Genomic DNA, 56,951 nt, shown 5'->3' on the forward strand with positions numbered 1-56,951 from the left:
GCACAAAGAAAAGCCCACCCGCCCGCAGTATTTAGGCGCCGTTTTGTGGTAGAATAATAAAAATATCCGCTAAAAGCGAGGAGAATTTGTATGGAAACGTGTTGCTGCAAACCCCAGCACAAAAAAAGAGTGTTATTAAAATTGTCCGGTGAAGCCCTCATCAACGAAGGGCACCGTGGCATTAACCCGCAAGCCTTAAAAGAAATTGCCGAAGAAATTGCTGATGCTTACCGCTGCGGTAATTGCGAACTGACCATTGTGTTGGGAGGCGGCAATATTTGGCGCGGCGTTCGCGACGGCGGGGGTGTGATTGACCGCGTAAACTCCGACAATATGGGTATGCTCGCCACGGTGATTAATGCGCTTGCGCTCCAATCCGCGTTGGAAGAAGCCGGGGCACCCACCCGCGTACTTACGTCTATTAACATTTATCAGTTAGCCGAACCTTTTGTGCGCCGCAAAGCCTTGCGCCACTTGGAAAAAGGACGCATTGTCATTTTCGCGGGCGGCACAGGCAACCCGTTTTTCACTACCGACAGCGCAGCCGCCTTACGCGCCAGCGAAATTAACGCGGACGTACTGTTAAAAGCCACGCAGGTTGACGGTGTGTATGACAGCGACCCCCGCAAAAATCCCGAGGCTAAATTAATTCACAAAATCACTTACAAGGACGCTATTGCCCGCCAGTTGCAGTTTATGGATACGGCCGCCCTTGCATTGTGCTTAGAAAACAAAGTGCCCGTCCAAGTATTTAATCTGCACAAAAAAGGCAATATCAAAAGAGCGCTCTGCGGCGAAGATGTCGGCACGATTATTTACTAACACCGACTGACATATCAGTACGGAATTGCTATAATAAAGTAACATTTCACTATTAAGAGGATTTTTATATGGAAGGGATTACCAATCTGCTAAACAAAACAAAAAACAATATGGGCGAACACGTTGCACGCTTGGAACGCGACTTGGCCACTATCCGCACGGGCCGCGCCAGTGCGGGACTGTTGGAAAACATCCGAGTGGACTACTACGGAACGCCTACCCCGATTAAACAAATGGCTGTTATCAATATTTTGGATGCCAAAACCTTGGAGATCCAGCCGTGGGATATTTCTTCTTTAAACGATATTGACCGCGCCTTGCAAAAGGCCGACCTCGGCGCAAGCCCGGTAAACGACGGGAAAGTTATCCGCATTACTTTGCCGTCTATGACGGAAGACCGCCGCAAACAGTTGGCAAAAAACATTTCCAAAATGAGCGAAGATTTTAAAGTAGCCGTGCGTAACGAACGCCGCGATATACTGGAAAAATTGAAAAAAGCCCAAAAAGCGGCTGAAATTACGGAAGATGATTTGAAACGCTACGAAACCGACGTACAAAAAACGACGGATGCGCACATTGCCCAGATTGAGCAAATCATTAAAAATAAAGAAGCCGAAATTATGAAGATTTAGTTTTTTGGCTGGTTTGATAGATGTAAAAACCCCGGACTTATTAGCCCGGGGTTTTTTAATATTATTGAGCGTTAGCCAATCCTTGGGATTTAAGAGACTCGCAAAACGGTTTAAATTTACTGGATGAACCATCCGCACAGGTACGAGTTCCGTCAGCTTCCCAACGAATAATACTCCCACCGTACAGGTCACTGTCCACATGAATCCACCAACCACCAAAAGAAGGTGACAAGTGGGCAAAAATACGATACTGATTGGGTGATTTTCCTACTCCAATATAAATAGAATTCTTTGTTCTACCCGGAAAATCCAAATCCAACGAGTCTAGTGTTGTTCCATAATCAAAGGCTTGCCCAGATGAAGGCGCACCGTTGGCTAACAGATACAAGTTGAGTGCTTTTTCAAGTGAACTCATAGTGGTAATTACTTCCGTTAAGCGGGCTTTTTCCACCGCTTTTTGATATTGCGGCATAGCCACCGCCGCCAAGATGCCAATAATAAGTACAACTACCAACAATTCTATAAGGGTAAAACCCTTTTTATTCATTTTTATCTCCTTTTCAAACATTTATATTTGAGCAAAAAACCTTCTTTGCACATTTTTATATGGCAGATACATAAAGAGATATACATCCTAATAATATTCCTATTTTAATAAAAAAAATAAAACGAAACAACCCTTCTTTTAAAACCATTTCCGCCGCCAATACGCAAACCCTAGCGGGGTTTCCCTTAAAATAACACCGCCTTACCCGCCGCGCCGCTAAATAAAGTAAAATATAAATATGTCCCAAGAAATACAAAATACTACTCCCCGCCACGTTGCTATTATTATGGACGGAAACGGCCGCTGGGCCAAAGAGCGCCGCTTTCCGCGTTTGGCCGGCCACCGCGCCGGGGCTAATGCGGTGGAGCGCACCATAAAAGCCGCCAAGCAGGCCGGGGTGGAATTTTTGACCTTGTATGCTTTTTCTACCGAAAACTGGTCGCGCCCCCAGGACGAAATAGACGGCCTTTTTAAACTCTTGGAACAAACCTTGGACCGCTATGCCAAAGATGCCGCCAAACACGGAGTAAAACTGCTAATTAGCGGCAGCCGGGAAAAACTCCCCCCCGCGGTATTAGAGAAAATTAACAAAGCAATCACTTCTACCGCCCAAAACACCGCGCTAACCCTCAATTTGGCTCTTAATTACGGTGCCCGGCAAGAAATCACCCAAGCCGTAAATACGCTTTTAAAGCAAGGCAAAACAGCCGTATCTATGGACGATATTTCGGCGGCTCTTTATCAACCGGCCCTGCCGGACCCGGAACTGATTATCCGCACGTCCGGCGAGGAGCGCCTTTCTAACTTTTTATTATGGCAAGCCGCATACAGCGAATTCTATTTTACCCCGGTGCTTTGGCCAGACTTTGGCGAAGAGGAATTTAATAAAGCGCTTACCGAATATTCCCACCGCACGCGCCGCTTTGGAGGAATATGATTACCCCGGTTACCCGCTCCCGCGCCGAAGAAATGCTCGCGCGCATCAAACGGTTTGCCACCGCGGCTACCAAAAAGCAAATGCAGGAAAGATTCGGCATCTGCACAGATAAGGCCGTCGGCACGACAGTTACCACCCTGCGCGCCTTGGTAAAGGGCCTGCCCAGACCGGACCAAGACCTTGCCGAAGCCTTGTGGCAAAGCGGCATCCACGAGGCCCGCATTATGGCCTCTATGTTGGCGGACCCGGAACAAATGACACGCGAAAAACTGGACAACTGGGCGAGCGAATTAAATTCCTGGGATATTTGCGATTTATGTTGCGGAAACCTTTTTTCCAAGGTAAAAAACCCTTTAAAACTGGCTGAACGCTGGATAAAAAAAGAGGACGAATTTGTCCGCCGGGCAGGCTTTGCCATTATTTGTTCGTTATCGGCTCCGCGCGCCAAAACCACAGATGAGGACCTTATCAAACTGTTGCCGCTTATCAAAAACCACTCGTGCGACCCGCGCCCAATGGTACATAAAGCCGTCAACTGGGCCTTGCGTAATATCGGCAAAAAAAATCCGCGCCTAACCCCGCGCGCCGTAGCGTGTGCCAACGAAATTTTAGACCTCTACCCCGACAACCGCTCTGCCCGCTGGGTGGCACACAATGCCCTTTGGGAGTTAAATTTACCCAAAACCAAAGTAATGGTAGCCAAACGGAAATAAAAATCTGTTTTTTCCCCTCTGCTAATCTCCCCCAATATGGTAAAATAAAGATATGCTATTACCGAGAATCATTACTGCCCTGATTGGGGTCCCTGTTGTTTTGGCCGCTATCCACTTTGGCGGCGCGATTTATATGGCCTTTGTCGGCTGTGTAATTCTGTTTTGTTTGTATGAATACGGCCTTGTTCTTACCGCCGGGAAAAAGCCCGTCCATATGCCGGCCTTGGTGCTTTTCGGCCTGTTAATGGCTGTCGTGGCGATTGTCGGCCGTATGCCCAGCGTTTCCGAACTGCCGGATAACTTGTACCCTTTTGCAATCAGTGTAGTAACCTTCGGCGTGCTTTTATTTGAAGTATTAACCCCCAAACGCTCGTGGGACCGTGTATGCAACACCTTTACAGGCGTATTTTTTATGCCGTGGGCCTTGGCGCACCTTATCAATCTGCGCGATATCCCGCAGTACGGCGAATATTTAACACTTTTTATGATTATTACCGTGTGGGTAAGCGATACAGGCGCGTATTTCTGCGGCCGCTTTCTGGGCCGCCACAAATTAAATGTGGAAGTCAGCCCCAAGAAAACGTGGGAAGGCGCTGTCGGCGGCACGCTGCTTGCCGTCGGTGCAGCGGTGCTTATGGCGCACTTGTTTTTATCCAATACTCTTTCGGTTAAAACCGCCGTTATTTTGGGCTTGTTGATTGCCATAGTGGGCCAGGTATCCGATTTAGCCGAATCGGTAATAAAGCGCTCCACAGGTGTAAAAGATTCCTCCAATTTGCTCCCCGGACACGGTGGATTTTTAGACCGGTTTGACTCTTATTTGCTGCTCGCGCCGCTTTTTTATTATGTGGTTCTTTACACGATTAAACTATGAAAAATATCGTAATTTTAGGCTCCACCGGTTCTATCGGCACTTCTTCCTTGGACGTAATTGCACGGTTAGGGAAAGAGTACCGCGTAATAGCATTATCGGCTAATAATAATACCGATTTATTTTTAAAGCAGTTGCACACTTTTAAGCCTCGCTTTGCGGCGGTGTTAAACCAGGCCAGTTACGAAAAAATTAAAGACCAGGTCCCCGCCGCCACGCGCCTTTTGCCGCCCGAAATAGAAAGTTTAATGTTTATGGCCTCCTTGCCGTCTGCCGATTTGGTGATAAACGGCGTGGTCGGTGCCGTGGGATTTCAACCCTTAGTAAGCGCGATTAAAGCCGGAAAAACGGTGGCTCTCGCAAACAAAGAACCAATGGTAATGGCCGGCAGAACGTTAATGAAAGAGTGCGAACGCTGGGAAGCCGCTATTTTGCCGGTGGACAGCGAACCTTCCGCCATTTTTCAATGTATGGCGGGGCTGGCCGATGAGCATTCATACCACCGCCACACGCAGGATATTTCCCGCGTCTTTTTAACGGCTTCCGGCGGACCGTTTGCCAAACGCAAGGCGGCCTTGTCCACTGTTACACCAGCCGAAGCCTTAAACCATCCGCGTTGGCATATGGGCAAAAAAATCACCATAGATTCCGCTACCTTAATGAATAAGGGGTTTGAATCTATTGAAATTATGAACCTTTTTAATTTGCCCGAGGAAAAGGTGCAAATTGTAATTCATCCGCAATCTATCGTCCACTCGGCTGTGGAATTTAACGACGGGGCCATTTTGGCCCAAATGGGCGAGCCGGATATGCGCGTACCGATTCAGTATGCAATTACCTACCCGCACCGCGCCCCTGGGCCGGTAAAAAAATTAAATTTATTTGAAGCCGCTAAATTGGAATTTTTTGAGCCTGATTTTGAGCGCTTCCCTTGCCTGGCTTTGGCTTTATCGGCCTACCGCCAAGGTGGTATTATGCCCGCTGTGTTAAGCGCGGCAGACGAAGTGGCCGTAGATGCCTTTTTGAAAGAACAAATCAAGTTTACGGATATTTCCAAACTGATTTACACGGTGCTTAAAGGGGCCCCCCACACCAGCGGGGATGCAACTCTCAACCAGGCATTAGATGCTGATGCCTGGGCGCGTGAAGCCGCGCAGGCTTGTCTGGCAGATAAAACCTATAAAAAGGCTTCTATTTAGGAGAATAAATGCTACTATCCATTATTGCTGTTATTGTTGCTTTAAGCCCGATTGTCATTGTTCACGAATTCGGGCATTACCTGGCTTGCCGCCTGACGGGAATCCGCGTAAAAGAATTTGCCTTTGGTTTCGGCAAAATTCTTTGGCACAAAAAAGTGGGCGATACAGATTATCAGGTGCGGGCTATCCCTTTTGGCGGATTTGTTGAACCGGCCGGACAAATGTTCCACCCCCAGGATGCTCCCGAACCGCCCAAACCGTATGAATTTGCGGCTAAAAAATGGTATGCCAAATTTTTTATGGTGGTAAACGGTGCTTTATTTAACTATCTGCTGGCCGCTCTTATCTTCGGCGCACTGATTTACATTAAAGGGATGCCGGAAACAGACGGAGCCAAGATGCCCGCTGTTATCGGGGCGGTGGCTGAGGGCTATCCGGCCGCCGAACTGGACCTAAAAGCAGGGGATAAAATTTTGTCCGTAAACGGTGTTCAAACAGCAAACTGGCTGCAAGTTGTAGAAGAAATCGGCAAGCGCCAAGGCGATTTAACGCTTACTTACGAACGCGGGGATAAAACTTTAACCGCTACCGCCAAGGCGGACTCCTTTAAAAAAGATGCCCCCACCGTACTGGGTGTAACCGTAGAGGTAATATATCAACCCGTTCCTTGGTGGAAAGCCGCCGGGCTTGGGTTTTACCAATGTTACTACTGGACCAAGTTTTCGCTTACCTCCTTAACGCAAAGTTTCGTTAAAAAGAAAGCCCCGGAACTGGCCGGCCCGGTAGGTATTGTAAATATTATTCACCAAGCGGTACACCGCAGTTTATTAGATTTTGTATTTTTAATTGCTATGCTGTCCGTAGCGGTGGGGATGTTTAATTTATTTCCTATTCCGATACTGGACGGCGGATATGCCCTTGTCTATTTATGGGAAGGGCTTACCAAAAAGTTACCGACCGAAAAAACGCTTAATATCGCGGTAAATATTGGTATGTATCTTTTAATTTTACTCGTGGTGTATGCCACCTATTCGGACGCGAAACGTATCTTCTTTAAGCCCAAAGCCGCCGCGGCGGCACAGGCCGCGCCCGAACAAACACCCGCGGAGGCGGAAAATGTACAAAAGTAGAGAAGTAAAAGTCGGCCCGTATATTTTGGGAACCGGCCACCCTGTGCGTGTACAAAGTATGTGCAACACAGACACGCGCGACGCCGCCAAAACAGCGGCGCAAATCTGTGCATTGGAAGATGCCGGATGTGAAATCAACCGTGTAGCCGTGCCCGATATGCAGGCGGCGCAAGCCATCGGCGAAATCAAAAAACGTATTCACTCCCCCCTGGTGGCGGATATTCACTTTGATTATAAATTGGCCTTGGAAGCCATCAAACAAGGCATAGATAAAGTGCGCATCAACCCCGGAAATATCGGGGCGGTGGAAAACACCAAAGAGGTGGTAAAAGCCGCCTTGGACCACGGCGTGGCTATGCGCATTGGGGTAAATGCGGGGAGCGTAAAATATTTAAAAACCGTTCAGGGCAAAATGGACCTGACCGACGAAAAATGGGCCGAAGTAATGGTCAACGAAGCCCTGGAACAAGCCAACATTTTGGAACAGTTGAACTTTAAAAATGTGGTCGTTTCGTTAAAGTCCGACAATTTCAAACGGACGGTACTGGCCAACGAACTTTTTGCAAAACAAAGCGATATTCCCCTGCACATCGGGCTTACGGAAGCGGGCAGTTTTTTAAGCGGCACTGTTAAAAGTGCAGTAGCCTTGGGCACTCTTTTGCAAAAGGGGATCGGCGCGACAATACGCGTTTCCTTAACCGAGGACCCGCGTATGCAGGTACGCACGGCTTACGAAATTTTAAAGGCGCTCGGCCTGCGTGAATACGGCCCGAACCTGATTTCCTGCCCCACCTGCGGACGCACGCAAGTAGATGTAACGGGAACGGTACACGCCTTGGAAGATAAAATTTATGCCGACAAAGACCTGTTAAAAAAGGCCACCGGGCTGAAAATTGCCGTAATGGGCTGCATTGTAAACGGCCCCGGCGAAGCGCGTGATGCCGATTTCGGCATTGCGGGCGGCAAAGGCGAAGGGTTATATTTTGAACACGGTCAAACGATGTTCAAACTCCCGCAAGAAAAATGGGTTGATTTTTTAATTGACAAAATCAACACCTGGAAGAAATAAATTTATAAGAAACCATAAAAAGGACATAAAATGAAATTATCAAACTATTATATTCCTACTTTAAAAGAAGCCCCCAAAGATGCGGATAACCTGTCCGCCAAATTAATGATTCGCGCCGGGCTTGTGCGCAAACTGGGCAGCGGCCTGTACGAGTGGTTGCCGCTTGGCTTTAAAGTGCTGAAAAAAGTGGAGCAAATTATTCGCGAAGAAATGAACCGCGCGGGCGCCAACGAAATTTGGATGCCGATTATCCAACCCAAAGAACTCTGGGAAGAAAGCGGCCGGTGGGAACACTTTGGAGACCAACTCTTAAAACTGGAAGACCGCAAAGGTGCGGGCTTCTGCGTTTCCCCCACCGCCGAAGAAGAAGTAACCGACCTCGTCCGTAAAGATTTATCCTCTTACAAACAACTCCCGGTCTGTCTGTACCAGTTCGGCACTAAATTCCGCGACGAAATCCGCCCCCGCTTTGGCGTAATGCGCTCCCGCGAATTTTATATGAAAGATGCCTATTCCTTTGCCGCTACCGACGCGCAGGCCGACGATTGGTATCAGCGGATGTATGATGCCTATCAACGCATTTTTACGCGCTGCGGCTTTAAATTCAAAGCCGTAGAGGCCGATACCGGCGCTATTGGCGGCAATTTCTCCCACGAGTTTATGGTTTTGGCCGACAACGGCGAGGATGCTATCGCAGATTCCGATTGCGGTTATGCAGCCAATACGGAAAAGGCCGCCGTCAAATGCCCGGAATTTCCACCGTTAAACGAAGATGAACTGCTGCCTATGGAACAGGTTTCCACGCCCAAGGCTTACACGATTGAGGACGTGGCAGATATGCTCAAAGTGCCGACCTCTAAACTGATTAAACTCCTTTTGTTTATGGCCGACGGCAAGCCTGTGGTGGCCTTGATGCGCGGCGACCACGAACTGAACGAACCCAAATTCCGCGCGTTTTTAAAATGCACCGAACTTGTAAAAGCAGATGAAGAAACCTATACCAAGATTACGGGTTCCTTTGTGGGCTTTGCAGGGGCACAAGGCTTAAAAGAGAAACATCCCGAACTGCCCATTTATGCCGACAACTATGTAAAAGGGGTGATTAACGGCGTGTCCGGCGGGAACGAAAAGGACGTCCATACAAAAAACGTTACACCGTTACGCGATATTAAAGTAGATGAATATTGCGATCTAAAAATTGCTTCTGCGGGTGATATCTGCCCCCATTGCGGCAAACCCTTTACATTTACGCGCGGGATTGAAGTAGGCCACGTTTTCAAACTGGGCACTAAATATTCCAAGGCAATGAACGCCACGTTCTTGGACGAAACACAAAAGGCCCAACCGATGATTATGGGTTGCTACGGCATTGGTGTAGGCCGCGTGGTGGCCGCTGCCATTGAACAATCTCACGACGACAACGGTATCATTTGGCCCGCGCCGCTGGCTCCGTTTGATGTAGCATTAGTTGCCATTGATTACCACTCTAACCCCGAAGTAAAAAAACACGCGGACGAAATTTGCGCCGCGTTGGAAGCCAAAGGGTTAGACGTGTTGTTAGATGACCGCGACGAACGCGCCGGCATTAAGTTTAAAGATATGGACTTAATCGGCCTGCCGTACCGCCTGGTGGTCAGCAGCCGAACGGTGAAAGACGGCCAATGCGAATATAAAAAGCGGACCGATAAAGAAGCCGTCCGCTGGAATTTGTCCGAAGCGGTGGAAAAGATATTAACCGCCACAGGTAAATAAAAAATTCAAAAATCCCCAGAGAAATTTTAAACTCTGGGGATTTTTATGCCAACAAGGATTCCCCCATATCTTATGGGGAAATCCTTTAATATATGCTACTCATTTACTCGGTATAACACCGGCTGGAAGACAGCGTGGCTTCACAGACCGAATCTTTTTTCAGAAACCCAAAAGAACCGCACATCTTTCCATCAACATAATCTGAACAATACATACGCCCACTAAAAAGAGGGAGAGAAAATTCGTACCCATTATTGCCATCAAGCAAACGACGAACATTTATGCAAGGATGCCCATTATAAAAAGATCTAACGTTATAACTAAAATTTTTCGTAGAAAAATTCGTGCCTGTTGCCAGAGTTCCATTAGCATTTGTAAAGGAAACGGAAAGTTCGTCCAGCGGATACATCACATCGGTAGTCCCCATCTCCATATTTCTAATTAACTCCGCTTCATAGATTTTTTTCATTGTCGCCTTCGCTTCTGTCGCACGGGATTTTTCCACGGCTTTGGTATATTGCGGCAGGGCCACCGAAGACAAAATGCCAATAATTAACACAACTACCAACAATTCTATAAGAGTAAAGCCCTCTCTTTGAAACATTTTCCCCGGTAGCCTTTGTTTTGTATATTTCATCCAAATTCTCCTTTTTACCAGTTTTTAGTTTAGTCTAACAAAAAAAATCAGCAAAAGCAAACACTCATATAATATAGAAATTAAACAAGTGTTTTTAGGCTTATAAAAAGTTCCGAATTCACAACTGAAACAGCACTCACAAAAAGAAAGGGAACCCTTAGCAGGTTCCCTTTCTTTTAATAATCTGCTTTCTTAAAACCGCATACCAAGACGCAAAAAGAGCGAGTGGAACTGCAAGTCATTATTGCGTCCAAAGTCGGACAGGTGTTTATCACTAATAAACGCATAGGTATAGCGGTATTCCAAGCCGGCAAATAAGTCGGTAGAAATATCATACTGCAAACCTAACCCCGCATAAAAACCGGTTCCCCATTTATCCTTACTGGAACGGTCGCCCGCGTCGGTAGTGGTCTTCATACGCGCTTGCATCATTCCCCAACCCATTGGCAGGTAAACGCGCCAATTATCCCACGCGTTTAATGTGTAGCGCCCGCCCAAGGCAATAGAGTGCAAGTAGAAGTCTTTATAGTTGCGGGCTTGGCCGTCTTTGTTGTGGCTCTTGGTGCCCGGGTGGAGCATCATATAATCCAGCCCCATTGCAAAGTTGGGCGTCATATTCCACAGCATATTCATATTCGCGCCGAATCCGTTTTTGGCGTAGCGGTCTTTGCGGTCGTCTTTATTAAACGTATAAGAAACACCACCCGCCACAGACACTTCCATATCCCTTTCGTTCACACGCGCGGCTTTGCTGGGTGTATATTCATCATACAGCACCGCATTGGTAGTGGTGGAACCTTGTGCATTGGTAACGGTCTGCTCCATTACGCCGTAGTCCGTGGTACCGCGCTTGTCAGTGGCGGACACGTTATAAACGTTCGTAGTGGTGGTGGTTGCATTAAGACGAGGCTCACCCTTTTTTAAGGATGCTGCATTGGCTTTTTGCGTGGCGGCGGCACCGGCTTTATGTTGGTAAGCCGCCCCGGAAGTTTTGCCCCCTTGGGCAGAAGCGGACGAGACACCCAACACCAGCGCCAAGACCGCAATTAATACAGTTTTCTTCATTTTTCCCCCTATAAAAAATACTTCTGTTTTGTTACGGCTACTACTCTTTTATTGTAAACAACACACCTCTTCCGCGCAACCGCAAAAATGGATTAGTTTGTAAAAAAACCCGGGTACAAGCCCGGGCAAATACTTTTTATCAGTTTTATAACTTCTTTTGCCGAAGTGTTCCTTTGTAGAAGGGTTCCTCACACTCACCAGCATATAAAAAACCCTTTTCTTCATAATACGCATTAATTTTTTTTGCTCCGGTCCTACAATCAAGCCGCAAAAATTGCTTTTTTAGTTCCCGCGCCTTCATTTCAGCCTGGTGTAAAAATTCAGCACCGGCCCCCGGTTTATCCACCGCCGAGGCCAAGTTATGTACATACCACGCGGGGGCATCTTCAAATCCTTTCCAGCGCGGGTCTTTATCTAATAAAACGGCCGAAGCCACCAACCGGGACTCCTTAAAAAGCCCCCACAACCGGCCCAGACGGGCGGCATTTTCAAAATAAGCCAAATTGTAGCGGGATAAATAATGCGAGCGCGCCCATTGTTCAATTCTCTTGGTTTCCAACCACGTTACACGCTGCTCCACCAAGGCTAATGCCAATACGGCTTTTGCCGGATATATCTGCATAAAAGAAATTGTCATATAACTATTATACTTTTTAGCAAGAAAGATAAATATTTGACACATTACTCCCTATATGTTATGATATGAGTGTTCTAGAAAGAGCGGCTTGGCAACAAGCCGCTCTTTCCATAATAAGGCTCTACAAAAGGAGTAAATATGAGAGACCCCAAAACCATTGAAGAAACCGTAGCCCGCGCACTTGCCCAGCAAGACGTGGAACTGGTGGATTTAATTATCCAAAACCAAGGAAGAAAGAAACTTTTACAGTTTTTCGTAGATAAAACCGGCGGCGTAACGCTGGATGACTGCGGCGAACTGACCGACAAAATTGATTCCATTTTGGAAATGGAAAACTTGATTGACGGCGCTTATATTTTAGAGGTATCCTCCCCCGGAGTGCAGCGCGTACTGAAAAAGCCCGAACACTTTAAACGCTTCGTGGGCCAACGCGCCAAAGTTGTGCTTAAAATACCGTTGGAAGGCCGCGGCAGTTTTACGGGCGTTATCGCCTCGGCGGAAGACGACCACTTTGTGCTTGATGACGGAACCAACCAGTTCCGCTTCTCGTACGACAATATCAAGAAGGCCAATTTGGACCCGGTCCTTGAATTTTAACCCCGCTGCGGTATTAAACCGAGCAAAAAGGAGATTATCAAAATGGAAGGAAGTGCAAAAGATTTAGTGTTAGCGTTAGAAGGTTTGGAAAGAGAAAAGAACATCAAACGCGAAGACATTTTAAAAACGATTGAAGATGCCTTGGTGTCCGCCTTGCGCAAAAACTTGGGCAAAACCGCCCAGATTTCAGCCAAAATTGATGTAGAAAGCGGCTCCATTAAAGCCTTTCAAACGCTAAATGTGGTGGAAGTAGTAACCAACCCGGAAATGGAAATTGACGTGGAAGGAGCCAAAAAATACTTAAAGGCCCCCAAAGCCGGCGACGTGGTAACGATTACCTTGGAAGTGGAAGATTTCTCCCGCATTGCGGCGCAAATTGCCAAACAAGTGTTAATTCAAAAAGTCCGCGGCATTGAACGCGACAATTTCTACAAAGAATTTAAACCCCGCGAAGGCGAAGTAATCACAGGCTCCGTGCGCCGCTTCTCCGACCGCGACATTATCGTAGATTTGGGAAAGGTGGAAGCCATTTTGCCGTATTGCGAACAAATCAAAAAGGAACGCTATGTAAACGGTTCCCGTGTAAAAGCCATTATTGCCAAGGTGCTTAACCAAAACGATTTGGCCAATATCGGCGACGACCCGGTGCTCTCCCGCTACAAATCGGCCGCGTTCAAAATGGATAAAGGACAACGCGGGCCTTACGTTATTTTATCCCGCGCCAACGGTAAATTCTTGGAAGAACTTTTTAAAGTGGAAGTGCCCGAAATCAACGAAGGCATTGTGGAAATCAAAAATGTACAGAGAGACCCCGGTTTCCGCGCCAAAGTAATGGTGTCCAGCATTGACAGCAAAATTGACCCTATCGGTACTTGCGTAGGTATGCGCGGTATCCGCATCCGCGCGGTAATGAACGAACTATCCGGCGAACGCATTGACCTGATCAACTATTCCGACGATATTTCCACCGTCATTATGAACTCGCTGGCCCCGGCTAAGGCAGACTTTGTAAAAATTGAAAGCCTCACCGAAAAGAAGGCCACCGTTATTGTGCCGGATGACCAGTTGGCTATCGCCATTGGGAAAGATTGGCAAAATATTAAACTGGCCTCCAAACTGACAGGTTGGAACCTGGAAGTAAAGAGCGAATCCCAAAAGGCAAAAGAAGGCAAAGAAGCCACCGCCGCCGTACAGGCCACCTTGGCTGATGTAGAAGGTATCGGCCCCAAAATGGCGGAAGTATTGCAAAAATCCGGCTTTACAACCGTAGAACAAATTGCCGAACTTGATGTGGAACACTTGTCCACGGTTCAGGGCATTGGCGAAAAAACAGCCGCAAAGATTATTGAGGGCGCTAAAAAATATTTAGCGGATAAGTCCACACAGGAGGAAACTAATGACGACAAAGAAAACAACTAACACCGACGAAGAATCCTCCGCCAAGAAGAAAACGGCTGTAAAAAAGACGTCCGCCAAAAAAACAACCGCTAAAACGACGGCTGCAAAAAAAACTACGGCTAAAAAAACGGCCGCCAAAACGACGGCTGCAAAAAAGACGGCAGTTAAAAAAACGCACGCAAAAACAACGGTTAAAAAACCGGCTGTCAAACCCGTTGCCGAAGATATAATGACGGAAAAGGAACAGGCCGCACCGGTTCAACCGGCGGCGGCAGCAAAACCTGCTACCCAACCGCAAGAGCAAAAGGCCGTCAATATGCCAAAACCGGCCCCTGTCGCTCCCGCACCGAAGCCTGCACCAGTAACCCCGGCTCCGAAAGCGGCCCCGGTACAGCAGACTGCGCCCCAAAACCGCCCGCAGGAGAACCGTCCGCAGGAAAGCCGCCCGCAGGAGAGCCGCCCTCAGGGTCCGAGACACGGACACCATCATCATCAAGCGCCCGTGCAAGAGGCTCCGGCCAAAGACCCGAAGGTTATCCGCATTGTAGGACAACCGACGGTAAAAGAATTGGCCGAAAAGATGAACATCAAAACAAATGATTTTATCAAAAAGTTAATGATGATGGGCATCTTCGCCACGATTAACCAGCGGTTAGAAAAAGATATGCTGGAACTGATTGTGGACGAGTGCGGCTTTAAAGCGGAACTGGCGGAAGAAGATTTAAGCAAAGAAACCGTCGCGCTTATGGAAACGCCGGACGACCCGGCCTCCTTAAAGCCCAGAAGCCCCGTTATTACCATTATGGGCCACGTGGACCACGGTAAGACGAGCCTTTTGGATGCTATCCGCAAATCTAACGTTGTTGCGGGTGAAGCGGGCGCTATCACGCAGCACATTGGCGCGTACCGCGTAACCACTCCGCGCGGCACACTGACGTTTTTAGACACTCCCGGACACGAAGCCTTTACGGCAATGCGTGCCCGCGGTGCCCAGGCCACGGATATTGTGGTGCTCGTGGTGTCCGCTACCGACGGTATTATGCCGCAGACCATTGAGGCTATGGAACACGCCAAAGCCGCCGGCGCGCCTATCATTGTGGCAATCAACAAAATTGACTTGCCCGGTGCCAATCCGGACCGCGTCAAACAAGACTTGGCCGCCCGCGGGCTGGTGCCCGAAGAGTGGCAGGGCAACACCATTTATGTAGAAATTTCAGCCAAAAAGAACATCAATATTGATAAACTCTTGGAAATGATTTCCTTGCAGGCCGAAATGATGGAACTGAAAGCCAACCCGGACCGCCCGGGCGTGGGTGTCATTTTGGAAAGCAAACGCGATAATAAACGCGGTGTCGTGGCAACCGTGCTGGTACAAAAAGGCACAATGAAAATAGGCGACCCGTTTATCGTGGGGACCAACTACGGCCGTATCCGCGCGCTGATTGACGAAAATTCCCAACGCTACCAAAAAATCGGGCCAAGCGTTCCGGCGGAGATTTTAGGCATCAACGGCGAGCCGCCGCAAGTGGGTGATACACTCTACATTATGGACAGCGAAAAGGAAGCCCGCTATGCCGCCGAAAAACGTAAACTGGCGCAGAAGGAAGACTCTCAAGCCCACCGCAAACAAGTTTCGTTAATGAACTTGGCGCAAAAGGACGAAAACGGGAACCGCGTTAAAAAGTTAAGCCTTATTTTAAAGGCCGACGTGCAAGGCTCCATTGAGGCCATCAAGGACGCACTCCTGCGTATTCCGTCGGACGAAGTGGAATTGGATATTATCCTCTCCGCCCCGGGCAACATCAACGAGTCCGATATTCTGTTGGCTAAGGCCAGTAACGCGGTGGTAATCGGTTTCCACGTGGACGTAGAGAACAAGGCCCACGCCGAAGCCGAACGCGAAGGCATTGAAATCCGCCTTTACACCATTATCTTTGAACTGCTGGAAGATATCAAAGCCGCGATGGAAGGCTTATTAGAACCCGATGTGGTGGAAACGGTTGTAGGTACAGCCACCATTAAAAAGGTAATGAAACTCAGTTCCGGCTTAATTTCCGGCTCTCTCGTAGATAGCGGCAAAGTGGTACGCGGCTACGAAGTGCGTATCAAACGCAACGGCGAAGAAGTGGGCCACGGCAAAATTGGTGGCTTAAAACGCTTCAAAGACGATGTAAAGGAAGTGGAAAAAGGATATGAGTGCGGTATTTTGATTGAAGGGTTCAAAGGCGTAGCCGAAGGCGACGTAATTGAATGCTTCCGCAAAGATAACGTAACGCGCAGAATTAAGATGTAAGATTAATTCAAGCGCAAGCCGCAATTATCGTTTAAGCATTGAAGCCCTGCCCCTTGGCGGGGCTTCTCTATACTCGCGGATTGTAACGCGCAGAATTAAGATGTAAAATTACCCCCCCAATGCAAAAGCCGTGGGAATTCTTATGCCTAAATTTTTCCCCAAACTCTGCTATAATGTAATTATGAAGAAATTATTTTTTATCTTTACAGTTTTATTTTCGTTGGCGGCCTGCCACACCGCCCCCAAAACAGCAGACAACCATGGCCCCCAAAACCGTACCTTAATTATTTTTTATGATGCCCAAGTAGGCAAGGAGCCGCTTTTTAAGGCTGCACAAAAATACGGCTCTGAAATTCTATATGATTATAAAAATTTAAACGGCGCCGCCGTGCGCGTGCCGGATAACAAAACGCCCGCCAAGGCCATTAAATATTACAAAAGAGTGCCGGGCGTGCTATCTGTGGAAATAGACAAACGGACTTATTTAATGTAAAAGCCCCGGTTACTTTACCCAAGCCTAAATATTTACTAAAATATATCAATGAAGCCTTTTCCTATTATTGTTTCTTCGCCCTCTGGGGCAGGCAAAACTACGATTGTAGATGCGGTCTTAAAACGCGATAAATCCGTTTCGCGCGTGATTACCGCCACCACCCGTGCACCGAGAACCGGCGAAAAAAACGGAGTGGACTACCACTTTTGGACGATTAAACAATTTGAGCAGGCAATTAAAAAAGGCCAAATGTTGGAGTGGGCCCAAGTGCATACGCACTATTACGGAATTCCCAAAAAATCGGTAGATGACCTGATGAAAAAAGGCATTTGCCCCATCTTGGTTATTGACGTACAGGGTGCACGCACGGTAAAAGCCCAATACCCGAACGCGGCCACCGTCTTTATCGTTCCACCGAGTTTAAAAGAACTCAAAAACCGCATTTTGCGCCGTAACGACAATACGCAGGATATTGAAATCCGCTTAGAAACGGCAAAAAAAGAAATGCAGGAACTGGACCGTTACGACTATGCCTTGCTCAATGACGAACTGGCGGAGGCCGTGGATAAAATGGCCGGAATTGTAGCCGCGGAACAATGCCGCGTATGCAGACAAGATTTAAAAATTAAAAATCTAAAATAAAACTTGCGAGGGATAATATGTCTTTTAAAAACGACAAAGAATTTGATGCCAAACTTATGAACTTTGACGGCGACCGCTACGACGTAGTCGTCTTGGCATCTATGTGGGCCAAAGAACTCAAAAAGAAAGACGAATACAAACATCAGCCCAACGCCGTCGTTATCAAAGTGGCGCTGGACGACATTTTGTCCAACCGCGTTTCCAAAGAAGAAGTTTTAACCGTGAGCAAGAAAAACCTGGAAGCCGAACTCAAAGCCCAGGAAGAAGCCCGTAAAGAAGCGGAACGCAAAGCCAAAGAACCGATGAAACTGTAATATGGCCCAGGATTCGCTGCGCCGGTTGGCAGGAGAACTGCGACGTTTTATTGCCAATCAGGAAGAAGACGAATTTATTTTAACGGCCGTGCCACAGCGCGCGGCCGATATTTTACCGTCTGCATCCGTTCAGCCTGCTGCGCAGGAAGCCTTGCCCAAAATGCCGGAGGGCGAAACTTTAACCGTGGAATTTACCCGCAAGCCTAAAAGCATTACCCCCTCTGCGGCGGTTGAGGTTCAGCCGACCGACGGAACCGGCCAAGCGGCCGACAGCCAAATCTCTTTATCCGGGAGCCTTATGACCACCGCCCAAAAAACAACCGCTTTGGCCGAACTGGCCGAAACAATTAAATCCTGCACCCGTTGTCCGCTGGGATCCTCGCGCTTAAACGCGGTACCCGGGGAAGGAAATGTAGATGCCGACCTAATGTTTGTGGGAGAAGGCCCCGGTTTTGACGAAGACCGCCAAGGTCGCCCGTTTGTAGGCCGCGCGGGGCAATTATTGGATAAAATGATTGCCGCTATGGGGTTAAAACGGGAGCAGGTATTTATTGCCAATATTGCAAAATGCCACCCAATGACGGACCCTCTCCATCCCGAAAAACACGGCAATGACCGCGCCCCCAATGCCGAAGAAATCGCCTGCTGCCGCAAATATATTGAAAAACAGATTTCCATTATCTGCCCCAAATATGTCGTTGCGTTGGGAGGAGTGTCTGCCAAAGCACTTATTGCGGACGCAAAATCTTTGGGTGCCTTGCGCGGCAAATTTTATGATTTACATTTAGACAGCGTAACCTTGCCCCGCCCCGTTAAAATATTGGCCACGTTCCACCCCGCCGCCCTCTTGCGCAACCCCGGGTGGAAAAAAGATGCGTGGCTGGACCTGCAAATGGTAATGGCGGAACTGGGCTTAAAGGGCGCCGCCAAATAACCCCTTATGTATTGCAAAGTTGTTTTTGACGTACCGCTGGACCGCGATTTTGACTACCTGGTGCCTGATGAATTGGCTGCAAAGGCTGTTCCCGGTGTGCGCGTAACGGCTCCGTTCGGGCGGATTTTAACGGGAGGTATGATTGTATCTGTCAGTGATGTCCGTACCGCACCCGAAGATATGAAATTAAAAGAAATTGTCTCCGTGGTAGATGAACGCCCTTTGTTTGGCTCCGATTTATTTCCGTTAGCCCGTTTTATGAAAACGCACTGGGGCTGTCCTGTCGGACAAATCCTTTTTTCGCTTATTCCTCCCCAACCTTATTTTAAAGTAGATAATTCCCCTGTTTCTATACATATTGATATAAAAACACCGGCTTTTACGCTGACTTCTTCCCAAGAGAACGCTTTAAAAACTATCCGGGCTTTTCCCGCCTATGAGTTTCACCCCGTGCTTTTTAACGGGCCTGCATACACCGGCAAAACTGAAACGGTGCTACGCTTGGCAGGCGACGTATTGGCCGGCTATGGGCAAACTTTAATTACCGTACCCGATATCGTAGCCGCACGACAGTTCATAGCGGAGGCAGAAACGCGCTTTGGTGCAAATAATGTATTTTGCTGGCACAGCCGTATGCTTTTATCCAAAAAGAAAAAGTATTTTTCCGCCATTTCCAACGGACTCCCCTGTGTGGTAATTTCTACACGTTCCGGGGCCTTATTACCCTTTAAAAACCTGCGGCTGGCCGCCGTTTTGGACGAAGGTGATGATAATTATAAGCAAGAGGAAAATAAACCTTATTACCATTTACGCGATTTATTAATGTTCCGCGCACAGGCGCACGGGGCGGTGTTGGTTTTTGCCTCTGCCACACCGAGCGTGGAAATGCTTAAAATGGTACAAAAGAAACAAGTTTTGCAAATTCCGTTTACCGGGGCTGTACCGGGGCATCATTTTTCCCCTCAAATTAAAATCACCGATAAAAAAGGCGAAAAAAGCCGCTTTCTATCCGACTTTTTGGTTCGCCAACTGACCGAAAACCTGCAAAAAAAAGAAACTTCTCTTTTAATTTTAAACCGTCGGGGCTACTCTACGGCTTACTATTGTTTAAACTGCGGCTCTTATGCTAAATGTAAAAAGTGCGGTGCCATTTTATCACGCGAAAACACCCCCGAACACGGAGACCGTTTGGTCTGCAAAAAATGCGGGCACACCGAAAGTTTACAGCAAGAGTGCCCCCAGTGCCACAACCTGATTTTTAAATCACGCGGCGGAGGCACGCAAAAAATCGTTACCGAAGTACAAAAACTCTTTCCCAAGGCTAAACTTTTGCGCCTGGATTCTGACACTTTAAAAACAAAAGCGGGGCAAGGCTTTGAAGCCTTAAATGCGCTAAAAACCGGAAATGCAGACATTATTGTCGGCACACGCCTGGCCTCCGGCGCGTTACGCGGGGCCAAAGTTACATTAGCCGCCGTATTGGACGCGGAATTGGAACTGGACGGCCCGGATTTTCGCGCTTCCGAAAAATACGGTCAAATGCTCTTTGGCTTACGCGGGCATTTGTCGGGAGTTCCAGACGGAAGGTTAATCATCCAAGCCGCCGACAAAGAAGCCTACGACTATTCCCCCCTCTTATCCGGTGATTATAACCAAACCGCAGAAACAGAACTGCTTTTGCGCGAAAGTTTTTCCTATCCGCCCTACACGCACCTAATTAAAGTGCTTATCAAAGCCAAAGATACAACCCTGTTAAACACCGAAACAGCCAAAATCAAACGCTTGGGGCATACCCGCGCCATAGAGGTATTAGGCCCGGTGTGGTGCGCCAAAAAAACGGACGTATTAAAAAAGCAGTATTTACTGTTTAAAACGGACGAAGCGCGCTGGCTTGATTTATTGGCGGTGCTGGATTCCTACACTCCCGCAAAAAAAGTTACAATAAAAGTAGCAGCAGACCCGTACGATTTTTATTAAGGAGTTTTTATGGACTGGAAACATTACTTTCGTTTTGCCCCGCGCGCCAACCGCCTAGAATTTGCCTGCGTGGGAGCCTTGTGGCAGGGTTTAGGCTTGATTTCCCTTGTTTTGCAAACGCTTGTGTTGGGAAATTCTGCTTCGCTTTCAGCCGGAGCGTTGTTTTCAAGTTTGCTGTTAAGTCTTGCGCAACTTGCCCTTAGTATCTTGATGGCTTGGTTGGCTTTTGCTTCGTTTTCGCGCCGCCTGCACGATATGAATTTATCCGCCTGGTGGATTGCCGGATACATTATCCCCGTAACAGGAGTATCCCTTTTCTTTCAAGAAAAATGGTGGCTGTTTACGCTTTTGGGGCTTATAGTTTGGCTCTTTTTGTGCTTTAAAAAAGGCTCTCCGGACGAAAACCGCTTCGGCTCTGTAACCGTGCGCAGGCAAGAAAAGAAACCGTTATTAATAGTTTTTGCGGTTTTAGGTTTATTGTTTGCGTTGGGACAAACAGTCTATTCCCGCTGTGTGCTGATGCCGCGCGCATTGGCCGTTACGCAACAAATGCAATTTAAATAGGAGAATTACACTATGGGATTTTTCGGAAGATTACCAAGACTTGGCTATTTGCTCCGGTTATGTATTATCAGCATATTTTACGCGCTTGGCGGACTGCTCGTTCACTTGGCTTTGCCCGGAGAGGGAACATCGCTCTTGGGCCTAATTTGTCTTTTTTTGGGGAGCGGTTTTGTGCTTTTGGCACTTCTGCTGTGGTGGTTTGCCACCGTGCGGCGGTTTCACGATATGAATTTATCCGGCTGGTGGTTTATTTTGGCTATCCTTTTTCCTCCTGTTGTTACACTGGTGCTGTGTTTTTGGCCGGGCACACGCGGATATAACCGCTTCGGCTCGCCTTGGTATTAACCTTTTCCGTCCGGCCCTGATTACCGGGCGGTTTTAGTTTGTATATGGTAAAATATAGAAGATAACCCGTTTTTATATTATGGAGAAAACAATGACTTTGGAAGAACAAATAAACTTTTTAACGCGCGGCTGTGTGGACGTAGTATCCAAGGCGGACCTCGCCAAAAAATTAGAAAGCGGCAAAACCTTAAAAGTAAAACTCGGCTGCGACCCGACCTCCGCCGATCTGCACTTGGGGCACAGCGTGGCACTTTCTCTCTTACGCAGATTTCAAGATTTAGGCCATAAAGCAGTTCTCGTTATCGGCGATTTTACCGCCGCGGTGGGCGACCCTTCCGGCCGCGATTCCACCCGCCCGGTTTTACCGCGTGAAAAAATTTTAGAAAACGCCAAAACCTATACCGAACAGGCTTTTAAAGTATTGGACCCGTCCAAAACCGAAATCCGTTTCAACAGCGAGTGGCTGGACCCTTTCGTAAGCGGGAAAGATTTACTCCAAACTTTGCAAAAAGTAACCGTAGCCCAGGTGCTGGAACGCGACGATTTCAAAAAACGTATGGCTTCGGGCAACCCCATTAGCCTTTTGGAAGTATTGTACAGTTTGTTCCAAGGGCAGGACTCCGTTGCTTTGCAAGCCGACGTGGAATTAGGCGGAACGGACCAAATTTTCAACCTGCTAGTGGGCCGCCAACTGCAAAAGAACAACGGGCAGGAACCGCAGGTAGCCATTACGGTACCGCTACTCGTGGGGTTGGACGGTGTAAAGAAGATGTCCAAATCTTACGGCAACTATGTGGGTTTAAACGACGCACCGAACGATATGTTTGGCAAATTAATGTCTATTCCCGACGAATTAATGCCAATGTACTATGAACTTTTAACGTCCGAAAATATGGACGAAATCAAAGCAATGCACCCGATGTCCGCCAAAAAGAAATTAGCCGGCATTATGGTTACACGTTTCCACGGAGAAGAAGCAGCCAAGGCAGCCTTGGAAAACTTTGAAAAGGTATTCTCCAAAAAGGAACTTCCTACGGATATGCCCGAATTTAAAGCCGAGGACGGCGCGCTTCTTTCCGCCATTATTTTTGCGGCGGGCGCGGCGCAAAGCAAAAACAAAGCCCGCGGACTCATTGAACAAGGTGCGGTACGTTTAAAGGGTGAAAAAGTCCCGCAGGACGGGCCGCTGCATTTTGAAACCGGTGATGTATTGCAAGTGGGCAAGCGCCATTTCTTTAAATTGGTTAAATAATGAAAAAATTCCTCTTGCTTTTAATCTTGTTTTTCTGCCTGGTAATCGGTGGTTGCTGGGCAGTAAAAACTTGTTTTTTAAGCAAGGGGAAATTAGTTGTAGTAACCATTGAGCCGGGTGCAAGCGGTTCTTCCGTAGCGCGTACACTTAAAGAAAAAGGCATTATCAAAAGCCAATTTTTCTTTAAATTAATTTTGCGCCTGACTTCTTCCGCGCGCGACTTAAAGGCCGGGCGCTTTGATTTGCGGGAAAACACCTCGTCCTTTGAAGTTATCAACTGCATTAAAAGCGGCAAATGCACCCACTACGAAAAAATAACTGTTTTGGAAGGGTGGCGAAGCGAAGAAATCGCAGAAGCATTAGCCGAACGCAACATTACGGACCCGCACGCCTTTTTGGATATCGTGCGCCAAAAAGATTTAGAAGGCTATTTATTCCCCTCCACTTATTTATTCGCCGAAAATACCCCGGCCCAAAAGGTGGTGGACGAAATGTTACAACAGTACCGTAACCACATTTCTCCGCTTTTTAAACAATACAAAACGGACTTAACCGAAAAACAAGTGTTGACGGTAGCCTCCATTGTGGAGCGGGAAGCCATTGTGCACGACGAACGCCCCAAAATTGCGGCGGTGTACTTAAACCGTTTCCGTATAGGCAAACGGTTGGAAGCCGACCCAACCGTACAATATGCGCTGGGCTTTAATTTAAGAGAAAACCGCTATTGGAAAAAAGGCCTGACCTATTCGGACCTGAAAACAAAGTCCCCATACAACACCTACCGCAACGCAGGGTTGCCCCCGGGGCCGATTTGTAATCCAAGCAAGGAATCTGTACTGGGCGTACTTAACCCGCAAGCCGGCTTTGAAGCGCTCTACTTTGTGGCAGACCACGGCGGGAGGCACGTTTTTTCCCGCACGTTTGATGAGCACCGCGCCCATATCCGCCGAATCCGCGGCAAATAATTTGTCTTTACAAACCTCCCCTGCAAGTGCTACGATACCCAAAAGGGATACTTTCCCGGGGGAGCGTACTATGCAAAAAGCAAAATTACTTAAAATTTACGTCAGCAGCACGGACACGATTAATCACGTTCCGCTCTACGAAATTATTGCCAAAAAAGCGCAAGAATTTGGACTGGAAGGAGCCACCGCGCACCGCGCAATGCTCGGGTTTGGGCCAAGCACCAAACTGCGCTCGGCGCATTTTTTGGAACTGGTGGAAAAATATCCGGTGCTTATTGAAATGGTGGACGAGCCTGGCAAAATTGACAAGTTTGCCAAGACTATTGAACCGGTATTAAACAGCCAACCCAAGGGGTGCTTAATGTTGGTGCAAGACATTGAGGTTTTATTTAAAAAGCACGGCACCAAGGCCCAATAGGACTGCGGACGGCGTGCTGCGCGCCTCCACTTCTCCGCGCCCTTTTGATTAATGGAGCCACACTGTTTTTGTAAGATTGCAAACTAACAAAACAGCAATTCCCGGGGAGAAACACTCCGGGATGACAACAAACAGCCCATTAGGCAACCGCCACTTTACCCACAAAAAACTCCCCGATACTGTTGTACCGGGGAGTTTTTTCAAGTTGCTAGCAAAACTATTTGATTACGCCATTTGCAGAACCGTTAGCAATAGATTTGCACATAGCGGTTGTCGTAGTTGAAGGATCAGTAGCAGTCTTTTTGCACGTGCGGGTAATAGCACCGTTATTAATATTTAATACAATAGCATATTGGTTATCACCTGTGGTAATCTTCTGACCACCATTGGCACGAGTAGCATCTGCTGTGAAAGCAGTCGCCGAAGCCGCCGTAGCCGTTATCACAAAGTTCTTCGTGCTTACAGTGGTGGGAGTTGTGGAATTAACCCCAGGCAACTCAATATCCAACAGGCTCAAATCCGTCGTATAACTGCCCGTGCTCATTTTATAAATTTCTTCGGCGTTAGCCAAACTACCCAAGAGGGTAATGGCTTCCGTCGCGCGGGATTTTTCCACCGCTTTGGTGTATTGCGGCAACGCCACAGCGGACAGAATCCCAATAATCAACACTACTACCAAAAGTTCAATTAACGTGAAACCTTTATTCATAATATTCTCCTATTGTTTTTTGTGCGCCCAAACGCGCTACTTAAATAGTTTAGATATATTTTAACACAATTTCAAGTATTTTCTTTCCCCGAAAAGCAAAATGCTATAATAGAATATATGATAGACAGAATTAAACGCTTGGAAACCCTTTTTTTAGAAGAGATTAACACTCTCATTACCAAAATGGCCGCCAACGGCGATTTTGGCGGCTTTGTAACCATTACGGCGGTGCGCCTGTCCAAAGATTTGGCGAACGCCAAGGTTTATTTTTCCGTCTTTGGCAGCCCCGAGGACAGAAGAAAAACACAAGACGCGCTTTCTCTGCTGCGCAAGGAAATCGGCGCCGATTTGCGCGGACGCCTGCACTTAAAACGTATTCCTTCCTTTACGTTTGAATATGACGACACACCGGAAAAAGCATCCCGCGTGGAAGCCATTTTTCAGGTAATTGAAAAGGAAAAAGAAAATGGAAAATAGAGAAGCGAGTTTAGAGCAAATTTGGCAAGCCGTGCGCAACGGAAAGAAATTTTTTATCGCGGGTCATTTAAACCCTGATGGAGATTCCTTGGGCAGCACGCTTACAATGACCTCGCTTTTGGAACGATTAGGCAAAGAGGTGTATGCCTACTGCGCGCCTGCTATCGGCAACGATTTAAAATTTCTGCCGGGCTTAAATAAAATTCACGTCGGCGTTCTGCCGGACCAGCCCGACTTTGACACCGTCATTTTGTTGGAGTGTTCCGACCGCAAGCGCGGCGGCGATTTGGAAAGTGTACTCAGCCAAGCCAAAACGCTAATTAACATTGACCACCATTTGGTGAGCGACGATTACGGCGACCTCAACCATATTGATTCCGTGGCCTCCTCCACTGCCGAAATTATTTTTCAATTTTTTGAAGCCTCCGGAGAAGAAAATTTACTCCCCACCCCCGACGAAGCCACCTGTCTCTATACAGGTCTTGTTACCGACACGGGGCGGTTTGTCCACTCCAACACCACCGCCGAAGCCCTGCGTGTGGGGTCTGCCTTGGTGGCCTTGGGGGCGGATGTAAACCAAATTAACCAGGTAATTTACTTTACCAAATCTTATATTGAATTGAAACTTTTGGGCCGCGCGCTGGAAAAAATGGAAATGCGTTTTGATAATAAATACAGCCAAATTATTCTAACGCACCACGATTTTGAAGCCTTTGGGGCCACACCCGCCCAAACGCAGGGGATTGTCAGCCAACCGACAATGATTCCCGGTGTAGAGGTATCGGCACTGATTAAAGAGGAGCCGGATAAAGTATCTGTTAATTTGCGTTCCCGAGGAAGTGTAGATGTAAGCCGTATTGCCCAAACTTTTGGCGGAGGCGGCCACGCGCGCGCCTCAGGCTTTAAAGTTACGGGCAAGAGTGTAGCGCAAGTAGCCGATGACCTGGCCGAAGTGGTATTAGATGTCGTTAAAAAACTTGCCTGAACCGCAAAAAAGCGGACTCCTTTTAATAGATAAACCGGCGGATTTTTCTTCGCACGATATTATTGCTATATCCCGCCGGATTTTAAAAACAAAAAAAATCGGCCATAGCGGTACGCTGGACCCAATGGCGACGGGTCTTTTGATTTTACTTATCGGCCGGGAGGCCACCAAACGGCAAACAGCCTTTTTGACCCTTTCCAAAACGTACAGCGCCGTCTTAAAACTGGGTACAGAAACCGATACGTGGGATGCACACGGAAGCGCGGTAAATCAAATGCCCGTTCCGCCGGTTACCCAAACGCAGGTGGAACAAGCCGCGCAAAACTTGTCCGGCCTTATCCGCCAGCCGATTCCGTTTTTTAGTGCCAAAAAAATTGGCGGCGAGCATATGTACGACCTTGCCCGAAAAGGTAAAGAAATGGAAAGGCGTTATAACGAAGTTACCGTAGAGTGGCGCAAAATACAACTTACAAAACCGGATGAAATTGAATTTACCGTGCATTGTTCGTGCGGCACTTATGTACGCTCGTTAGGTTTTTTACTTGCGCAAGCATTGGACACGACCGGGCATTTAACCGCATTAAGAAGGCTTGAAATCGGTCCGTACAGCGTCCAAAATGCCTTTGACGGCAACTTGTTAAAGGGGTGTGCTTCGGACACTCTCTATGCGTGTGTGGAGTCCGTAAACGTATGAAACGCAAAAATTTTATCACTATCGGCACTTTTGACGGGGTTCATACAGGACACCGCCACTTGTTTGCCCGGTTGGAAACTTTGTCGGCCGGAGCCCTGTTAAAGCCGTTGGCTTTATATTTTCCGCTCCCCCCCAAAACATTGCTTTCCGAGCACCCGGAAATGAGCGTTTTGACACTTCCGCAAGAAAAAAAACAATTACTAAAAAGTATAGGTTTATCAGCGCAGCCGCTTGATTTTGAAAACTGCCGGGAAACGCCCGCGCAAGATTTTTTTCAACAAACATTACTTGAAAAGCACCAAATGGGCGGGCTGCTTGTCGGGCCGGATTTTGCCTTTGGGAAAAACAGGCAAGGCGGAGTTGAGTTCTTGCGTGCGGAGTGTGCCAAATATAAAATTCCTTTTTCGGTGGCAGATTTTTACCGCGCAGGCGGAGAGAAAATATCTTCCTCGCTTATCCGCAAAGTCTTGGCACAAGGCAATATTACGCTGGCCAATACGCTATTGGGCCGGCCGTACGAACTTTCCGGCACCGTAGTAAAAGGACACAAATTGGGCCGCAAATTGGGTTTTCCCACCGCCAATTTGGATACGGGAATTTACAAAATTCTACCATTAGGGGTTTTTGCCGTAAAAGTGCGCGTAGGACGAAAAATCTACGATGGCTTTTGCAATATCGGCTTCCGTCCGACCGTAAACACCCTGCATACTGTTTTGCCGCTGGTAGAGGTAAATATTTTTGATTTCCGCCAAAGTATTTACGGCCGGAAAATTACCATTTGGTTTGCAGACAAACTGCGCGAGGAAACCAAGTTCAACGGGTTAGAGGCTTTGGTCCGCCAATTAAAGCAGGACCGCGAAGAAGCACGACAGAAGTTACAAGGATTTTTGGTGTAAATCACTCCATTAAAAAACCCCGCGCTTGGCGGGGTTTTTTATATTTAACTAAAAGCATTTAACTTTATTCGGCATCTTCTTCGTTGTAATTGCGTACAAACAAAACAATGTAAGCCAGCCAGGTAGCCCCGAAGAAAATAAAAAAGCAATACGAAAACCACCACAACTTATTAAGCGGGTTGTAATCCGTAAGCAAAGACTCCCACAACAAAGAGCCCAAAATCACCGCCAAATACCCCCACACGCACAAGGCCAGGAGTTTTAACAACGAATCAAATGTGCCGATAATAAAACCCTTTTCGGCATACGGTTTTTTTAAATAAGAAATAATCGCTTGCATAAGACTATTTTATTCTCCCTTTATCAAATTGTCAAGTTATTGCTGCATGGCCGGGTCGGTTGCGTTATAGCCAAAGCCTTGGTCCGAGGCTAACGACGGATCAGTAAACCCGGCGGGGGCGGCACCCTCTGCACTGTATGCGGGTGTGGCGGCATTAAGATCCGCCTCAAAATCGTTAGCGGGAGCGGTAGCCGTTTGCGTGGAATACGTTTCCGGCTCATAATTAGGATTATACGCTTCCGGCGCATTATTCCCCTGCTGGTAAGCCTGTGCCAACTCGTCCGGCTCCGGCTGCTGCACAACTTCTTTCATATAGCGTTTAGCCTTGGTTTGGCGCGCCAAAAGGCCGGCCTTGGTTTCGTTTGCCAAGGTTACTTTTTGCTCCGCACTCATTGTTCTGGCCGGTTTTTCCTGTGCGGATTTGGCTTTTTGTTCCGCTTGCAAAAGCGCCTGTTTTTTCTGCGCTTCTTCCAGCGCGATTTTTTCCTGCTCGCTTAATGTATCGTTTGTAAAAGAAGGGAATTTGGATGTATCTACATAATTCTGCGAGACAGCCACGCCGTCCTTATCAAAATAAACCTGCTTGCGCTGTTTTTCATCAGCGGCGGCCTCATTTGTCGGGGCGGCAGAGGAAACACCATAATATACCACTTCCGGCCCGGGGGCGACAGGGGCGGCCTTTTCGGGCGTTAAGCAATATTCCACGCGCTGTCGGGTGGAAGCGTCTTGGTGCGCGTCCACGCGGGTTTCACAAGTGGAGGCGCAAACCGCCGGCAAAGCGGCGCTAAAAAGCACAAAAAAAGAAGCGAAGGTTTTCTTCATATTTATCTCCGTACTTTTATGATAGTACATTTTGGGGCATTTTGCACGAAAATCGGGCAGATACACCCCTGCAAACATAACACCCACAAAAAACGCCCTCTGCTAATGCAAAGGGCGTAAAAAATGTCACCGGGTGGGCTCGAACCACCGACCTAGCGCTTATGAAACGCTCGCTCTAACCAACTGAGCTACGGTGACGTAAATCTCGTATATTTATTATAACAAAACAAACACCGCTTGCGCAAACTTTTTCATTTTTCCGTCGGAGAAATATTTAATCAACCATTGAATAAATATTCAACTTTTCGGGAATTTTGGCTGTTTTGGCGGTGTTAAAATCTTTTTCCGCCAGGTCCGTTTTGCCCATTTTCATATACACAGCCCCGCGCGCATTATATACTTCCGCCGCCGGGTGTAAATTGATTACAGAGGTATAATCCCGCACCGCATCTTCGTAGCGGTCCAGCATAAAGTTCACACCGCCGCGGCTAAAAAATATTTCCACCTTGTCCGGCTTTAAACTGGAAGCCAAATTCAGCACGCTTAAAGCATTTTCAAAATCGCCTTTGGCCGCCAAAGTGCTGGCATATGCGGTATAAGCATCCACCTGATAAGGGTTATCTTGCAACACACGCAGGAAATCGGCCTCTGCCAAATCGTATTCACCTAAAAAGAAATATACCGCCCCGCGCGAAGCATATCCCTCCAAGTTATCCGGGTTTAATTTAAGGGCTTTGGTATAAGATTGGACAGCCTTACCCGCGTGCCCGTCTTTAAAGTATCCGTCTCCGCGGAGCAAGTATTCGCTAGACGTGGGCAGCGTGGTGCAAGCAGCCAACAGAAACGGGAGCAGACAAACCATTTTTTTCATATAAGCCTCCTGTATTTTCAAAATTATAGCACATTGGACCTATTTTTTTCTAGGTACTTATTTTTAAAAAAATAGGTCCAAAGACCCTGTTTTTAATTCTGCCTGAAATTGTAATCTATTAATATAACAACCAATTTACTTTTCATCCAAACCGCAGTAGTCCCAAACCCTGCTACTGCGGTTCCCCTTTTTATATAAGGCAAATGGTATAATAAGAATATGAAAAAGTCTAGAATTTCCCTTTTTATTATTGCTAAAAACGAAGAATCAAAAATTGCAAAATGCATTTTAAGCACACGCGGTCTGGTGAGCGAAGTGATTGTCGTTAATTCCTTTTCCAAGGATAAAACCGCCCTCGTCTGCCGAGAATTGGGCGCACAGGTTTATAACCGCGCATTTGACGGATTTACCTCGCAAAAAAATTATGCGCTTTCCAAGGTAACGGGCGACTGGGCCTTAAACCTGGATGCGGACGAAACACTTTCGCCCGAATTAAAAGAGGAAATCGCCCAGGCCGTCAAAAATCCGGCCTTCTCGGGATATGATATTCCCTTTTGCAACTACTTTCTGGGCAAAAAAATGCGGTTTAGCGGCCTAAATAAAGAAAAACACCTGCGGCTGGTTAAAACCAAACGCGCCAAATATGTGGGCGGATTGGTCCACGAAGGGCTGGACGTAAAGGGTAAAATCGGCCGTTTGAAGCACTCTATCAACCACTACTCCTACGATACTATTGAAACTTATTTCCGCAAATTCAACCGCTACACTACACTGGCGGCGGAACAAATGTACAAAAACGGAAAACGCTTTTCGCTTATCAAAGTAGCATTTACCTTGCCGTTTGAATTTTTCAAGCGCTACATCTTAAAATTAGGTATATTGGACGGCATACGCGGGTTGCTTTGGGCCGCCTTTTCCACTTTTTATGTACTGGTAAAAAATGCCAAACTTTGGCAATTACAGGAGCAAAAAGAAAAATGACCGTATATTTGCTGGCTTTACTGGTTTTAATAGTGTTTTTGTTTTGGCGTTTCCCGCTGCTGCGTAAAACGTGGTATCTGCCCCCCCGAAAGGGCTTTGTTGCCCTAATGTATCATCACGTCGGCGTACTTGACGACCCGGCGGAGGAGCAATACCCGTTTACAATGCGCCCGGAAATGTTGGAGCGGCAGATTTTGTTCTTAAAGTCGCGCGGATATACATTAGTATCGTTAGAGGATGTACAAACGGCCTATCAAGCGGGAAAATCTCTTATTGAAAAACCTGTTATGTTTACATTTGATGACGGTTACGAAGACAATTACACCACGCTTTTCCCACTCTTAAAAAAATACAATGTGCCCGCACTGATTTTTTTAATTACCGATTATATTGAAAAACGCCCCGGCTATTTGACGTGGGCACAAATTGATGAAATGCAAAAAAGCGGACTTGTAACCTTTGGTTCCCATACTTGTTCGCACCGCCGGCTGCGCAGTTTGCCTGACGAGGAAATTTGGCAGGAACTCACGCAAAGCAAACAAATTTTAGAAGAAAAACTGGGTCGCCCGGTTACGGCTTTATGTTATCCGTACGGGGCTGGCGGTTTTGACAAGCGGGTCCGCCCGCAGGTGTTTAAGGCCGGATATTTGTTTGATTTCAGCACCAAAAAGGGCATAAATCCCTGGCCGTGGCGCAAAAAAACCACCTTGCGCCGGGCCTTCCCGCGCGGAGGCGAAACAATGTTTGATTTTTACTTGCAAATCACCCGCGGGGAAAGCCGCTTATAATCTATGCTTTACCTTGCGCTCGGCGTTGTCCTTTTGTCGGGAATTTTAATTACTTTGGTCTGCCGCCGCAAACCGGGGGCGTTGCTCGTTTTGGCCTACGAAAAAATTGGCACCGCGCCTAAAAATTCCCCCTTAAAAAAAGAGTGGACAACCGTCAATCAATTTAAAAAAACGCTTTTATGGCTCCGCGCGCACGGGTTTACTCCAATAAACGCAGGAAGATTGACCGCATCAGCCACCAGGCCCTCCAAACCTGTTTTATTGGTATTTATGGGCGGGTACAAATCTTTTCTAACCGATATTTTCCCCTTATTGCAAGACTCCAAAACACCGGCCACATTGTTTTTGCCTACAAATGCCATCGGTACCTATAACAAATGGCAAGACCCGCGCCAAGAACCTTGGCAAAATTTACTGACGGAAAAAGATTTAAAAATGCTTGCTAAAAGCGGGCTTATTTCCTTTGGCGCGCTTGCATTAAACGGGGAGGATTTATCTGTTTTGCCTGCTGACGAGGCCGCTTATCTGGCACAGGAAAGCACCTACCGCCTGCATACGCAACTGGGATTAAAGACCGATGCTTTTGCTTTTTACCCTTTCCGAAAAAAAATAGGAAACATATCGGAAATTGCCCCCAAAAACTTGCCTGTTTTTGTAGATACCCCAGCCGCCAATTCTCTAACGGAAAAGGCTACATTTCATGTATTTTTCCCCCAAAAGGCCCCTTGGAAAACATCTTGGAATTTGTTTACCCGCAGATAACTGGTTACTTAAAAGCAATAGCAAAACAGGCTTGCAACATTAGTGCGGCAGAGAACTCCCTTCTCATACAGAACAAAGAAATTTACATCCACAAAATGCCCAAAATACCTCTCCATTAGAAAATAAAAAAGGACAGCGCCCGGTATAAAGCCCTGTCCTTATCGTGCCCAAACAGGCTGAAATTAACGGCGGTTCTTTAATTGCGAGAAGTTAGGATAAAGCATATCCGTAAATTTATCCATTTCGCCTTGTCCGCCGCGGATTTTCAAATTAACCGACAGCACATAAACATCTTTGGTTAAAATTTCGCGCCAATTATCGGGAAATTTAACAAAATCTTTAAATGTAGTAACCAGCGGCAAATTGCCGCGCGTTTCCTCAAAAGTCCGCAAATTTTCCTCGGTGTAAAATTGGTGGTCCGGAAAACGCCACTTTTGTTTGAGTTCCAATCCCAATTTTTCAAGCGTATTTTCAAAACTTTCCGGGTGCCCAAGAGCGCAGAAACAAGCCGCCGGACCCTTAATCATACTCAAATCCACTTTTTTGCTTTGGCAAATGTCAAAATAATATTCAGGAGAGTGGACACTTTCCAAAATTTCCACTGTATCGTTATACAGGCGGATTTCGTCCTTTACGTCCTCCAACTGGCGCGGGGAAACCAAATCACAATGCGTGAGCACTATCAAATTGGCCCGTTTGAGCGCAGTTAAAGGCTCGCGCAAAACACCATAGGGTAACAGTTGCTTGTTTCCAAAAGGATTTTTGGCATCCACCAAAATAATATTTGCATCGCGTTCCAAGCGGTGATGTTGCAGTCCGTCGTCTAACAGAATGATTTGGCTTTTAAAGCGGCGCAGGGCCTCTTTGGCACCCTCGGCCCGGTCGGGACAAATGACAATCGGCACCTTGTACTGGGCCAATACGCGGCTCATCATAAAGGGTTCATCTCCCGCCATACGCCAATCGGCGTCCGGGTTGTCAAACAGCACCAGGGGTCCTTCGGCCTTTTGTTGGCGTTTATAACCGCGCGACACTATCGCCACGCGAACCCCCTCTTTGGCAAGGGCCGTAGCCGCCAGCAAAACAGCCGTCGTTTTACCTGTTCCGCCCGCAGTAATATTGCCAATGCACACCACGCGGGAATTGACCGATTGAGCCGTTTTCCAACCGCTTTCATACATTGTGCGGTGGAACCACGCACCCATACCGTATAATTTGGAGGCACTCCACAACAATCCACGCCCCAAGGCATTATCTTGCAAATTTTCTTTTAATTCTTCTAAATTCATAAACTCCCCTAAAAAAACAAACTTTTAGATATTTTAGCATTTATCAAGCACTTACAAAACCGGGCGGGAAAAGGAGCCAAAATTAGTATAATGTGTATATATGGCAAATACCCGTTTTCAAAAGACTCCGCTGCATTATATCCAATACCTCGCGCTCAAATGGTTTTGCGTACTGTTTGGGCTGTTACCTTACAAAACCGCCGTTTGGCTGGGCAGAAAGGCCACGGGCGCGGTGCGCTTTGTAATGAAAAAACGCTTTAACCGCTCCGTCTATGATATAAGACGTGCGTTCCCTAAAATGACGGAAGAAGAGGCCCAGGCCACCGCACTGGAATCTTGGCGCAATATGGGCGGAATTTTGGCTGAATTTATTAAACTGACCCAAATGACCCCGGAAGAGTTTAAAAAGCATAGCCGCATTATCGGGGCAGAAAAAATGCTCAATGCCCAAAACGTAACGGGCGGCATTATCCACATTGGGCACTTTACTAACTGGGAAGCCTTTGGCCTCGCCGGGGCCGTCTATGGGGTGGACAAGGCCGTTTTGGCCCAGCGCGTGGATAACCCCTATGTAGATGAGGAAACCAACCGTCTGCGCAATATCTTTACGGGCCGCACTTTTTACAGCAACAACGAGGATAAACCCTTCTTTTCCTGTATGCGGTGGCTGAAAAAGAAGAAAATGCTCGGCATTTTAATTGACCAAAATGCAGGGTCTAGCGAAGTATGGGTGCCCTTTATGGGGCGCATAGCGGCGTTTTCGCCAATTACCGCCTTGCTGGCTATTAAAATGCAGGTGCCTGTTTTTCCGGTGCGCGTGTGGAGAGAAAAAGACGGGACCATTGTGTCCGAAGTAATGGATGCCGTTTATCCCCCCAAAGAATTTAGTATGGAAAATGTCCGCAAATTTACCAAAATTCTGGTTGGTTATTACGAAGATTGGCTGAAAGATAACCCCGGCTCTTGGCTGTGGGCGCATAACCGCTGGAAACGCGAAGCCGAGGGAGAAGCATATTTGAAAGCACACCCGGAGGAACGTGTATGAGCGGAAAAATTAAAGCCGTTTTTATGGATAGGGACGGAACGCTCATCCACGAAAAACCCGGCACCTATTTAAGCGACCCAGCCAAAGTCCGCCCCTACAAAAGTACGGCTCCGGCACTTGCCCTTTTAAAAGAACACGGTTTTAAACTTTTTATCGTTTCTAACCAATCGGGTATCGGGCGCGGATACTTTACCGAAAAAGAAGTAAACAAAGTTCACGCACGGCTTTTAGACTTGTTAAAGCCTGCTAAAATAGAGGAAATCGTTTTCTGCCCGCACGCTCCGACCGAAACGTGCGATTGCCGCAAACCCAAGCCCCAATTGGGCCTTTACCTTATAAAAAAATATAACATTGATACGGCCCGTTCTTATATGATTGGCGACAAAAAGGCTGATGTGGAATTTGGGCACAACATTGGGGTAAAGTCTGTTCTGGTTACTACGGCAAACGGCAAAAACCACTTAAAAAAATATCCCAATCTAAAACCCCAAAAAACAGCCTCCAATCTTTTAAATGCCGCCCGTTTTATTGTGGCGGACGACGGAGCGGCTAATGGCAAATAAATGCCTGTGTGCCCTATTTTCGGCCGCTCTTTTGCTGTGTGCTTGCGCGCATAAGCAGGCGGAGTCCATCGCACAAAAGGTTATTTCCGCCCCACTGATTGAGGAACACGCACCCACCGAAAATTCCCAAAAAATCATCTCCGCTCCCGCCAAACAAAAGAAAACCACTTTATCTGCGGAAAAACTGCCGCAACAACCGCCCGCTCCGCAAACCGAAAAGGCGCCTGAAATCACACCCGAAAACCGCGTGGAACAGGCGCGCAAGGCCCAAATGCTCTCCGCACCTACACCGGATAAAATATCCTTTGAGGACGAGGAGTTAATTTCCTTGGCGGGCCGGCGGTTAAGCCCGCTTGCCTACAATGCTGTTTCGCCCGAAAAAACCGCTGCCGCTTGGAGCGGGGAAGAATTAAAATACGGCCTTTACTATTCGTTTATCAAGGCCGGCACCGCCTATATCAAAAACCGTGGCGTTACTACTGCCAACGGACGAAAGGCATACCTCATCCAAACGACCGCTTTTTCCGCCTCTGTTATAGATGCGTTTTTTAAAGTGCGCGACGTAAATTATTCCTGGATAGATGCCGAGAATTTTTATTCGCTCGGTTACACGCAAAGCGTGCGCGAAGGCAACTACAAACGCGACGAGTGGCTGACCTTTGACTACGATAGTAAAGTTTATTATGGTGAAGTGCAAAAAAAAGAAGCCCCGCGCGTACTTTCCGGCCCGCTTTCCGAGCGGGTGTTGGATATGTTGTCCTCTCTCTATTTCGTCCGCGCACAAAAACTGACAAAAGGGCAAGACATCATTTTTGACATTATCAACCGCGAAAAACAATACCCCCTTATCGTAAAAGTATTAGGCAAGGAAACGGTAAAGACCGCGGCAGGCAAATTTGACTGTATTGTAGTAGAACCGCAATTTAGGGGCGAAGGAATCTTTGTCAGCAAGGGCAAAAGTTTAAAGGTCTGGCTGACGGACGACGAATATAAAATGCCCGTTAAAATGAAAACGGAAGTCTTTATCGGCAGCGTATCCGCCGAACTACTGGAATACAAACGCAATTAAAGATATAATGGATAAATACAAAGGAGCGTCTAATGACAACTGTACAAACCAAACGCTTAAAAGAAATTTTAAATCATTTTGAAGGACAAGAAATCATCGTGGTAGGCGATATTATGCTGGACCACTTTATCAAGGGCACCGTCAGCCGCATTTCGCCGGAAGCACCTGTGCCGGTAGTAGATGTAAAAAAGGAATTTTTTGTAGCCGGCGGTGCGGGCAACGTAGCCGTCAACTTGGCGGCCTTGGGGGCGAATCCCGTACTGGTATCCGTCGTGGGGCAGGACCTGGGCGGTGAAATGTTAAAGGGCTTTTTACGCGATAAAAAAGTAAACATTTACGGCGTAACCGAGGACCCCGACCGCCCGACCACGCAAAAAATCCGCGTAATGGCAGAGCAGCAGCAAATCGTCCGCTTTGACCGCGAAAGCAAAAAGACTATTTCCCCCTCCATATCCGCCCAATGTATGAAAAGTTTTGAACTGGCCATCAAAACGGCCAAAGGGGTTATCTTGTCCGACTATGGCAAAGGAATGCTGTCGGACCATAATATCCAAACTATTGTGGATATGTGCCACAAACATAAAATTCCGGTGTGCGTGGACCCCAAAATTGATAATTTTAAAAAGTATAAAAATATTACCTGTATGACCCCCAACACCAAGGAAGCCTGGGAAGGTGCAGGCGACTCCCCCAAACAAGGCGAGGAAGCCATTGTAAAACTGGGCAACAAAATATTAAAGATGTTGGACGCCGATTCTATTTTAATCACCCGCAGTGCAGACGGTATGAGTTTGTTTGAAAAGGGTAATGAAAAACCCATTACTATTAAAGCCACCGCGCGCGAAGTGTACGATGTTACAGGTGCGGGCGATACGGTTATTTCTGTTTTTACATTGGCATTAGCCGCCGGGGCAAAACTGTCCGAAGCGGCGGTATTGGCCAACTACGCGGCGGGAATTGTGGTGGAAAAATCCGGCACAGCCACCGCTACGCGTGAGGAAATTGAAGGAGTTTTAAAATGAGTGATGTATTAATCGCTATTCCGGCGCGTTACGGTTCGTCCCGTCTGCCGGGCAAAATGCTTAAATTATTAGCCGGGAAGCCGGTTATCCAGCACGTTTACGAAGCGTGCGTGAAAGCCAACGTGGGCGACGTAATTATCGCCACGGAATCGCCTCTGGTGGTGGAAGCCGTAGCCAAATTCGGCGCAAAGGCCGTTTTGACCAGCGACCAATGCCAAAGCGGCACCGACCGCATTTACGAGGCCGCCCAAAACCGCCCCGAAAAATTTATTATTAACGTGCAGGGAGATGAACCCTTTATCAAGGCCGAAACGGTTTTTGCAGTAGCGGAACTGTTAAAAACGGACCCGGCCTGCGATATTTCCACCGCCGTTACGGCTACATTAGACGAAGATAAAATCAATAACCCCAACTGCGTGAAAGCCGTCATCGCCAAGGACGGCCGCGCGTTGTATTTTTCGCGCTCGCGCGTGCCGTACAAACGGGAACTGACCGAAGAAAACAAAAAGGCTCCCTATTGGCAGCATTGCGGCATTTACGGCTACCGGCGCGAAGCCTTAAAACGCTTTGTGGAACTGCCGATGAGCCCGCTGGAACAGTTGGAAAGATTGGAACAACTGCGCGCCTTGGAAGACGGTATGACCATTAAGTGCGCGGTTATCGGCTCCGCCGGCCCGGCCATTGACACGGCGCAAGACCTGGAAGATGCCGAAAAGTATTTTAAAGAACATAAATAACAGGACTCCCGCCTCCCGGCGGGAGTTTTTCTGTAAATAGCAGCCTTTTTATTTTTATTCAAGGAGTCGTTTTATTATGTCTAAATTTATTATTATCACCGGCGGTGTGGTTAGTTCGCTGGGCAAAGGAATTTCCGGCGCAAGCATTGGCAAACTTTTGCAGTTAAACGGCCTCACCGTCAATATGATTAAGTGCGACCCGTATATTAACGTGGACCCGGGCACGATGAGCCCCTATCAACACGGCGAAGTTTTTGTAACTACGGACGGGGCGGAAGCGGACCTGGATTTAGGCCACTACGAACGCTTTTTGGACGTAAATATGACCCGTGCCAACACCAACACCGCAGGCAGTATTTACCAAACCGTTATTGATAAGGAACGCCGCGGCGAATATTTGGGCGCCACCGTACAGGTTATCCCGCACATTACCAACGAAATCAAACGACGCTTTACCGCGTTTGAAAACGAGTGCGACGTATCCATTATTGAAATCGGCGGCACCGTAGGTGATATTGAATCGTTGCCGTTCTTGGAAGCCGCCCGCCAACTGCGCTTGGAAAAGGGGCCGCAAAACGTGATTTGTGTACACGTTACGCTTATCCCGTATATTGCCGTAGCGCAGGAACTCAAAACCAAACCCACGCAGCACTCCGTCAATAAACTGCGCGAGGTGGGCATTGAACCCAGTATGCTCATTTGCCGCACGGAAAAACCGTTAAGCCAACATTTAAAAGAAAAATTATCCCTTTTTTGCAGTGTTCCCGCGCAGGCTGTTATTGAATGCGCCGATGCAAAATCTATTTACCACGTGCCGGAAATGTTCTACAAGCAGGCCGTGGATAAGCAAATTATTTCGCTGTTGGGCTTAAAACCCACCCAAGAAATTGACCCCAAATGGTTTGAGTTTTTTGATAAGGCACTTAATCCCAGCAAGTCTGTCAAAATCGCTATTGCGGGCAAATATGCCGAGTTCCAAGAGGCATACAAGTCCGTACACGAGGCCTTAAAACACGCCGGAATGAACAACGACGCAAAGGTGGAAGTTACTTACATCAATACCGAAAAAGACAACCTGGAAGAAAAATTAAAAACCGTGGACGGTATCTTGATTCCGGGCGGATTTGGCGGACGCGGCATTGAGGGCAAAATAGCCACTGTCAAATATGCGCGCGAACACAAAATACCGTTGCTGGGGATTTGTCTGGGGATGCAATGCGTGGTGATAGAAGCCGCGCGCAACCTTTGCGGTCTGCACGATGCCAATTCCACCGAATTTGACCCCACCACACAAGACCCGGTGGTAGATTTAACCCCTCAACAAAAAAATGTGGTTTACAAGGGCGGAACAATGCGTTTGGGTAATTACACCGCGGACTTGAAAGAAGGCTCCTTGGCACGCCGTTTATATGGCAAAGACCGCATTGTGGAACGCCACCGCCACCGCTACGAATTTAATCCCGCTTATGTAAAGCAGTTGGCTGATGCGGGTTTAACCGTGTCCGGTTGGCACGAAGGGGTGTTACCCGAAATTGTGGAACGCCAAGACCACCCGTATTTTATCGCGGGGCAGTTCCACCCGGAATTTGGCTCCCGCCCCTTGCGCCCGCATCCACTGTTTGACGGGCTTATTAAAGCCAGTTTAAAAAACAAAGAAAATAAAAATAAATAACAGTAGCATAAAAAACACCCCTTGGAACAAGCCAAGGGGTGTTTTTTATGATCATAAATTGCTTTGCATCACTTATGGCAATACTTCAAAGGTAAGGCTGTCCGTTTCGCCGTGGCACGAAACGGATAAGGTATGCTTGCCCACTTTTAGGGGCCACCAGTTTTGGCAGGCCGAACCCGCCTGAATATGTCCGTCCAACGTCCAGGTGCATTTATCCGCGGCACAAACGGCCTGCCACTTGACGGCTTGGGAAGCGAGCGGAACGGACGGGTCTATTTTAAAAATATCCTTATCTGCGGGAAAGGTGATTTTAAGAGTTTGCAAAACAACTTTATGTTTACCCGGACAAACACCCGGCAAATGAGCCGCATCAAATACCCCTTCTTGCGTATGCGGACAATTTTCTCCGGCTAATAACCCGCTATCCAAACACGTCGGGGCGCGTACAATTCCGTCGGGTACCGGGAACGGTTCCGCCGGATATTTTTCTTGCAGATAGACGGCCAAATCGTGCAAAATCGGAGCGGCCCCGGTAATGCCGGAAACCTTCTGCATAGAGGTAGCATTAAAATTACCCACCCAAACACCTACCGTCCAACGGGCCGTATAACCAACGGCAAAATTATCTTTATAATCTTTGGAAGTACCCGTTTTTGCCGCAAACGGGAAAGGCAAAAACAGGGGCGAATTAAGCCCAAACGCGGGAGCGCGGGCATTGTTATCCGCCAAGATATCCGTAAGCAAATAGGCCGTCTGCGGGGTAAACAAACGCGCTTCTCGGCCCGGGGCGCGGATAATCGGGTTGGCGGCAAACAAAACAGGTTTATACACGCCGCCGCGCGCAAGCGAAGCATAGGCATTTGTCAAATCCAGCAGGCGCACCTCGCCATTTCCAAGAGATAAACCCAAGCCGTAAAAATCAGCGGCCTTATTTAAAGATTCAAACCCCGCCCGGCGCAAAAGAGCCAGTAAATTAGATGTGCCGGAGATTTCCGCCGCCTTAACCGCCGGGATATTGTACGAACACGCCAACGCGCGGCGCACGGAAACCAGGCCGTGATAGTTTTCGTCATAATTGCGGGGTCTAAATCCCCCCTCAAAAAAAGTGTCCTCATCAGCCAGTAAACTAGCCGGGGTAAGGTTTCCGCGCTCCAAAGCCAACCCATACACAAATGGTTTTAAGGCCGAGCCGGGTTGGCGAAACGCACGCGCGCCGTCCACCTGACCGCTGTTTTGGGTGTTGTAAAAATCAGCAGACCCCACATATGCCAACACGGCCCCGGTAGCATTTTCCAATACCACCACCGCTCCGTTTGTTACATTTTGCTCCGTCAAACGCACGATATAATTTTTCACCACCTGTTCGGCATACAACTGCAAGTCGCGGTCCAAGGTTGAGAAAATATCTTTTGATTCTTGCGGCAGCAAAGGCTGCAACAACTGTGTAAAGTGCGGGGCATCAAACGGACGGGCGGCAGAGCGAAGTTCTAGTTTTTCACTTACGGCCAGCGCATACATTTCTTCATCAATAAACCCGTTATCCAACATTTTTTTCAGCACCCAATCACGCCGTTTGAGCGCGCGGGCAAAATGTTTAAGCGGATTATAATATGTGGGCGACTTGGCAAGCCCCGCCAAAAAAGCCGCCTGTGATAAGGATAAATCGGCCGCTTGTGTATTAAAATAAAAGCGGCTGGCGGCTTCCACCCCTTGTGTTAAATTGCCCAATTCCAAAAGGTTAAAATATTCCTCTAAAATTTCCTCTTTTGTCATTTTGCGCTCTATTTTCAGCGCACTAAATGCTTCGCGCGTTTTGCCCCACAAGGTTTTGGGATACGGCTCCACCGCGCGCGCCAGTTGTTGGGTAATGGTGGACGCGCCGGAAACAATTTCCCCCTCTTTGGTGTTTTGCCACGCGGCACGCAAAACAGCCCGGATATCCACTCCGGCGTGCGTAAAAAAACGCTTATCCTCTGCGGCCACGGCGGCGGCTATCAGCCAAGGCGACACTTCGTTTAACGAAACAGGCAAATAATAAGTGTTATTTTTAGATAAAAAGCCGCGTATGGGGGCGCCATAGCGGTCATAAATTTGTTTAGACGGCAACAAAAATGCTTCTTCCCCGCCCGCCAGGCAAGGAAGAAGCAATAAACTTAAAAGAAGCGTCCAACGCTTTTTCATTATTTAATAATAAGCGTTCCGGTTGCGTTTCGGCCAAAAACAGCCGGCTCATACATTTGGCTGGCCCACAAGCAAGGATAAGCAAATGTACCCGGAACGGAAGCAGACACCAAATAAGAATAGGTGTGCGTGCCGGCGGGCAAGTAATCGGCAAAGGCGGCCAAACGGTCATCATATTTTTCGCTCCGCGTAAAGCCGTTATAATAGTCGCCGTTGTCCTCGGCTAATACAGCACCCTGCGCGGCGGATTCGGTCGCCAGCGAGGTATTTACAATTTCAAACCCGGCCGGGATAAAATCCTCCACTACCACAAAGTTGCGTGCAGTAGCATTTTTAACCGTCAAAGTAATTTTATAGCGTTCGCCCGCCACAATTTCACTTACGGGTTTGCCGTCCAAGGTGGTAATCGCGCGGGAAACCGCAAAGCCGCCGTCCACGGGTTTATCATAGCGGCGCGGCTCATATACCTGCCCCAGCGTATAATACAGCGTTCCGTTTCCTGCTTTGGCAAAGGTCAAACGGGCCTCGCCCTTATTGCCATAAACTCCGGCAAACGGAACCGCCGCCGTTTTACTTTCCATACTGCGGCCCTTAAAGGCGTTCTGCAACAAAGTTTTTCCGGCTATTTTAACAGAGGCCAAAAAATCAGGTTCCGCGCCCTCTTGGGTTTGGTAATAAGTATTTAATGCACTAAACACCGCGGCATTTACGCTTGTGTTATTCCAATGGCCCTCGGCATTTAACTGCGTAATCAGCCAATGCGCCGTTTGGAACGCTTGCTCAAACGGATATTGCGCGTATAACAGCGCATCCAACGCAAGAGCCGTTCCTTTTGTATTGTTCATATGCAGCCACGGCATTTCCTGCGGCACATCAAAATAGGCCGACTCCGGCGTAAAGACCACGCGGTTTAACAAACGCTGGGCTATGGCGTTTTTAATGGCTTGGGAACGGCCGGAGGCCTGCGCGGCTTTTAACAAATAAGCCTGCGCGGGAAGCGGCAGAGAGTCCGCCTTGGCGTAGAGCGTATTAAAAGCACTTTGTACGTTTTTACCATACAACGCCAACACATATACGGCATAGGCGCGGGCGGTGTCGGTTTCCAAAGCAGAATACTTATACGCACGGGCCGTCTTGCCGTTAAAGGCGCTTTCCAGCCACGCGGCAGCCTTATTTAAGGTTTTGCCCGGCACCCGATAGCCGGCCTGTTTGGCCAAATAGGCTACTTCCAACGTATAAGCCGTTACATACGGGTCAGGTAAAGCGTTTTTCCAGTAGCCAAAACCGCCGGAAGCATATTGGTATTCAGGCAGTACGTCCAAAATTTCCTGCACCTGCTTTTTATATTGCGCGGTATCGCCCAATTTAAAATCTTCCACCAATTTCGCCCCCGAAATAACAGGCAGCGCCTTGGACATTTTTTGCTCCAAGCAATCATACGGATATGTGAGCAAATAGACCATAGACCCTTTTAAGTTTAAAAGTGCCGTAGAAGCAAGCGAAAGGGTGATTTGGTTATTTGCCGATTCATTTAAGTTTCCGGGCTTGTCTAACAGTTCCTCTTGTGCATCTTTCGTAGCCGCATAGACGGAAAGAGTCTGCATTTTTTCCACCGGGGACACCGTCAATTTAGAAAGCACGCCGTCCTGCGCTCTTCCTCCCTTTACGCTAAACGCTACCCGCGCTTCGCCGTTTTCCGTGGCTTCGCACGCCCAAGTTACCTCTTGCGCTTTACCCAAGGGGACCACTACGGTTTTGGTTTCCGGGCCGGACAAAGTTACAGTCCCTTCGGCGCGGGCGGTTACGGACAATTCGCCCTTTTTATTTTCGTAATTATATACCACCACCCCGCACGAAAATTTATCCCCTTTGCGCGCAAAACGCGGCAAGTTGGACGTTACCATAACGGGTTTAGATACTTGGATAGATGTTTCTGCCGAGCCAAACTCGTCCGCCGTCAGGGCTACCGCCATTATGCGGAATTTGGTTAAGTTGTCAGGCAGTTTAAATTTCACTTCTGCGCGGCCCTTTTTATCGGTGTTTACAACCGCCTTAAAATAGGGCGTAAACACAAAGTTTGTGCGCAAATCTACCCCGCCTAATTTACTGTCGGCATAACCCGCACCGCCGCCTCCGCGGTTTTCGCCTTTTTCGCCGAAGTTACGCTGTCCCACCACATACACGCGGTTATCCATTGTAAATACAGATACCGGGCGAGAGCCATAATACTTACCAAACAAATCCGGCGTTTGGTAATTCGTCAGGGCCAAAACGCCTTCGTCAACCACCATAACGGCTATTTCCGCCGGAGTATTTTTCCGGTGCGGTTTGGCGGTCAGTTTGAGCGTTACTTCTTCGCCCGGCTGGTAGCGGGTTTTGTTAGTTTTTATAACAGGTGTAATTTTTTTGGAATCCGGCAGAACCGTCAAATTAACATATCCCACCTTACCTTGCGGTTTTCCCAAATCAAGGCCTTTGCCGTTTACAGGGTCCGCACTGCGTCCGCGCACCAAGGTTATGCCGACATATACGTTAGGCAGATAGGAAGGCTTTACCGGCACTTCCACATAATCCGCCCCGCCCTTGACCGGCGTAATCCACGCATCCAAAATTCCCTCTCGCTCCACCGTTACTAATGCCAACGCATTGTCATACGGAGATTCTACGGCAATACGGGCCGTTTTACCCGGTTTATAAGAATTTTTATCTTGTTTTAAAACTAACAGGTCATCATCTGTTTTTTTCCAGTAGGCCTGCCCCTGCCCATAGACCATTATGTTAAATCCGCCCAATACGGTGCGGCCGGAGGAGTCCTTGCTCGTAAGCGTTACAAAATAATTTCCGGCTTCTGTCGGTTTAAAAGACAATCGCCCGCCGTCTGTGCCAACCTGAACGGTTTGGCTGGGCAAATTGGTTACCCGCTTTTCGCTTACCCACTCCAAGCGGCCCGCCAGCCCGGCCTTGCGCACGCTGAACCATTGTTCCTTGCGGATATCCGCCGTAACAATCGCCGACGTCCGCACACCATTAGGCGTTACCGCCACCAAATCAGCCTGCACCGTATCGCCCAGTTCCACACGGTCCGTTATCAGTTTGGCCCCCAAGTAAAAAGCGGCCGGATGTACCAAAACATCCGTACGGGCAAATAGATTCTGCCGCGCGGGCGACTGCACGTCCAGTTCAGCATATACGGTTACCGGGAAATCCACCTTTGGCAACCGTGCGGAAAAGGATAAGGCCCCTTTATCGTCCAAATTACCGCCGGAATCTAATAAGAGTTTACCGTCCTCTTTGTATTCGTCTTCGCGCAGAAAATACGGGGTGAACGTGTAACCGTCAAAGCCCTTCGGCTCAAACCAGGCGCGCATCCGGCGCAAATTCCAGTTAGCCTTGGCTCCCGCCAACGGAGAGCCAAAATTATATTGGGCAGAAGCCGAAAAATGGGCCGTATCACCCGAGAAATAATCCTCCCGTTCCGGGCGGAGATTTACTTTAAAATCAGCCTGTTTAACGGCCTCCACCTGAAAATTATAATACGCACCGGAAATATCCGTTTGCCCCTTTATCTGCGGAGTAAAAGAAATATCCCAAGAACCCGTATAGGCCGTTTTGGGAATATCAAATTTCAGGTCAAAAGTTCCCATTTGGGAAGAAATAGTAACATCTTTATTTAATACTTCCTCTCCGCGCGCATCACTAATGCGTACCTTGCCGCGCACTGCGGGCGAAAGGCTCCACGCACCGCCCTTTAACTGGCGGACCACCCCTTTTAAATATACGCTTTCTCCGGGGCGATAAATACCGCGGTCTGTAAACAAGACCGAGCGTAATTCATCCCGCTGGGGATTATAATCGTAATTTAAATTAAAGCGCCACGGCTCCAATCCGTCGTTCCAAGCAGTGCTGACAACCGCATCGCCGCCGGCACTGGACACAAACGCATAGACCACGGGTTGCCCCCACTCGGCAGTAACGTCCAAATTCTTCCAACCGGGAGCGCGGACAAGGCCGTCCTGGTCGGTACTGCCCGTCCACAATATTTTATTGTCTTTGCCGCGCAACTCCACCGCCAAATTGGGCATCGGCTCGCCCGTTTGGAGCGAGGTAGCCCAAAGCAAAATATTTTCAGGCGAGGTCTTTAAGGTTACGCCCACATCCGTAATGTTATCGGTAGATGATACCCAACAGCCGTCCTTACGGTTTTTGTCTTGCACTTTTACTTGGCTGAAAACAATACTGTCCTTGGCCGTTGGGTTAAATTTATTTAAATCAATAAAGGTTTTAACGGTGCGGTCCTTTACGTCTTTAAAGGTATAAGTGCCGTCAAAAGTGGCTGACGTAAGCGGCTTTTTGGCACAGTAACCCGCAGAAGCCGTATCAAACGGAATAAAATTTTCTTTGTTAAAGCGCGCCCCGCGCACAGGCAAAGAAGGCGTATTCATCAAATCAATGGGCAAGCGCGGGCTTAAATAACTTTCCAACACGCCAAGCCCACCCGAAAAATCCGTCGCCGGGCAATAACCGGAATTTGTGATTTGAAAGATTTTATCTTCCCCTAAGGCATTGCCATAAATATCGCGCAGATTTTTACTCAAAGTTACGGTAACGGTTTGTCCGGGGGTTAAGTTTAAAAACATAAACGGAGTGCGGAAATACGCTTGTCCCGTTTTGCTATCCACCACATCATACCCCAATGCATCTCCCTCCTGCTCGGAAAGTTTGCGCACGGCAGAAGCAGGCTCCACGGTGGCGGCAGCAGCCATTTCTTTCAAGCGGACCGGGGTGGAAAAATCAACCGTCGGCATATAGGGCAGACAGCCGTCATTAACTTGGTTTAAAACCGTTAAATTAGGATAGGTATAAAAAGAAGTGTTATAATCTTTTTCCATCCCCTGCGTGCCCGTGGGCGCGGGCAGGCCCGCCTTTAACGTAAGGGTATAATGCGTTCCCTTTTCCAAGGAGGACAACGGGCTGATAACCGCAATATTTTGTTTGTTATAGTAAGAAAAATCTTTATCGTATTCCAACTGGCTAATCGGGCGGACAATCAGCGGGACGGTTTTGGTAACGTCGGGGCGTTTGGCGGAGGATAAACCCAAACGCTGGCTGAAAGTAGCCTCGGCCGGGGCCGTATAAGAAAGTTGGACATAGTTGGAAAGTTCTTCCATTTTCACCGGACGGGTAAACACTACATATAGAGTAGGATTTAAACTAATCCAATGTTCGTTGTTGCGGGGTTGGACAAAGTTTACTTCGGGCACCGGTGTAGTAAAGCGGAAGATATAATTTTGCGCCAGACTCTTGCCGCTAACAGCCGATTTAAAACCCGCCGGAACTGTTACGCTGTAAGCAGTGGCTTCGGGCCAGTTTTCAGCCGGTTCAAAAAGCACCGTTTGTGTGCCGCTGTAACGGCAGGAGCCTTTAATTGCGGGAGAAATAATAAGCGGGCAGGCAGCCGAAGAGAACTCCGTTTTTTCCCCCAGCGCGGCAACAGGTTGGTTAAACGATACCGAAACAGGATAACGCCCCCCTGCATACAGTTTTCCTTTGGGGCTGGCAGACAAAATTTTTAAGGCCGGGGCCGCCGCAAAAGCGGGCAAAAGAGTTTGCACAACTAGCGCACCTACCAAAAGCGCGCGCAAAATAAAACGATTCTTCATAGAAAATAATCCTCCTTACTATCTTTGTATTGTACCATTAAAAACTTATCTATTGCACGCACCTTTTAGACATAACAACCGGGCCAAGGAGTCTCTCCTTGGCCCGGTTGTTTGGATAACAGAATAGACTTACTTTTTTTCGTCCGACAAATAATGACACCCCGCCGAGTGGCGGTTTTTTAAGGCAGCATAGGTAATCAGCAGAGCCGTCTGCGTGCCGTTGCGCAAGTCCAACAGTTCCTGGCACAAGGCATTGCCCTTGTAAAAGGAATCAATTTCGTTATGCAGGTGGCGCAAAATCTTTTCAGCCCGGCCCAAGTGTTTGCGGCTGCGGATAAGCCCCACATAGTTCCACATTGTATTGCGAAGCGTAGCCAAATCCTGCTTTACCAAGTTAAGGTCCGGTTTTTCCGCAGGAACAACCCAGTCCTTTGGCACTGGAATATGGAAAGACTGCGTTTTGATGTCTTCCGCGTCCGCGTGCGCGCACAAATATCCCATTGCTACGGCTTCCAATAAAGAGGTGCTTGCCAAGCGGTTGGCCCCGTGGTAACCCGTACAAGCCGTTTCGCCGATTGCATTTAAGTTAGCAATATTGGTTCTCCCTGCGGGTGTAGCATATACGCCGCCGCAGAAATAGTGCGCCGCAGGAACCACCGGCACAGGAACCCTGGTCATATCGTAACCGCCTTCCAAACATTTTTTGTAAATAGCCGGGAAGCGTTCTTTGGTTTCCTCCGCCGGATTGGCGGTAATATCCAAATATACGCAATCGTGCGAGGTTTCCAACCGTTCCTCTTCAATAGCGCGGGCCACAATATCGCGCGGAGCCAAATCTTTCAGCGGGTGATATTTAGGCATAAAGGCTTCGCCCTTACAGTTGCGCAAAACAGCCCCTTCCCCGCGCAACGCTTCGGACAAAAGAAAACTTTTACCCTTGGCAAACACCGTGGGGTGAAATTGCAAAAACTCCATATTCATCACACGCGCACCCACGCGGTAGGCCATTGCAATACCGTGCCCGTAGGCGTGTTCGGCATTGGTGGTGTGCAAATACACCTGCCCCACCCCGCCCGTAGCCAACACGGTTTTTTTAGCGGTAATAGCATACACTTCGCCCGTCTTGTTATCCAACACATACGCACCGAAAACGGTCAGCGGGTAATAGCGGTCCATCGGGTCAGGCGAACTGTGGGAGAGCGTTAATAAATCAATCGCAGAAGTAAACTCCTTCACCGTAATAAGCGGGTTTTGGCGCACAGATGCCTGAATAGCGGCCAAGAGGGCGTGCCCTGTGGTGTCTTTGGAGTAAATAATACGGTTTTTGCGGTGTGCACCCTCACGCGTAAAACGTAAGTGATGTTGGGAATCACGGTCAAAGGGAACGGATAAATCTGTTAAAAAGACTTCTTCTATGGCTTTGCAACCCGCGGCGGAGAGTTCCTTTACCGCTTGCTCGTTGCACATACCGGCGGTGGCCATTTTCACGTCGGCTAAGAGGTCATCCATATTCAAATGGGGCTCATATACAATGCCCCCCTGTGCTAAATCGCTGTTGGCTTGGAGCATTTCCCCGCAGCAAAGCAGCGTAGTTTTAAGGCCTTTTTTGGCGGCCTCGTGCGCATAAACGCACCCGGCAATACCGGCGCCGATAACCAAACAATCGGTAGAAAGTGTTTTCATATATATATTATATAATAGTGAAGGGTAAATTTGCCTATAAAAACTTGCATAATGTTTTTATATTTGTTAGTATATATACCCCTATTTTACAACCGTTGCAAAAATTTGTATAATTTTAGTGTAGTAAAGATAAGAAGGATTCTCCTTATCGTAATATTTTTAAGGGAGAAAGTAATGAATAAGTTGCTTGAAAAAATGGCGGATGCCCTCGTAAAAGTGGGCGAAAACGTCAGCGGCGCGCATTATATGATTGCCAAGAAATAAGGCAAGCGCGCTGGGGGTAAAAGTACCCCATAAAGCAGTTTGAAGCCAGCCAAGTTGTTCGCTGGCGGACAGGGGAAGAAAATTCTTCCGCCTGTCCAAAACGGCTAAATCAGATTTTCATTTTAAAAAACCCCGCACTTGGCGGGGTTTTTTATTAGGTAAATAATTTTACGGCTTGTAATATAATGAACCGACCGCAGAAGTATAACCCATACTCTTACAAAAATCTTTACCCGCGGTAACTTTACTGCCAAAAGGGGCACAGGCTTCGCTTTTTCGTGCGGAACTAAAACTGGGAAGCCAACGCAAATAATATAATTGGCGCGTAGTCCCTTTCATATGATACGCATAGACGCTCCCGGAATTACTAACTATAACCTCAAAATATTTCGTACGCACACAATAATCGCTCTTGGTGGCACAGTCCTTGGCATTGGCCAGGGAAATATCTAAATATGCTATTTTGGGATATTTGCGCGCGCTTGACGCTAAATCCGTATTTTCGTAATAATAGCGGTTCACGGCCTCCTGCACCGCCGCGCCGGCAGCCAGCCCTTCGGAAAACCGACTGCGCTCAATCGCTTTTTGGTACGAGCCAAACCCGATACCGGCCAAAATGCCGATAATAATCACTACTGCCATTAGTTCGGTAAGTGTAAAACCGTGTTTTGTAAGTTTCATAAAACCTCTTAAAAATAAAAATGCTACTAATTATTATAACCTTTTTTGAGCCGTTCACAAGGGTTAATATTGAAAATCCCCCCAAAAACCGATATACTAACAAGGTAAAGGAGATTTTTATATGAAGAGATTTAACAAAGGTTTTACCCTTATTGAGTTACTGGCGGTGGTACTGATTATCGGTATTTTGACGGCTATCGCTTTGCCGCAATACCGCCGCTCTATCCAACGCGCGGAGTCTATGGAAGCGTTAGTCAACCTGCGCACGATTTTTGACTCCGCCAAGCGCTACCGTTCCGCTAATTCGGAAACGCCAACGAAATTAAACGGCTTGGACGTGTCTTTCTTTGACGCCACAAGCACCACCGAAGCCAATTTCGGTATCGGCAAGTTTGAATATATTTTCGCAAATGACGGTATCAGCGCCTGCCGGTTAAGCGGGTCCAATACTTATAACGATACTTTTTGCTTTAAAATGTACTACAACCACGGGACCTACGGCAAAAGTGCGCTTACTTGCACTCCCAGCAGCAACGTAAAATACGAGTGGATTTGCCCTGCTATGGGCGCCACGGATGCAAGCGGCAACGCCGTTAAGGATTCTGCCGGCGGGTATTTGATTCGATAATTTGCCTAAACAAAACGTCCCCGGGCAATAAAACCCGGGGCTTTTTTACACTAAAATTAGATATTCCTTGTCATTTCCAAAGGTTTGTGTTGGAAATCTGTCGTTAGTACAAAAACAACAGGTATCCGAACCTTGCGGGCCGCCACTCCCTAGGAATGACAGACAGAAACAATCCGTTCACTTCTAATTTGCTTACCTGCCGTTTTTCTTGCGTTTGAAGAACTTGGAAAAGCGTTTGCTATCTTGGGGAGCAAAGGCTTTTTTGTCCTGCAACTGCTTTAATTTCTTTTTACTCGCGCCCACACGCACGGCAAAGGGGTTTTTCGGCAGTTCGGTTTCACCCAATATCCGCGCGGTATCGGCGGCTTTGCGGAAAGTTTTAGGCTTTTTAAGCGGAATCGGTTTAAGCACGGCTTCCACGCGCGGGGTTTGGGGCAAATACACTTCGCCCTCGGCCAATAACCGCTTGGCGACTTCGGTTGCCTTGGACGGGCGGGCCTCGCGTTTACGGCGGTTTTTAGCGTGAGCCGCGCCTTCTTCCTGCGCTACAAATTTAGGTGCGGGTAAAGGCTCAATCGTCTTTTGAATTTTTTTGACCGGTATTGAAAATTTAGTAACCTTGCAAATATCGCTCCACTTATCCATATCGTCGGAAATGAGCGATACCGCCGCCCCCACCGCTCCCGCGCGGCCCGTACGGCCGATACGGTGGATATAATCTTCGGGGGACTGGGGCAAATCGTAATTAATCACACAAGATAAATTGGGCACGTCAATCCCGCGGGCGGCCACGTCGGTAGCCACCAATACCCGCACCGCACCGCTCCTAAAAAATTCCAACACTTGGCGGCGGCGGTTTTGGCGCAAATCTCCGTGTAAAGCATTGGCCTTTTGTCCATACAGTTTAAGTTGCTTCGCCAAGCGTTCCGCTCCGTGTTTGGTGCGCGTAAATACCAAAATAGAGCCGGGCCGCGTGTTTAATTCGTGAAGTAACTGCGGCAATTTTTCGCGCACGGACACCTGCACAATTTCCTGTACCACCAAATCGGCAGGCGACGTTACGGAGCCGATTTTTACGCGGGCAGGCCGGTGCAAAAATTCATTGGCAAGCCCTACAATTTCATTAGGGAGCGTAGCCGAAAAAAGGAGCGTTTGGCGCGGAGTTGGTAAGGCAGCGGCAATTTTACGCATATCATCAATAAACCCCATATCCAGCATACGGTCCGTTTCGTCCAGCACCCAATAGCGCACCTGCTTAACATCCACACTCTTGCGGGCCATATGGTCCAGCAAACGGCCCGGCGTGGCAATAATCACACGCGGGCGGCGACGCAAATCGGCATATTGTTTATGTATATTATCTCCGCCGATAATTAAAGCAGAGGACAGCGGATGTTCTTCATCTGTCAGTTTGTTAAGTTCCGCATAGGTTTGCTGGGCCAGTTCCCGCGTAGGCGACAAAATAAGCGCATTTTCCTGCGGGTTATCCGTCAGCCGAGCCGCCAACGGAAGCAAAAAAGCAAAGGTTTTACCTGTTCCCGTCTGGGCGGTTGCCAACACATCTTGTCCGCGCAAAGCAGGAGCAATCGCTCCCTCCTGTACGGGGGTTGGCTCCGTAATATCCAAGCGTTTTAGGGCATTTTGCAAAAATCCGGGCAATAATTCAAAAGCGTTCATTACTTATCCTCCACCAAGGCGGCCTCGCATTCTTCGTTTAAGCGCAACCAATCTTCTTCGGCATTTTTTAACTGGTCATTTAAAAGTGCCAATTCAATGCTCCCGTCCGCCGAATATTCAGCCACCAGTTGTTCCTCCAACGTCTTTTTCCGGGCGGATAGTTTTTCTATTTTTTCATCTAACGCGCGGATTTCTTTTTTTAGCGGAGCAACGCGCGCGCGCCGCTCGGCGGCGGCCTTACGCTGAGCCTCTTTGGAAGTCATTTTGTCGCTTGCCAGGTCGTTGCGGTCGTTATTTTTTAAGAGTTGGGCTTTATAATCGTCCAAATCACCCGTAAAAGTCTGGCAAGTACCGTGGCGGACAATCCACAAGGTATCGCAAGTGAGTTCAATAACGTGCAAATCGTGCGTAATCAGCACCACCGCCCCTTGGTACTCATTTAATGCTTCCAAGAGTGCTTGGCGGGATTGGATATCCAAATGGTTCGTAGGTTCGTCCAAAATAAGCAAGTGAGGGGCATCTTTGGTAATAAGCGCCAAGAGCAGGCGGGATTTTTCGCCCCCTGAAAGTTTACCGATTTCCGTATCGCTCTTGGCCTTGTTCAAGCCAAACGCGCCCAACTGCGCGCGGACCTGCGTTTCCGTAGCCAAGGGCATTACGGCGGAAAGTTGCTCATACGGTGTTTTTTCCACGTCCAACTCTTCGGTCTGGTGCTGGGAAAAATACGCAATCTTCATTTTTTTGGCAACAGTCATTTTGCCGCTCATCAAAAGCAAGCGGTGAGACAAAATTTTAGCCAAGGTAGATTTACCGTTTCCGTTTGCCCCCAACAGCGCAATGCGGTCATCCGGTTCTATGCGCAAATTTAAACCGCTCAAAACAGGCTTATCGTCATACCCGGCTACGCCGTTTTCAATAGTGATTAAGGAATTTTGCAAACGCACCGGAGACGGAAATTCAAAATGGGATTCAGGGTCTTTGGGTATTTGCGGCGCGGCTCCTAATTTTTCAATCATTTTAATACGGCTCTGCGCCTGTTTGGCCTTGGTAGCCTTGTAACGGAACCGGTCCACAAACGACTGCAAATGCGCTACCACACGCTCGTGCTTGGCAGCCGCCAAACGCAAGCCCTCAATGGCGGCCGCACGGGTGCGCTCATAAGTATCATAATTTCCGTTGTAGAGTTTTAACTGTCCGTCCTCCACGTGGATAATTTTATCGCACAGACGGTTTAAAATATGGCGGTCGTGGCTGATGATAAAAACGGTTTTGTCCAAACGGACAAGGTAATTTTCCAGCCACATTGCGGTTTCCAAATCCAAGTGGTTGGTGGGTTCGTCCAACAGCAAGCAGTTAGACGGCGCATACAAGCAAGCCGCCACATTAGCACGCACTTGCCAACCGCCGGAAAATTCCTTTAACGGGCGGCAAAAGTCGGCATTTAAAAACCCCAACCCGCTTAAAATAGCACTTGCACGGGCCTCGGCACTGTGCGCCCCCAAAAACTCCAATTTATCAAACACTTCTGCCATACGTTCGCCAGAAATGGCGGGATTTTCCAATTCTTTTTGCAAAGAGGACAATTCCTTATCCGCAGACAAAACATAATCTAGCAGCGGTACCGACGGATCCGTAATTTCCTGCGCCACGGATGCAATTTGCGTACCGCGGGAGATGTCTATTTTTCCTCCGTCGGGGGAGAACTTTCCTTCAATCAGTTTAAAAAGCGTACTTTTACCGCACCCGTTCGGGCCGACAAGGCCCACTTTTTGTCCGTCTTGAATCATTACGGAGGTATCTTCAAACAAAGTGCGCAAGCCAAAATGGAAGGAAAGGTCTTTAATCTCTATCATAGAATATATATTTTACTAAATTTGGACTACCCACGCGGGAACGCTACATAAAAACCCCGCACGAAAAAATACGCACGGGGTTTTTTATCAAAAAGCAAGACTAACGGTGCAAATTCACAAAAGCGGCGGCTTCAATACCCGCTTTGGCTCCGTTTCCGGCGGCGATAATTGCCTGCCGGTAGTGTTTATCGGCACAATCACCCGCTGCAAAAATGCCTTCAATGGTGGTATGCGTGCGCTCGTCCGCAAGCACAAGCCCATTATCGGCAAGCGCCACCAAAGAATCCTTTAAAAAGGCTGTCTGCGGTTCGGCGCCAATGGCTACGAACAAGCCAGAGCAGGAAATTTGGCCGATTTCTCCTGTTTTTACATTTTTTACCTTTACGCCTTCCAGCGTTTCACCGCCCAAAAGTTCCACAGGCACACTGTTAAGCACCAGTTTAATTTTAGGGTTGGACTTTACCTTTTCAACCGTTACCTGGTCGGCACGGAAAGCATCACGGCGGTGAATTAAATTCACTTCGGGACAAAATTGCGATAAAAAGAGAGCATCTTCAAAAGCCGTATTGCCGCCCCCCACGACGCACACCGTTTTGCCGCGCATAAAAAATCCGTCGCAAGTGGCACAGGCTGAAAGGCCGCGTCCGATAAATTTTTCCTCACCGGGCAACCCCAGCCACCGGGCCTTGGCCCCCGTGGCAACGACAACGCTTTTCGCCAAATATTGCTTGCCGTCGGTCGTTGTAAGCGTAAAAGGCGATTTTTCCCCCTCCACTTTGGCAATTTCTTCCGGCGTAAATTCCACGCCCAGGCGTTTGCATTGTTTGTGCATATTGTCCATTAATTCAAACCCGCCTACGGGATTAACAAACCCGGCGTAGTTTTCAATATCCGGCGTAGTCAGTAATTGTCCGCCCGGAACCGCACCGCCGGCAATCACGGGTTTTACCCCCGCCCGCACCGCATAAATAGCCGCGCTACACCCGGCAGGCCCGGCACCAATAATAAGCAAATCCACTTCTTTCATAATGCTAAAAACTCCTTAAATAATTTTTGGAAATATTCCACCGGAAACCCCACCACATTACTGCGGCTGCCGACGATACGCTCTATAAACGGGTCTTCCTCGTCCTGCACGGCATAGGCACCGGCTTTATCCATATGTTTCCCGGCTAAGTGGTCCAGTTGTTCTGGCGACAAAGTTCGCGCCTTACATTTTGAAATATCGTACCCATAGAGCATTTTATGCTCGTTTAGGCACATAATGCACACCCCGGTATAAACGGACTGCCAGGAGCCGTTTAACTTGTTTAAAATACGCAAGGCATCCTTTTTATCCTTGGGTTTGCCGATAATTTCCCCCTTGCAAAATACTAACGTATCTGCGCCGATTACCACCGCACCCGGATATTTTTGGGCAACATCAAAGGCTTTTTGTTCCGCCAGTTCGCTTACGCGGGCCGCGGGGCGCTTTTTGGTGCTTGTTTCGGGGTTTTGGGACGGAATAATATCAAAAGTAAACCCTAATTCCTTTAACAGCGCAATGCGGCGCGGGGATTTGGAGGCTAAAATTAAGTTCATATTATTTACGCACAAATTTGGCAATAATCAAATAGCCCAACACCAAGCCGATAATTCCGCAAATACTCACGCACAGGGCCAAAGGGTGAATCCCCACCGTGTAAACGCGCGTTAAGGCGTGGTCTAACTGTTGGGGCAGATAGGCGGCCAGTTTTTCCAGGCCCAGGCCAATCAAAGCCCCCAAGACTAACGTCAGCAACGCAAAAACAATTCCTCTCATACGACTCTCCTTAATTAGTTTAAAGTAATTGTATCTTTTTTAATCGGCACAGGGACGTTTGTCTTGCCGTCCTCGCTGTCCGTAAGGCTGTAACGCATACGCCAAAAACCGATACCCGCCAACACGGCTACCGCGCCCACAATCAGCCACGGACCCGGCAAATAATGAGGGGCCACATAATCGCCCAACAGACCCGCTATAAAAAAACCGACCGCTGAACCTAAATTATAAAATACCATTAACATCCCCAAATACCGCCCGCGGGTTTCGCGCGAAGCGATATTGGACACCAAGGTTTGTTCTCCGGGCGATACAAGCAATTCCCCCACCCCGGCTAAAAACACACCGAAAGCAATTAAAAGAAAACTGTTAAAAAAGCCCACCGAACCGAACCCCACCGCATAAGCCAGACAACCTAGCAGCATTGCCGTAGAAAGGCGGATTTTGCTCATTAGCACAGTACCCCAATATTGCAAAAAAACCACCACCAGACCATTTACGGTAAACAGCCACCCAATATAATATTCCGGCATATGCAAATATTGCTTACAATGCACCGAAAGCCCCACCACCAACTGGGAGTTTACCGCCGTAATCA

Annotated in this window: 55 protein-coding genes and 1 tRNA gene (1 of these 56 running past the window's edge); 36 read left to right on the plus strand and 20 right to left on the minus strand. The window is 48.0% G+C overall.

Annotated elements, in window-relative coordinates:
- Positions 1-90 precede the first annotated feature (90 nt).
- Together pyrH and frr are read left to right on the plus strand one after the other, a co-directional pair.
- Entirely contained in the window at positions 91-822 is a 732-nt protein-coding gene (gene pyrH / locus ACQY2K_RS01305; protein ID WP_177747115.1) for a UMP kinase, read from the plus strand.
- A gap of 68 nt (positions 823-890) precedes the next feature.
- Positions 891-1,454 (plus strand): ribosome recycling factor, encoded by a 564-nt coding sequence (gene frr / locus ACQY2K_RS01310; RefSeq protein WP_428040447.1) that lies wholly within the window; start codon positions 891-893, stop codon positions 1,452-1,454.
- A gap of 61 nt (positions 1,455-1,515) precedes the next feature.
- Here frr and ACQY2K_RS01315 read toward each other — a convergent pair whose 3' ends face one another.
- Positions 1,516-2,001 carry a type IV pilin protein gene (locus ACQY2K_RS01315; RefSeq protein ID WP_428040448.1) on the minus strand — a complete coding sequence of 162 codons (486 nt, stop codon included), beginning with the start codon at positions 1,999-2,001 and terminating at the stop codon, positions 1,516-1,518.
- A 238-nt stretch (positions 2,002-2,239) separates the two neighbouring features.
- Between ACQY2K_RS01315 and ACQY2K_RS01320 the strand changes: the two genes are divergently transcribed.
- The 7 genes from ACQY2K_RS01320 to ACQY2K_RS01350 are packed head-to-tail and all read left to right on the plus strand — an operon-like array spanning position 2,240 to position 9,672.
- Positions 2,240-2,938, plus strand: coding sequence for an isoprenyl transferase (locus ACQY2K_RS01320; protein WP_428040449.1), 699 nt, complete (start codon positions 2,240-2,242; stop codon positions 2,936-2,938).
- Positions 2,935-3,651 (plus strand): DNA alkylation repair protein, encoded by a 717-nt coding sequence (locus ACQY2K_RS01325; protein WP_428040450.1) that lies wholly within the window; start codon positions 2,935-2,937, stop codon positions 3,649-3,651. Before ACQY2K_RS01320 ends, ACQY2K_RS01325 begins: the two co-directional genes overlap by 4 nt.
- Positions 3,652-3,703: 52 nt before the next feature.
- A complete protein-coding gene (locus tag ACQY2K_RS01330; protein WP_428040451.1) occupies positions 3,704-4,525 on the plus strand; it encodes a phosphatidate cytidylyltransferase in 822 nt (273 codons plus the stop codon).
- Positions 4,522-5,721: a 1-deoxy-D-xylulose-5-phosphate reductoisomerase gene (locus ACQY2K_RS01335; protein WP_428040452.1), complete on the plus strand. Its 1,200-nt coding sequence runs from the start codon at positions 4,522-4,524 to the stop codon at positions 5,719-5,721. Before ACQY2K_RS01330 ends, ACQY2K_RS01335 begins: the two co-directional genes overlap by 4 nt.
- Positions 5,722-5,729: 8 nt before the next feature.
- Positions 5,730-6,851, plus strand: a complete 1,122-nt coding sequence (locus ACQY2K_RS01340) for a M50 family metallopeptidase (protein ID WP_428040453.1) — start codon at positions 5,730-5,732, stop codon at positions 6,849-6,851.
- On the plus strand, positions 6,838-7,920 hold the full coding sequence (ispG, locus tag ACQY2K_RS01345) for a flavodoxin-dependent (E)-4-hydroxy-3-methylbut-2-enyl-diphosphate synthase (protein WP_428040454.1): 1,083 nt from the start codon (positions 6,838-6,840) through the stop codon (positions 7,918-7,920). Before ACQY2K_RS01340 ends, ispG begins: the two co-directional genes overlap by 14 nt.
- Before the next feature lie 30 nt (positions 7,921-7,950).
- Positions 7,951-9,672, plus strand: a complete 1,722-nt coding sequence (locus ACQY2K_RS01350; RefSeq protein WP_428040455.1) for a proline--tRNA ligase — start codon at positions 7,951-7,953, stop codon at positions 9,670-9,672.
- 103 nt (positions 9,673-9,775) lie between these two features.
- On the opposite strand, the gene ACQY2K_RS01355 is transcribed toward ACQY2K_RS01350, so the two are convergent.
- From ACQY2K_RS01355 to ACQY2K_RS01365, 3 genes are all read right to left on the minus strand, one after another.
- Positions 9,776-10,309 carry a type IV pilin protein gene (locus ACQY2K_RS01355; RefSeq protein ID WP_428040456.1) on the minus strand — a complete coding sequence of 178 codons (534 nt, stop codon included), beginning with the start codon at positions 10,307-10,309 and terminating at the stop codon, positions 9,776-9,778.
- A 192-nt stretch (positions 10,310-10,501) separates the two neighbouring features.
- Positions 10,502-11,374, minus strand: coding sequence for an outer membrane protein (locus tag ACQY2K_RS01360; protein ID WP_428040457.1), 873 nt, complete (start codon positions 11,372-11,374; stop codon positions 10,502-10,504).
- Between the two features lie 145 nt (positions 11,375-11,519).
- On the minus strand, positions 11,520-12,011 hold the full coding sequence (locus ACQY2K_RS01365) for a hypothetical protein (protein ID WP_428040458.1): 492 nt from the start codon (positions 12,009-12,011) through the stop codon (positions 11,520-11,522).
- A 138-nt stretch (positions 12,012-12,149) separates the two neighbouring features.
- On the opposite strand from ACQY2K_RS01365, the gene ACQY2K_RS01370 reads away from it, so the two are divergent.
- The 13 genes from ACQY2K_RS01370 (at position 12,150) to ACQY2K_RS01430 (ending at position 24,203) form a co-directional block, all read left to right on the plus strand.
- Positions 12,150-12,608, plus strand: a complete 459-nt coding sequence (locus ACQY2K_RS01370) for a ribosome maturation factor RimP (protein ID WP_177747146.1) — start codon at positions 12,150-12,152, stop codon at positions 12,606-12,608.
- A 42-nt stretch (positions 12,609-12,650) separates the two neighbouring features.
- A complete protein-coding gene (nusA, locus tag ACQY2K_RS01375; protein WP_177747149.1) occupies positions 12,651-14,027 on the plus strand; it encodes a NusA N-terminal domain-containing protein in 1,377 nt (458 codons plus the stop codon).
- A complete protein-coding gene (infB, locus tag ACQY2K_RS01380; RefSeq protein WP_428040459.1) occupies positions 14,005-16,299 on the plus strand; it encodes a translation initiation factor IF-2 in 2,295 nt (764 codons plus the stop codon). Before nusA ends, infB begins: the two co-directional genes overlap by 23 nt.
- A 181-nt stretch (positions 16,300-16,480) precedes the next feature.
- Complete coding sequence (locus ACQY2K_RS01385; RefSeq protein WP_428040460.1) at positions 16,481-16,792, plus strand: S8 family serine peptidase; 312 nt, start codon at positions 16,481-16,483, stop codon at positions 16,790-16,792.
- A gap of 48 nt (positions 16,793-16,840) precedes the next feature.
- Positions 16,841-17,434: a guanylate kinase gene (gmk, locus tag ACQY2K_RS01390; RefSeq protein ID WP_428040461.1), complete on the plus strand. Its 594-nt coding sequence runs from the start codon at positions 16,841-16,843 to the stop codon at positions 17,432-17,434.
- 17 nt (positions 17,435-17,451) lie between these two features.
- Complete coding sequence (locus ACQY2K_RS01395; protein WP_177747162.1) at positions 17,452-17,748, plus strand: hypothetical protein; 297 nt, start codon at positions 17,452-17,454, stop codon at positions 17,746-17,748.
- A 1-nt stretch (position 17,749) separates the two neighbouring features.
- A complete protein-coding gene (locus ACQY2K_RS01400) occupies positions 17,750-18,682 on the plus strand; it encodes a uracil-DNA glycosylase (protein WP_428040462.1) in 933 nt (310 codons plus the stop codon).
- Positions 18,683-18,688: 6 nt separating this feature from the next.
- A complete protein-coding gene (gene priA / locus ACQY2K_RS01405; protein WP_428040463.1) occupies positions 18,689-20,659 on the plus strand; it encodes a replication restart helicase PriA in 1,971 nt (656 codons plus the stop codon).
- A 9-nt stretch (positions 20,660-20,668) separates the two neighbouring features.
- On the plus strand, positions 20,669-21,223 hold the full coding sequence (locus tag ACQY2K_RS01410) for a DUF805 domain-containing protein (RefSeq protein WP_428040464.1): 555 nt from the start codon (positions 20,669-20,671) through the stop codon (positions 21,221-21,223).
- 12 nt (positions 21,224-21,235) lie between these two features.
- Positions 21,236-21,568 carry a DUF805 domain-containing protein gene (locus tag ACQY2K_RS01415; protein ID WP_428040465.1) on the plus strand — a complete coding sequence of 111 codons (333 nt, stop codon included), beginning with the start codon at positions 21,236-21,238 and terminating at the stop codon, positions 21,566-21,568.
- Positions 21,569-21,659: 91 nt separating this feature from the next.
- A complete protein-coding gene (gene tyrS / locus ACQY2K_RS01420; protein ID WP_428040466.1) occupies positions 21,660-22,820 on the plus strand; it encodes a tyrosine--tRNA ligase in 1,161 nt (386 codons plus the stop codon).
- Entirely contained in the window at positions 22,820-23,785 is a 966-nt protein-coding gene (mltG, locus tag ACQY2K_RS01425; RefSeq protein WP_177747177.1) for an endolytic transglycosylase MltG, read from the plus strand. The genes tyrS and mltG overlap by 1 nt, the downstream gene beginning before the upstream one ends.
- A 70-nt stretch (positions 23,786-23,855) precedes the next feature.
- A complete protein-coding gene (locus tag ACQY2K_RS01430) occupies positions 23,856-24,203 on the plus strand; it encodes a DUF190 domain-containing protein (RefSeq protein ID WP_177747182.1) in 348 nt (115 codons plus the stop codon).
- A gap of 217 nt (positions 24,204-24,420) precedes the next feature.
- On the opposite strand, the gene ACQY2K_RS01435 is transcribed toward ACQY2K_RS01430, so the two are convergent.
- A complete protein-coding gene (locus tag ACQY2K_RS01435) occupies positions 24,421-24,912 on the minus strand; it encodes a type IV pilin protein (protein WP_428040467.1) in 492 nt (163 codons plus the stop codon).
- A gap of 117 nt (positions 24,913-25,029) precedes the next feature.
- Here ACQY2K_RS01435 and rbfA point away from each other — a divergent pair, with 117 nt between their 5' ends.
- Genes rbfA through ribF form a run of 4 tightly spaced genes read left to right on the plus strand, consistent with a single transcriptional unit; the run spans position 25,030 to position 27,964 of the window.
- Complete coding sequence (gene rbfA / locus ACQY2K_RS01440) at positions 25,030-25,389, plus strand: 30S ribosome-binding factor RbfA (protein ID WP_177747187.1); 360 nt, start codon at positions 25,030-25,032, stop codon at positions 25,387-25,389.
- Positions 25,379-26,374 carry a DHH family phosphoesterase gene (locus tag ACQY2K_RS01445; RefSeq protein WP_428040468.1) on the plus strand — a complete coding sequence of 332 codons (996 nt, stop codon included), beginning with the start codon at positions 25,379-25,381 and terminating at the stop codon, positions 26,372-26,374. The genes rbfA and ACQY2K_RS01445 overlap by 11 nt, the downstream gene beginning before the upstream one ends.
- A complete protein-coding gene (gene truB, locus ACQY2K_RS01450) occupies positions 26,352-27,068 on the plus strand; it encodes a tRNA pseudouridine(55) synthase TruB (RefSeq protein WP_428040469.1) in 717 nt (238 codons plus the stop codon). Before ACQY2K_RS01445 ends, truB begins: the two co-directional genes overlap by 23 nt.
- Entirely contained in the window at positions 27,065-27,964 is a 900-nt protein-coding gene (gene ribF / locus ACQY2K_RS01455) for a riboflavin biosynthesis protein RibF (protein WP_428040470.1), read from the plus strand. The genes truB and ribF overlap by 4 nt, the downstream gene beginning before the upstream one ends.
- Positions 27,965-28,028: 64 nt before the next feature.
- Here ribF and ACQY2K_RS01460 read toward each other — a convergent pair whose 3' ends face one another.
- The 4 genes from ACQY2K_RS01460 to ACQY2K_RS01475 all read right to left on the minus strand — a co-directional run bounded on the left by ACQY2K_RS01460 (position 28,029) and on the right by ACQY2K_RS01475 (position 29,997).
- Positions 28,029-28,304 carry a hypothetical protein gene (locus tag ACQY2K_RS01460; RefSeq protein WP_177747199.1) on the minus strand — a complete coding sequence of 92 codons (276 nt, stop codon included), beginning with the start codon at positions 28,302-28,304 and terminating at the stop codon, positions 28,029-28,031.
- Between the two features lie 36 nt (positions 28,305-28,340).
- Positions 28,341-29,126, minus strand: a complete 786-nt coding sequence (locus ACQY2K_RS01465) for a hypothetical protein (RefSeq protein WP_428040471.1) — start codon at positions 29,124-29,126, stop codon at positions 28,341-28,343.
- A 124-nt stretch (positions 29,127-29,250) separates the two neighbouring features.
- Positions 29,251-29,324 (minus strand) — tRNA-Met (locus ACQY2K_RS01470).
- Between the two features lie 76 nt (positions 29,325-29,400).
- The gene (locus tag ACQY2K_RS01475; RefSeq protein WP_177747205.1) at positions 29,401-29,997 is read right to left on the minus strand and encodes a tetratricopeptide repeat protein; all 597 of its coding nucleotides are present in this window, start codon (positions 29,995-29,997) and stop codon (positions 29,401-29,403) included.
- A gap of 219 nt (positions 29,998-30,216) precedes the next feature.
- On the opposite strand from ACQY2K_RS01475, the gene ACQY2K_RS01480 reads away from it, so the two are divergent.
- From ACQY2K_RS01480 to ACQY2K_RS01490, 3 genes are read left to right on the plus strand one after another with little or no spacing between them, the layout of a single operon-like run.
- Positions 30,217-30,978 (plus strand): glycosyltransferase family 2 protein, encoded by a 762-nt coding sequence (locus ACQY2K_RS01480; RefSeq protein WP_428037355.1) that lies wholly within the window; start codon positions 30,217-30,219, stop codon positions 30,976-30,978.
- Positions 30,975-31,766, plus strand: a complete 792-nt coding sequence (locus tag ACQY2K_RS01485; protein ID WP_428040472.1) for a polysaccharide deacetylase family protein — start codon at positions 30,975-30,977, stop codon at positions 31,764-31,766. Before ACQY2K_RS01480 ends, ACQY2K_RS01485 begins: the two co-directional genes overlap by 4 nt.
- Positions 31,767-31,769: 3 nt before the next feature.
- Complete coding sequence (locus ACQY2K_RS01490) at positions 31,770-32,528, plus strand: polysaccharide deacetylase family protein (RefSeq protein WP_428040473.1); 759 nt, start codon at positions 31,770-31,772, stop codon at positions 32,526-32,528.
- Between the two features lie 182 nt (positions 32,529-32,710).
- Here the strand turns inward: ACQY2K_RS01490 and lpxK are convergent, their stop codons facing one another.
- The gene (lpxK, locus tag ACQY2K_RS01495) at positions 32,711-33,817 is read right to left on the minus strand and encodes a tetraacyldisaccharide 4'-kinase (protein ID WP_177747217.1); all 1,107 of its coding nucleotides are present in this window, start codon (positions 33,815-33,817) and stop codon (positions 32,711-32,713) included.
- A gap of 100 nt (positions 33,818-33,917) precedes the next feature.
- Between lpxK and ACQY2K_RS01500 the strand changes: the two genes are divergently transcribed.
- The 6 genes from ACQY2K_RS01500 to ACQY2K_RS01525 all read left to right on the plus strand — a co-directional run bounded on the left by ACQY2K_RS01500 (position 33,918) and on the right by ACQY2K_RS01525 (position 39,925).
- Positions 33,918-34,862: a lysophospholipid acyltransferase family protein gene (locus ACQY2K_RS01500; protein WP_428040474.1), complete on the plus strand. Its 945-nt coding sequence runs from the start codon at positions 33,918-33,920 to the stop codon at positions 34,860-34,862.
- Positions 34,859-35,425, plus strand: a complete 567-nt coding sequence (locus ACQY2K_RS01505; RefSeq protein ID WP_428040475.1) for a D-glycero-alpha-D-manno-heptose-1,7-bisphosphate 7-phosphatase — start codon at positions 34,859-34,861, stop codon at positions 35,423-35,425. Before ACQY2K_RS01500 ends, ACQY2K_RS01505 begins: the two co-directional genes overlap by 4 nt.
- On the plus strand, positions 35,415-36,494 hold the full coding sequence (locus ACQY2K_RS01510) for a DUF3108 domain-containing protein (protein ID WP_428040476.1): 1,080 nt from the start codon (positions 35,415-35,417) through the stop codon (positions 36,492-36,494). The genes ACQY2K_RS01505 and ACQY2K_RS01510 overlap by 11 nt, the downstream gene beginning before the upstream one ends.
- A 32-nt stretch (positions 36,495-36,526) precedes the next feature.
- The gene (gene rfaE1, locus ACQY2K_RS01515; protein WP_428040477.1) at positions 36,527-37,516 is read left to right on the plus strand and encodes a D-glycero-beta-D-manno-heptose-7-phosphate kinase; all 990 of its coding nucleotides are present in this window, start codon (positions 36,527-36,529) and stop codon (positions 37,514-37,516) included.
- Complete coding sequence (gene kdsB, locus ACQY2K_RS01520; protein WP_177747232.1) at positions 37,513-38,253, plus strand: 3-deoxy-manno-octulosonate cytidylyltransferase; 741 nt, start codon at positions 37,513-37,515, stop codon at positions 38,251-38,253. The genes rfaE1 and kdsB overlap by 4 nt, the downstream gene beginning before the upstream one ends.
- A 76-nt stretch (positions 38,254-38,329) precedes the next feature.
- The gene (locus tag ACQY2K_RS01525; protein WP_177747235.1) at positions 38,330-39,925 is read left to right on the plus strand and encodes a CTP synthase; all 1,596 of its coding nucleotides are present in this window, start codon (positions 38,330-38,332) and stop codon (positions 39,923-39,925) included.
- Positions 39,926-39,997: 72 nt separating this feature from the next.
- Here the strand turns inward: ACQY2K_RS01525 and pbpC are convergent, their stop codons facing one another.
- The 4 genes from pbpC to ACQY2K_RS01545 form a co-directional block, all read right to left on the minus strand.
- A complete protein-coding gene (gene pbpC / locus ACQY2K_RS01530) occupies positions 39,998-42,106 on the minus strand; it encodes a penicillin-binding protein 1C (RefSeq protein WP_428040478.1) in 2,109 nt (702 codons plus the stop codon).
- Positions 42,106-47,766, minus strand: coding sequence for an alpha-2-macroglobulin family protein (locus tag ACQY2K_RS01535; RefSeq protein ID WP_428040479.1), 5,661 nt, complete (start codon positions 47,764-47,766; stop codon positions 42,106-42,108). The genes pbpC and ACQY2K_RS01535 overlap by 1 nt, the downstream gene beginning before the upstream one ends.
- Before the next feature lie 129 nt (positions 47,767-47,895).
- Positions 47,896-49,449: an L-aspartate oxidase gene (locus ACQY2K_RS01540; protein WP_428040480.1), complete on the minus strand. Its 1,554-nt coding sequence runs from the start codon at positions 49,447-49,449 to the stop codon at positions 47,896-47,898.
- A gap of 432 nt (positions 49,450-49,881) precedes the next feature.
- Positions 49,882-50,394, minus strand: coding sequence for a prepilin-type N-terminal cleavage/methylation domain-containing protein (locus ACQY2K_RS01545; RefSeq protein WP_428040481.1), 513 nt, complete (start codon positions 50,392-50,394; stop codon positions 49,882-49,884).
- A gap of 121 nt (positions 50,395-50,515) precedes the next feature.
- Here ACQY2K_RS01545 and ACQY2K_RS01550 point away from each other — a divergent pair, with 121 nt between their 5' ends.
- A complete protein-coding gene (locus ACQY2K_RS01550; RefSeq protein ID WP_428040482.1) occupies positions 50,516-51,022 on the plus strand; it encodes a type IV pilin protein in 507 nt (168 codons plus the stop codon).
- Between the two features lie 192 nt (positions 51,023-51,214).
- Here ACQY2K_RS01550 and ACQY2K_RS01555 read toward each other — a convergent pair whose 3' ends face one another.
- From ACQY2K_RS01555 to ACQY2K_RS01580, 6 genes are all read right to left on the minus strand, one after another.
- On the minus strand, positions 51,215-52,699 hold the full coding sequence (locus tag ACQY2K_RS01555) for a DEAD/DEAH box helicase (RefSeq protein ID WP_428040483.1): 1,485 nt from the start codon (positions 52,697-52,699) through the stop codon (positions 51,215-51,217).
- On the minus strand, positions 52,699-54,552 hold the full coding sequence (locus tag ACQY2K_RS01560) for an ABC-F family ATP-binding cassette domain-containing protein (protein WP_428040484.1): 1,854 nt from the start codon (positions 54,550-54,552) through the stop codon (positions 52,699-52,701). Before ACQY2K_RS01560 ends, ACQY2K_RS01555 begins: the two co-directional genes overlap by 1 nt.
- A 100-nt stretch (positions 54,553-54,652) precedes the next feature.
- The gene (gene trxB, locus ACQY2K_RS01565) at positions 54,653-55,579 is read right to left on the minus strand and encodes a thioredoxin-disulfide reductase (RefSeq protein ID WP_428040485.1); all 927 of its coding nucleotides are present in this window, start codon (positions 55,577-55,579) and stop codon (positions 54,653-54,655) included.
- A complete protein-coding gene (locus ACQY2K_RS01570) occupies positions 55,576-56,133 on the minus strand; it encodes a Maf family protein (RefSeq protein ID WP_428040486.1) in 558 nt (185 codons plus the stop codon). The genes trxB and ACQY2K_RS01570 overlap by 4 nt, the downstream gene beginning before the upstream one ends.
- Position 56,134: 1 nt before the next feature.
- Entirely contained in the window at positions 56,135-56,353 is a 219-nt protein-coding gene (locus ACQY2K_RS01575; RefSeq protein ID WP_177747262.1) for a hypothetical protein, read from the minus strand.
- Between the two features lie 14 nt (positions 56,354-56,367).
- Positions 56,368-56,951: the final stretch of an MDR family MFS transporter gene (locus ACQY2K_RS01580; protein WP_428040487.1), read on the minus strand. It continues 661 nt past the right edge of the window; only the last 584 of its 1,245 coding nucleotides appear in the window; its start codon lies beyond the right edge, outside the window; it ends in the stop codon at positions 56,368-56,370.

It is taken from the genome of Candidatus Avelusimicrobium fimicolum (assembly GCF_021632165.1).
Lineage (GTDB): Bacteria > Elusimicrobiota > Elusimicrobia > Elusimicrobiales > Elusimicrobiaceae > Avelusimicrobium > Avelusimicrobium fimicola.

Excerpts from the sequence above, each read along its gene's own strand:
- pyrH (WP_177747115.1), top strand. The coding sequence starts at position 91 with ATGGAAACGTGTTGCTGCAAACCCCAGCACAAAAAAAGAGTGTTATTA.
- frr (WP_428040447.1), top strand. The coding sequence starts at position 891 with ATGGAAGGGATTACCAATCTGCTAAACAAAACAAAAAACAATATGGGC.
- ACQY2K_RS01315 (WP_428040448.1), bottom strand. The coding sequence starts at position 2,001 with ATGAATAAAAAGGGTTTTACCCTTATAGAATTGTTGGTAGTTGTACTT.
- ACQY2K_RS01320 (WP_428040449.1), top strand. The coding sequence starts at position 2,240 with ATGTCCCAAGAAATACAAAATACTACTCCCCGCCACGTTGCTATTATT.
- ACQY2K_RS01325 (WP_428040450.1), top strand. The coding sequence starts at position 2,935 with ATGATTACCCCGGTTACCCGCTCCCGCGCCGAAGAAATGCTCGCGCGC.
- ACQY2K_RS01330 (WP_428040451.1), top strand. The coding sequence starts at position 3,704 with ATGCTATTACCGAGAATCATTACTGCCCTGATTGGGGTCCCTGTTGTT.
- ACQY2K_RS01335 (WP_428040452.1), top strand. The coding sequence starts at position 4,522 with ATGAAAAATATCGTAATTTTAGGCTCCACCGGTTCTATCGGCACTTCT.
- ACQY2K_RS01340 (WP_428040453.1), top strand. The coding sequence starts at position 5,730 with ATGCTACTATCCATTATTGCTGTTATTGTTGCTTTAAGCCCGATTGTC.
- ispG (WP_428040454.1), top strand. The coding sequence starts at position 6,838 with ATGTACAAAAGTAGAGAAGTAAAAGTCGGCCCGTATATTTTGGGAACC.
- ACQY2K_RS01350 (WP_428040455.1), top strand. The coding sequence starts at position 7,951 with ATGAAATTATCAAACTATTATATTCCTACTTTAAAAGAAGCCCCCAAA.
- ACQY2K_RS01355 (WP_428040456.1), bottom strand. The coding sequence starts at position 10,309 with ATGAAATATACAAAACAAAGGCTACCGGGGAAAATGTTTCAAAGAGAG.
- ACQY2K_RS01360 (WP_428040457.1), bottom strand. The coding sequence starts at position 11,374 with ATGAAGAAAACTGTATTAATTGCGGTCTTGGCGCTGGTGTTGGGTGTC.
- ACQY2K_RS01365 (WP_428040458.1), bottom strand. The coding sequence starts at position 12,011 with ATGACAATTTCTTTTATGCAGATATATCCGGCAAAAGCCGTATTGGCA.
- ACQY2K_RS01370 (WP_177747146.1), top strand. The coding sequence starts at position 12,150 with ATGAGAGACCCCAAAACCATTGAAGAAACCGTAGCCCGCGCACTTGCC.
- nusA (WP_177747149.1), top strand. The coding sequence starts at position 12,651 with ATGGAAGGAAGTGCAAAAGATTTAGTGTTAGCGTTAGAAGGTTTGGAA.
- infB (WP_428040459.1), top strand. The coding sequence starts at position 14,005 with ATGACGACAAAGAAAACAACTAACACCGACGAAGAATCCTCCGCCAAG.
- ACQY2K_RS01385 (WP_428040460.1), top strand. The coding sequence starts at position 16,481 with ATGAAGAAATTATTTTTTATCTTTACAGTTTTATTTTCGTTGGCGGCC.
- gmk (WP_428040461.1), top strand. The coding sequence starts at position 16,841 with ATGAAGCCTTTTCCTATTATTGTTTCTTCGCCCTCTGGGGCAGGCAAA.
- ACQY2K_RS01395 (WP_177747162.1), top strand. The coding sequence starts at position 17,452 with ATGTCTTTTAAAAACGACAAAGAATTTGATGCCAAACTTATGAACTTT.
- ACQY2K_RS01400 (WP_428040462.1), top strand. The coding sequence starts at position 17,750 with ATGGCCCAGGATTCGCTGCGCCGGTTGGCAGGAGAACTGCGACGTTTT.
- priA (WP_428040463.1), top strand. The coding sequence starts at position 18,689 with ATGTATTGCAAAGTTGTTTTTGACGTACCGCTGGACCGCGATTTTGAC.
- ACQY2K_RS01410 (WP_428040464.1), top strand. The coding sequence starts at position 20,669 with ATGGACTGGAAACATTACTTTCGTTTTGCCCCGCGCGCCAACCGCCTA.
- ACQY2K_RS01415 (WP_428040465.1), top strand. The coding sequence starts at position 21,236 with ATGGGATTTTTCGGAAGATTACCAAGACTTGGCTATTTGCTCCGGTTA.
- tyrS (WP_428040466.1), top strand. The coding sequence starts at position 21,660 with ATGACTTTGGAAGAACAAATAAACTTTTTAACGCGCGGCTGTGTGGAC.
- mltG (WP_177747177.1), top strand. The coding sequence starts at position 22,820 with ATGAAAAAATTCCTCTTGCTTTTAATCTTGTTTTTCTGCCTGGTAATC.
- ACQY2K_RS01430 (WP_177747182.1), top strand. The coding sequence starts at position 23,856 with ATGCAAAAAGCAAAATTACTTAAAATTTACGTCAGCAGCACGGACACG.
- ACQY2K_RS01435 (WP_428040467.1), bottom strand. The coding sequence starts at position 24,912 with ATGAATAAAGGTTTCACGTTAATTGAACTTTTGGTAGTAGTGTTGATT.
- rbfA (WP_177747187.1), top strand. The coding sequence starts at position 25,030 with ATGATAGACAGAATTAAACGCTTGGAAACCCTTTTTTTAGAAGAGATT.
- ACQY2K_RS01445 (WP_428040468.1), top strand. The coding sequence starts at position 25,379 with ATGGAAAATAGAGAAGCGAGTTTAGAGCAAATTTGGCAAGCCGTGCGC.
- truB (WP_428040469.1), top strand. The coding sequence starts at position 26,352 with ATGTCGTTAAAAAACTTGCCTGAACCGCAAAAAAGCGGACTCCTTTTA.
- ribF (WP_428040470.1), top strand. The coding sequence starts at position 27,065 with ATGAAACGCAAAAATTTTATCACTATCGGCACTTTTGACGGGGTTCAT.
- ACQY2K_RS01460 (WP_177747199.1), bottom strand. The coding sequence starts at position 28,304 with ATGCAAGCGATTATTTCTTATTTAAAAAAACCGTATGCCGAAAAGGGT.
- ACQY2K_RS01465 (WP_428040471.1), bottom strand. The coding sequence starts at position 29,126 with ATGAAGAAAACCTTCGCTTCTTTTTTTGTGCTTTTTAGCGCCGCTTTG.
- ACQY2K_RS01475 (WP_177747205.1), bottom strand. The coding sequence starts at position 29,997 with ATGAAAAAAATGGTTTGTCTGCTCCCGTTTCTGTTGGCTGCTTGCACC.
- ACQY2K_RS01480 (WP_428037355.1), top strand. The coding sequence starts at position 30,217 with ATGAAAAAGTCTAGAATTTCCCTTTTTATTATTGCTAAAAACGAAGAA.
- ACQY2K_RS01485 (WP_428040472.1), top strand. The coding sequence starts at position 30,975 with ATGACCGTATATTTGCTGGCTTTACTGGTTTTAATAGTGTTTTTGTTT.
- ACQY2K_RS01490 (WP_428040473.1), top strand. The coding sequence starts at position 31,770 with ATGCTTTACCTTGCGCTCGGCGTTGTCCTTTTGTCGGGAATTTTAATT.
- lpxK (WP_177747217.1), bottom strand. The coding sequence starts at position 33,817 with ATGAATTTAGAAGAATTAAAAGAAAATTTGCAAGATAATGCCTTGGGG.
- ACQY2K_RS01500 (WP_428040474.1), top strand. The coding sequence starts at position 33,918 with ATGGCAAATACCCGTTTTCAAAAGACTCCGCTGCATTATATCCAATAC.
- ACQY2K_RS01505 (WP_428040475.1), top strand. The coding sequence starts at position 34,859 with ATGAGCGGAAAAATTAAAGCCGTTTTTATGGATAGGGACGGAACGCTC.
- ACQY2K_RS01510 (WP_428040476.1), top strand. The coding sequence starts at position 35,415 with ATGGCAAATAAATGCCTGTGTGCCCTATTTTCGGCCGCTCTTTTGCTG.
- rfaE1 (WP_428040477.1), top strand. The coding sequence starts at position 36,527 with ATGACAACTGTACAAACCAAACGCTTAAAAGAAATTTTAAATCATTTT.
- kdsB (WP_177747232.1), top strand. The coding sequence starts at position 37,513 with ATGAGTGATGTATTAATCGCTATTCCGGCGCGTTACGGTTCGTCCCGT.
- ACQY2K_RS01525 (WP_177747235.1), top strand. The coding sequence starts at position 38,330 with ATGTCTAAATTTATTATTATCACCGGCGGTGTGGTTAGTTCGCTGGGC.
- pbpC (WP_428040478.1), bottom strand. The coding sequence starts at position 42,106 with ATGAAAAAGCGTTGGACGCTTCTTTTAAGTTTATTGCTTCTTCCTTGC.
- ACQY2K_RS01535 (WP_428040479.1), bottom strand. The coding sequence starts at position 47,766 with ATGAAGAATCGTTTTATTTTGCGCGCGCTTTTGGTAGGTGCGCTAGTT.
- ACQY2K_RS01540 (WP_428040480.1), bottom strand. The coding sequence starts at position 49,449 with ATGAAAACACTTTCTACCGATTGTTTGGTTATCGGCGCCGGTATTGCC.
- ACQY2K_RS01545 (WP_428040481.1), bottom strand. The coding sequence starts at position 50,394 with ATGAAACTTACAAAACACGGTTTTACACTTACCGAACTAATGGCAGTA.
- ACQY2K_RS01550 (WP_428040482.1), top strand. The coding sequence starts at position 50,516 with ATGAAGAGATTTAACAAAGGTTTTACCCTTATTGAGTTACTGGCGGTG.
- ACQY2K_RS01555 (WP_428040483.1), bottom strand. The coding sequence starts at position 52,699 with ATGAACGCTTTTGAATTATTGCCCGGATTTTTGCAAAATGCCCTAAAA.
- ACQY2K_RS01560 (WP_428040484.1), bottom strand. The coding sequence starts at position 54,552 with ATGATAGAGATTAAAGACCTTTCCTTCCATTTTGGCTTGCGCACTTTG.
- trxB (WP_428040485.1), bottom strand. The coding sequence starts at position 55,579 with ATGAAAGAAGTGGATTTGCTTATTATTGGTGCCGGGCCTGCCGGGTGT.
- ACQY2K_RS01570 (WP_428040486.1), bottom strand. The coding sequence starts at position 56,133 with ATGAACTTAATTTTAGCCTCCAAATCCCCGCGCCGCATTGCGCTGTTA.
- ACQY2K_RS01575 (WP_177747262.1), bottom strand. The coding sequence starts at position 56,353 with ATGAGAGGAATTGTTTTTGCGTTGCTGACGTTAGTCTTGGGGGCTTTG.